This is a genomic window from Sphingobium sufflavum, assembly GCF_021403115.1.
GTDB lineage: Bacteria > Pseudomonadota > Alphaproteobacteria > Sphingomonadales > Sphingomonadaceae > Sphingobium > Sphingobium sufflavum.
This window is the reverse complement of record NZ_JAJSSH010000007.1, coordinates 115,344-170,815: the sequence shown is the minus strand read 5'-3', so window position 1 is coordinate 170,815 and position 55,472 is coordinate 115,344. Positions and strand designations below refer to the sequence as shown.

57 protein-coding genes, 1 tRNA gene and 1 pseudogene (2 of these 59 cut by a window edge) are annotated in these 55,472 nt (G+C 65.2%); 26 read left to right on the top strand and 33 right to left on the bottom strand.

The features are described 5' to 3' along the window. The 3 genes in view from LWE61_RS12085 to LWE61_RS12075 are tightly spaced (at most 16 nt apart) and all read left to right on the top strand, a layout consistent with a single transcriptional unit that may run on beyond the window. Positions 1-961, top strand: partial view of a glycosyltransferase family 4 protein gene (locus tag LWE61_RS12085; RefSeq protein ID WP_234150320.1) — the 3' portion only. It extends 194 nt beyond the left edge of the window; only the last 961 of its 1,155 coding nucleotides appear in the window; its start codon lies off the left edge, out of view; its stop codon occupies positions 959-961. A 16-nt stretch (positions 962-977) separates the two neighbouring features. Continuing rightward, positions 978-1,772 (top strand): FkbM family methyltransferase, encoded by a 795-nt coding sequence (locus LWE61_RS12080; RefSeq protein ID WP_234150319.1) that lies wholly within the window; start codon positions 978-980, stop codon positions 1,770-1,772. Beyond that, on the top strand, positions 1,759-3,546 hold the full coding sequence (locus LWE61_RS12075) for an MFS transporter (protein ID WP_234150318.1): 1,788 nt from the start codon (positions 1,759-1,761) through the stop codon (positions 3,544-3,546). The genes LWE61_RS12080 and LWE61_RS12075 overlap by 14 nt, the downstream gene beginning before the upstream one ends. A gap of 58 nt (positions 3,547-3,604) precedes the next feature. Here the strand turns inward: LWE61_RS12075 and LWE61_RS12070 are convergent, their stop codons facing one another. From LWE61_RS12070 to LWE61_RS12060, 3 genes are all read right to left on the bottom strand, one after another. Beyond that, a complete protein-coding gene (locus LWE61_RS12070; protein ID WP_234150317.1) occupies positions 3,605-4,420 on the bottom strand; it encodes a class I mannose-6-phosphate isomerase in 816 nt (271 codons plus the stop codon). Beyond that, entirely contained in the window at positions 4,417-6,099 is a 1,683-nt protein-coding gene (locus LWE61_RS12065; protein WP_234150316.1) for an amidohydrolase, read from the bottom strand. The genes LWE61_RS12070 and LWE61_RS12065 overlap by 4 nt, the downstream gene beginning before the upstream one ends. 160 nt (positions 6,100-6,259) lie before the next feature. Beyond that, on the bottom strand, positions 6,260-7,129 hold the full coding sequence (locus LWE61_RS12060; protein WP_234150315.1) for an NAD(P)-dependent oxidoreductase: 870 nt from the start codon (positions 7,127-7,129) through the stop codon (positions 6,260-6,262). Between the two features lie 58 nt (positions 7,130-7,187). On the opposite strand from LWE61_RS12060, the gene LWE61_RS12055 reads away from it, so the two are divergent. Both LWE61_RS12055 and LWE61_RS12050 read left to right on the top strand, forming a co-directional pair. Then, entirely contained in the window at positions 7,188-8,438 is a 1,251-nt protein-coding gene (locus tag LWE61_RS12055) for a threonine ammonia-lyase (protein ID WP_234150314.1), read from the top strand. 195 nt (positions 8,439-8,633) lie between these two features. Beyond that, positions 8,634-9,452, top strand: coding sequence for an arginyltransferase (locus LWE61_RS12050; RefSeq protein ID WP_234150313.1), 819 nt, complete (start codon positions 8,634-8,636; stop codon positions 9,450-9,452). A 22-nt stretch (positions 9,453-9,474) separates the two neighbouring features. Here the strand turns inward: LWE61_RS12050 and LWE61_RS12045 are convergent, their stop codons facing one another. The 8 genes from LWE61_RS12045 to LWE61_RS12010 form a co-directional block, all read right to left on the bottom strand. Next, a complete protein-coding gene (locus tag LWE61_RS12045; RefSeq protein ID WP_234150312.1) occupies positions 9,475-10,140 on the bottom strand; it encodes an SDR family oxidoreductase in 666 nt (221 codons plus the stop codon). A 366-nt stretch (positions 10,141-10,506) separates the two neighbouring features. Beyond that, a complete protein-coding gene (locus LWE61_RS12040) occupies positions 10,507-11,715 on the bottom strand; it encodes an RcnB family protein (protein ID WP_234150311.1) in 1,209 nt (402 codons plus the stop codon). Positions 11,716-11,936: 221 nt separating this feature from the next. Continuing rightward, the gene (locus LWE61_RS12035; protein WP_234150310.1) at positions 11,937-12,428 is read right to left on the bottom strand and encodes a GAF domain-containing protein; all 492 of its coding nucleotides are present in this window, start codon (positions 12,426-12,428) and stop codon (positions 11,937-11,939) included. A gap of 6 nt (positions 12,429-12,434) precedes the next feature. Next, positions 12,435-12,680, bottom strand: a complete 246-nt coding sequence (locus tag LWE61_RS12030) for a hypothetical protein (RefSeq protein WP_234150309.1) — start codon at positions 12,678-12,680, stop codon at positions 12,435-12,437. A 305-nt stretch (positions 12,681-12,985) separates the two neighbouring features. Next, entirely contained in the window at positions 12,986-13,930 is a 945-nt protein-coding gene (locus LWE61_RS12025; RefSeq protein WP_234150308.1) for an acetyl-CoA carboxylase carboxyltransferase subunit alpha, read from the bottom strand. Between the two features lie 31 nt (positions 13,931-13,961). Further along, positions 13,962-14,870 carry a tyrosine recombinase gene (locus LWE61_RS12020; RefSeq protein WP_234150307.1) on the bottom strand — a complete coding sequence of 303 codons (909 nt, stop codon included), beginning with the start codon at positions 14,868-14,870 and terminating at the stop codon, positions 13,962-13,964. A 78-nt stretch (positions 14,871-14,948) separates the two neighbouring features. Continuing rightward, entirely contained in the window at positions 14,949-16,787 is a 1,839-nt protein-coding gene (locus LWE61_RS12015) for a hypothetical protein (RefSeq protein ID WP_407696229.1), read from the bottom strand. A gap of 29 nt (positions 16,788-16,816) precedes the next feature. After that, positions 16,817-17,002, bottom strand: coding sequence for a hypothetical protein (locus LWE61_RS12010; RefSeq protein ID WP_234150305.1), 186 nt, complete (start codon positions 17,000-17,002; stop codon positions 16,817-16,819). Positions 17,003-17,089: 87 nt separating this feature from the next. On the opposite strand from LWE61_RS12010, the gene LWE61_RS12005 reads away from it, so the two are divergent. The 3 genes from LWE61_RS12005 (at position 17,090) to LWE61_RS11995 (ending at position 20,431) form a co-directional block, all read left to right on the top strand. Then, positions 17,090-17,662 (top strand): shikimate kinase, encoded by a 573-nt coding sequence (locus LWE61_RS12005; RefSeq protein ID WP_234150304.1) that lies wholly within the window; start codon positions 17,090-17,092, stop codon positions 17,660-17,662. Further along, the gene (gene aroB, locus LWE61_RS12000) at positions 17,653-18,759 is read left to right on the top strand and encodes a 3-dehydroquinate synthase (protein WP_234150303.1); all 1,107 of its coding nucleotides are present in this window, start codon (positions 17,653-17,655) and stop codon (positions 18,757-18,759) included. Before LWE61_RS12005 ends, aroB begins: the two co-directional genes overlap by 10 nt. A 211-nt stretch (positions 18,760-18,970) precedes the next feature. Beyond that, the gene (locus LWE61_RS11995; protein WP_234150395.1) at positions 18,971-20,431 is read left to right on the top strand and encodes a M48 family metalloprotease; all 1,461 of its coding nucleotides are present in this window, start codon (positions 18,971-18,973) and stop codon (positions 20,429-20,431) included. A gap of 124 nt (positions 20,432-20,555) precedes the next feature. Here LWE61_RS11995 and LWE61_RS11990 read toward each other — a convergent pair whose 3' ends face one another. After that, positions 20,556-20,726, bottom strand: coding sequence for a Flp family type IVb pilin (locus tag LWE61_RS11990; RefSeq protein ID WP_234150302.1), 171 nt, complete (start codon positions 20,724-20,726; stop codon positions 20,556-20,558). 124 nt (positions 20,727-20,850) lie between these two features. Further along, the gene (locus LWE61_RS11985; RefSeq protein ID WP_234150301.1) at positions 20,851-21,000 is read right to left on the bottom strand and encodes a Flp family type IVb pilin; all 150 of its coding nucleotides are present in this window, start codon (positions 20,998-21,000) and stop codon (positions 20,851-20,853) included. An 88-nt stretch (positions 21,001-21,088) separates the two neighbouring features. On the opposite strand from LWE61_RS11985, the gene LWE61_RS11980 reads away from it, so the two are divergent. Next, positions 21,089-21,502 (top strand): (deoxy)nucleoside triphosphate pyrophosphohydrolase, encoded by a 414-nt coding sequence (locus LWE61_RS11980; protein ID WP_234150300.1) that lies wholly within the window; start codon positions 21,089-21,091, stop codon positions 21,500-21,502. 145 nt (positions 21,503-21,647) lie between these two features. Here the strand turns inward: LWE61_RS11980 and LWE61_RS11975 are convergent, their stop codons facing one another. Beyond that, entirely contained in the window at positions 21,648-22,502 is an 855-nt protein-coding gene (locus tag LWE61_RS11975; RefSeq protein ID WP_234150299.1) for a methyltransferase domain-containing protein, read from the bottom strand. A 72-nt stretch (positions 22,503-22,574) separates the two neighbouring features. Between LWE61_RS11975 and LWE61_RS11970 the strand changes: the two genes are divergently transcribed. The 6 genes from LWE61_RS11970 (at position 22,575) to LWE61_RS11945 (ending at position 26,039) form a co-directional block, all read left to right on the top strand. Continuing rightward, positions 22,575-23,387 (top strand): hypothetical protein, encoded by an 813-nt coding sequence (locus LWE61_RS11970; RefSeq protein WP_234150298.1) that lies wholly within the window; start codon positions 22,575-22,577, stop codon positions 23,385-23,387. Positions 23,388-23,428: 41 nt separating this feature from the next. Continuing rightward, a complete protein-coding gene (locus LWE61_RS11965) occupies positions 23,429-24,190 on the top strand; it encodes a ComF family protein (RefSeq protein WP_234150297.1) in 762 nt (253 codons plus the stop codon). Positions 24,191-24,247: 57 nt separating this feature from the next. Further along, entirely contained in the window at positions 24,248-24,502 is a 255-nt protein-coding gene (gene grxC / locus LWE61_RS11960; protein WP_234150296.1) for a glutaredoxin 3, read from the top strand. A gap of 8 nt (positions 24,503-24,510) precedes the next feature. Then, positions 24,511-25,338, top strand: coding sequence for a carbon-nitrogen hydrolase family protein (locus tag LWE61_RS11955; protein ID WP_234150295.1), 828 nt, complete (start codon positions 24,511-24,513; stop codon positions 25,336-25,338). Then, on the top strand, positions 25,335-25,892 hold the full coding sequence (locus tag LWE61_RS11950) for a DUF1178 family protein (RefSeq protein ID WP_234150294.1): 558 nt from the start codon (positions 25,335-25,337) through the stop codon (positions 25,890-25,892). The genes LWE61_RS11955 and LWE61_RS11950 overlap by 4 nt, the downstream gene beginning before the upstream one ends. A 70-nt stretch (positions 25,893-25,962) precedes the next feature. Then, a tRNA-Arg gene (locus LWE61_RS11945) sits at positions 25,963-26,039 on the top strand. A 325-nt stretch (positions 26,040-26,364) separates the two neighbouring features. Here the strand turns inward: LWE61_RS11945 and LWE61_RS20795 are convergent. Next, entirely contained in the window at positions 26,365-26,913 is a 549-nt protein-coding gene (locus LWE61_RS20795) for a cytochrome c oxidase subunit II (RefSeq protein ID WP_326490637.1), read from the bottom strand. 493 nt (positions 26,914-27,406) lie between these two features. Beyond that, complete coding sequence (locus LWE61_RS11935; RefSeq protein ID WP_234150293.1) at positions 27,407-28,114, bottom strand: SHOCT domain-containing protein; 708 nt, start codon at positions 28,112-28,114, stop codon at positions 27,407-27,409. Positions 28,115-28,340: 226 nt separating this feature from the next. Between LWE61_RS11935 and fdhD the strand changes: the two genes are divergently transcribed. Beyond that, positions 28,341-29,180: a formate dehydrogenase accessory sulfurtransferase FdhD gene (gene fdhD, locus LWE61_RS11930; protein WP_234150292.1), complete on the top strand. Its 840-nt coding sequence runs from the start codon at positions 28,341-28,343 to the stop codon at positions 29,178-29,180. Here the strand turns inward: fdhD and LWE61_RS11925 are convergent. Further along, on the bottom strand, positions 29,159-30,262 hold the full coding sequence (locus LWE61_RS11925) for a catalase family protein (protein ID WP_234150291.1): 1,104 nt from the start codon (positions 30,260-30,262) through the stop codon (positions 29,159-29,161). The genes fdhD and LWE61_RS11925 overlap by 22 nt on opposite strands. Before the next feature lie 162 nt (positions 30,263-30,424). On the opposite strand from LWE61_RS11925, the gene LWE61_RS11920 reads away from it, so the two are divergent. Then, entirely contained in the window at positions 30,425-32,713 is a 2,289-nt protein-coding gene (locus LWE61_RS11920; protein ID WP_234150290.1) for an FdhF/YdeP family oxidoreductase, read from the top strand. A gap of 115 nt (positions 32,714-32,828) precedes the next feature. Continuing rightward, a complete protein-coding gene (locus LWE61_RS11915) occupies positions 32,829-33,269 on the top strand; it encodes a PA2169 family four-helix-bundle protein (RefSeq protein WP_234150289.1) in 441 nt (146 codons plus the stop codon). A gap of 119 nt (positions 33,270-33,388) precedes the next feature. Here the strand turns inward: LWE61_RS11915 and ku are convergent. Beyond that, positions 33,389-33,874, bottom strand: a pseudogene (gene ku / locus LWE61_RS11910) (non-homologous end joining protein Ku); the annotation flags it as partial. A gap of 109 nt (positions 33,875-33,983) precedes the next feature. Here ku and LWE61_RS11905 point away from each other — a divergent pair. Further along, positions 33,984-34,877 carry an exonuclease domain-containing protein gene (locus tag LWE61_RS11905; protein ID WP_234150288.1) on the top strand — a complete coding sequence of 298 codons (894 nt, stop codon included), beginning with the start codon at positions 33,984-33,986 and terminating at the stop codon, positions 34,875-34,877. Between the two features lie 17 nt (positions 34,878-34,894). Here the strand turns inward: LWE61_RS11905 and LWE61_RS11900 are convergent, their stop codons facing one another. Then, positions 34,895-35,746: an SDR family oxidoreductase gene (locus tag LWE61_RS11900; RefSeq protein WP_234150287.1), complete on the bottom strand. Its 852-nt coding sequence runs from the start codon at positions 35,744-35,746 to the stop codon at positions 34,895-34,897. Positions 35,747-35,854: 108 nt separating this feature from the next. Between LWE61_RS11900 and LWE61_RS11895 the strand changes: the two genes are divergently transcribed. Both LWE61_RS11895 and LWE61_RS11890 read left to right on the top strand, forming a co-directional pair. After that, positions 35,855-36,463, top strand: a complete 609-nt coding sequence (locus tag LWE61_RS11895) for a flavodoxin family protein (RefSeq protein ID WP_234150286.1) — start codon at positions 35,855-35,857, stop codon at positions 36,461-36,463. A gap of 5 nt (positions 36,464-36,468) precedes the next feature. Further along, on the top strand, positions 36,469-37,416 hold the full coding sequence (locus LWE61_RS11890; RefSeq protein ID WP_407696228.1) for a cation diffusion facilitator family transporter: 948 nt from the start codon (positions 36,469-36,471) through the stop codon (positions 37,414-37,416). Here LWE61_RS11890 and LWE61_RS11885 read toward each other — a convergent pair. Continuing rightward, a complete protein-coding gene (locus tag LWE61_RS11885; RefSeq protein WP_234150284.1) occupies positions 37,413-38,366 on the bottom strand; it encodes a cation transporter in 954 nt (317 codons plus the stop codon). The genes LWE61_RS11890 and LWE61_RS11885 overlap by 4 nt on opposite strands. Beyond that, positions 38,363-38,797 carry a hypothetical protein gene (locus LWE61_RS11880; protein ID WP_234150283.1) on the bottom strand — a complete coding sequence of 145 codons (435 nt, stop codon included), beginning with the start codon at positions 38,795-38,797 and terminating at the stop codon, positions 38,363-38,365. The genes LWE61_RS11885 and LWE61_RS11880 overlap by 4 nt, the downstream gene beginning before the upstream one ends. Positions 38,798-38,911: 114 nt before the next feature. On the opposite strand from LWE61_RS11880, the gene LWE61_RS11875 reads away from it, so the two are divergent. Further along, positions 38,912-39,736: a transporter gene (locus LWE61_RS11875; protein ID WP_234150282.1), complete on the top strand. Its 825-nt coding sequence runs from the start codon at positions 38,912-38,914 to the stop codon at positions 39,734-39,736. Between the two features lie 88 nt (positions 39,737-39,824). On the opposite strand, the gene LWE61_RS11870 is transcribed toward LWE61_RS11875, so the two are convergent. Together LWE61_RS11870 and LWE61_RS11865 are read right to left on the bottom strand one after the other, a co-directional pair. Further along, complete coding sequence (locus LWE61_RS11870; RefSeq protein ID WP_234150281.1) at positions 39,825-40,688, bottom strand: formate/nitrite transporter family protein; 864 nt, start codon at positions 40,686-40,688, stop codon at positions 39,825-39,827. Between the two features lie 15 nt (positions 40,689-40,703). Then, positions 40,704-41,741, bottom strand: coding sequence for a L,D-transpeptidase family protein (locus tag LWE61_RS11865; RefSeq protein ID WP_234150280.1), 1,038 nt, complete (start codon positions 41,739-41,741; stop codon positions 40,704-40,706). A gap of 86 nt (positions 41,742-41,827) precedes the next feature. Here LWE61_RS11865 and LWE61_RS11860 point away from each other — a divergent pair, with 86 nt between their 5' ends. Continuing rightward, positions 41,828-42,370 carry a YcbK family protein gene (locus tag LWE61_RS11860; protein ID WP_234150279.1) on the top strand — a complete coding sequence of 181 codons (543 nt, stop codon included), beginning with the start codon at positions 41,828-41,830 and terminating at the stop codon, positions 42,368-42,370. Positions 42,371-42,382: 12 nt separating this feature from the next. On the opposite strand, the gene LWE61_RS11855 is transcribed toward LWE61_RS11860, so the two are convergent. Beyond that, the gene (locus LWE61_RS11855; protein ID WP_267961699.1) at positions 42,383-43,807 is read right to left on the bottom strand and encodes a L,D-transpeptidase family protein; all 1,425 of its coding nucleotides are present in this window, start codon (positions 43,805-43,807) and stop codon (positions 42,383-42,385) included. A gap of 140 nt (positions 43,808-43,947) precedes the next feature. On the opposite strand from LWE61_RS11855, the gene LWE61_RS11850 reads away from it, so the two are divergent. Beyond that, entirely contained in the window at positions 43,948-44,133 is a 186-nt protein-coding gene (locus LWE61_RS11850) for a hypothetical protein (protein WP_234150277.1), read from the top strand. Positions 44,134-44,316: 183 nt separating this feature from the next. Here LWE61_RS11850 and LWE61_RS11845 read toward each other — a convergent pair whose 3' ends face one another. The 3 genes from LWE61_RS11845 to LWE61_RS11835 form a co-directional block, all read right to left on the bottom strand. Then, a complete protein-coding gene (locus tag LWE61_RS11845) occupies positions 44,317-44,904 on the bottom strand; it encodes an opacity protein (protein WP_234150276.1) in 588 nt (195 codons plus the stop codon). Positions 44,905-45,101: 197 nt separating this feature from the next. After that, positions 45,102-46,181 (bottom strand): AI-2E family transporter, encoded by a 1,080-nt coding sequence (locus tag LWE61_RS11840; RefSeq protein ID WP_234150275.1) that lies wholly within the window; start codon positions 46,179-46,181, stop codon positions 45,102-45,104. A gap of 41 nt (positions 46,182-46,222) precedes the next feature. After that, positions 46,223-48,313 (bottom strand): catalase, encoded by a 2,091-nt coding sequence (locus LWE61_RS11835; protein WP_234150274.1) that lies wholly within the window; start codon positions 48,311-48,313, stop codon positions 46,223-46,225. A gap of 366 nt (positions 48,314-48,679) precedes the next feature. On the opposite strand from LWE61_RS11835, the gene LWE61_RS11830 reads away from it, so the two are divergent. Both LWE61_RS11830 and LWE61_RS11825 read left to right on the top strand, forming a co-directional pair. Beyond that, complete coding sequence (locus LWE61_RS11830) at positions 48,680-49,177, top strand: PDDEXK-like family protein (RefSeq protein ID WP_234150273.1); 498 nt, start codon at positions 48,680-48,682, stop codon at positions 49,175-49,177. Next, the gene (locus tag LWE61_RS11825) at positions 49,171-49,530 is read left to right on the top strand and encodes a hypothetical protein (protein WP_234150272.1); all 360 of its coding nucleotides are present in this window, start codon (positions 49,171-49,173) and stop codon (positions 49,528-49,530) included. The genes LWE61_RS11830 and LWE61_RS11825 overlap by 7 nt, the downstream gene beginning before the upstream one ends. Before the next feature lie 394 nt (positions 49,531-49,924). Here the strand turns inward: LWE61_RS11825 and LWE61_RS11820 are convergent, their stop codons facing one another. From LWE61_RS11820 to LWE61_RS11795, 6 genes are all read right to left on the bottom strand, one after another. Beyond that, positions 49,925-51,442: a condensation domain-containing protein gene (locus tag LWE61_RS11820; RefSeq protein WP_234150271.1), complete on the bottom strand. Its 1,518-nt coding sequence runs from the start codon at positions 51,440-51,442 to the stop codon at positions 49,925-49,927. A 121-nt stretch (positions 51,443-51,563) separates the two neighbouring features. Then, a complete protein-coding gene (locus LWE61_RS11815; RefSeq protein WP_234150270.1) occupies positions 51,564-52,427 on the bottom strand; it encodes a helix-turn-helix transcriptional regulator in 864 nt (287 codons plus the stop codon). Positions 52,428-52,943: 516 nt separating this feature from the next. Continuing rightward, on the bottom strand, positions 52,944-53,240 hold the full coding sequence (locus LWE61_RS11810; protein ID WP_234150269.1) for a transcriptional regulator: 297 nt from the start codon (positions 53,238-53,240) through the stop codon (positions 52,944-52,946). Continuing rightward, positions 53,227-53,796: a hypothetical protein gene (locus LWE61_RS11805; RefSeq protein WP_234150268.1), complete on the bottom strand. Its 570-nt coding sequence runs from the start codon at positions 53,794-53,796 to the stop codon at positions 53,227-53,229. Before LWE61_RS11805 ends, LWE61_RS11810 begins: the two co-directional genes overlap by 14 nt. 38 nt (positions 53,797-53,834) lie before the next feature. Next, positions 53,835-55,265 (bottom strand): hypothetical protein, encoded by a 1,431-nt coding sequence (locus LWE61_RS11800; RefSeq protein WP_234150267.1) that lies wholly within the window; start codon positions 55,263-55,265, stop codon positions 53,835-53,837. Positions 55,266-55,282: 17 nt separating this feature from the next. Then, a protein-coding gene (locus LWE61_RS11795; protein WP_234150266.1) for an outer membrane lipoprotein-sorting protein crosses the window boundary here: on the bottom strand, positions 55,283-55,472 show its 3' end. The gene runs 596 nt beyond the window's last position; 190 of the gene's 786 nt are visible here — the last part of the coding sequence; its start codon lies beyond the right edge, outside the window — the gene reads right to left on this strand; its stop codon occupies positions 55,283-55,285.

Below are 55,472 nucleotides of genomic sequence, written 5' to 3'. Positions count from 1 at the left end.
CAAGGCGAAGCAGGGGGCGAAGGCGGCCGAATATCTGGGCAGCGCGCTGGCAGGGTCGCGGGCCTTGTTCGCGGGCGCGCAGGTGGTCCACTGGCAGTGGCTGCCCTTTGCATGGGCGGACGCGCACTGGTTGCGGCGACTGTCGCCGCGCCATGCGCTGGTCCACACCGTCCACAACGCCAAGCCCTTCCATGGCGACGGCGCGAAGGAGGCGATGCAGGGCAGCGGCTATTTCGACCTGCTGCGCCGTTTCGACGCGCTGATCGTGCATGGCGAGGAGACGCGGGCGGTGCTGGAGGAGCGGGGGATTACGGTGCCGGTCGCCATCGTGCCGCATCCGCCGATGCATCTGGCGCGCGCGGACGAGCGGATGCTGGCCGCCGTGCCGCCGTCGCCGCGCCCGCGCATCCTCTTCTTCGGGACGATCAAGCCGTACAAGGGGTTCGACCTGCTGGTCGAGGCCGCGCTGACCCTGTGGGGCGAGGGTACTGATTTCGATTTGGCGGTGGCGGGGCAGCCGTTCATGGCCATCGACGCGCTGGTGGAGCGGGTGCGGGCGGCAGGGTTCGGCAACCGGCTGATCCTCGACCTCGGCTTCCTGACCGAGCCGCGGCTGGACGCGCATCTGCGCCGGGCGGATATTATTGCCTTTCCGTACCGGCATATCGATTCCAGCGGTGCCTTTCTGTCCGCTTGCCATTATGGCGCGGCGATGATTACGAGCGAGAGCGGCATGTTCGCCCGGTTGCCGGAGGGCGCGGCGACACGGGTGACGGCGGGCGACGCGGGCGCGCTGGCCGATGGCCTGCGTCCGCTGGTCCGGTCGGCGCAGGCGCGTGAGGCCGGAGCGCGGGCCGCGCTGGCGCTGGGCGCGACATTGGGCAATTGGGACGAGGCGGCGGCGCTGACCGCTGTGGTCTATGACCGCGCGATCGAAGCGGCGTGGGGGCGTGAAGGATGACCGGGGGGATGATGGCATGAGCGGTCGGGATCAGGGCGGCAGCGGACGATACGCCCGTGAGCTGGGCGACCGCTGGCTGGCGGTGCGGCTGGGTCTGGCCGGACGGCAGCATCAATATCCCGAGATAGTGGCGCTGCGCCGCTTTCTGGCGCATTTCCGCGTGGACTGCGTGATCGACGTGGGCGCGAACGCGGGGCAATATGCGACGATGCTGCGCCGGGATGTTGGCTTCAAGGGCACGATCCTGTCGTTCGAGCCGAACCCGGCGGTCTTTGTCGCGCTGGAGCGGCGGGCGGCGAAGGACGGAAACTGGCATGTCCACAACATCGCCCTGTCGGACAGCGACGGCACCGCCGCGTTCAACATCATGGCGGCGGACCAGTTCAGTTCGCTCAACGCCCCGGTGGCGCAGCAGGACGCGATTTTCCAGAGCCGCAACGCGGTGACGCAGACGGTGGATGTGGTGACGCGGCGGCTGGACGGGCTGTGGCCGGAACTGGCGGCGCAGCACGGCAGCCTGCGCCCCTTCCTGAAGATGGACACGCAGGGGCATGACCGATCCGTCTGCACGGGGGCGGGGCCGATCCTGCGCCTGATGGCGGGCGTGCAGACCGAACTGGCGGTGCGCCCGCTCTATGCCGGGGCGACCGTCTATCGCGACATGATCGACCTGCTGGCGGAGGCGGGCTTTGCGCCCAACGCCTTCTTCGCCAACAACAAGGGGCATTTCCCCCTGCTGGTGGAAATGGACGGCCTGTTCGTGCGGGACAACCTGCTGGCGGGGGGCGGTCCAGTCCATGCCGGGGCGTGACGGCGTCATCGGGCGGTCGCTGAACGCGGGCGGGGGGCGTGGCCCGGCGGCGTGGCCGATGCTGCTGGCGGGCGCGATCTTCTACCTGATCTGGGACGCGGCGACATGGGGCTGGCATATCGCGCCGGACCGGTTCGTGCCGCTGCCCGACTATCTGTTCCTGAGGCAGGACATGCCGGTGCTGATCGGGCTGGCCGTGGGCCTCCTCGCGCTCATCCCGCTCGACCGGCGCAGCGGGGTGCGGCCGCCCGCCGTGCCGTCGCGCTGGGGCATTGCGGGGACCATCGTCGTCGCCATCGTCGCGGCGCGGTTGGGGCGCGACCTGATCTTTCACGCCTATAGCCCGTCGCGCGACGAGGTGATGGTGGAGCTGGCGGGCGCCTATCTGGCGCAGGGGCGGATCGGCTGGCCGATCCCGGCGGAATGGATGCCCCATGCGCGCGCGATGATGCCGGAATTCTACAGCCCCTATGGCGCGGGGACGGTGTGGACGTCCATCTACCTGCCTGTGCACGCCGCGATCCGGGCGCTGTTCGTGGCGCTGGGCGATGGCGACCTCGCCGCCCCGGTGATGCTGGGGGTGGGTCTGGTGGCGTTGTGGGATGCGGCGCGGACGCTGTTCCCGCGCCGGGCGGATGTGCGCGCGGTGGTGATGATCCTGGCGCTGACGTCGGTGCAACTGATCGCCACCGCCATGACCCCCTATGCGATGACCAGCCATTTCGCGCTGAACATGGTGTGGCTGGCGCTGATCCTGCGCGGGGGACGGGTGCGGGGCGCTCTGGCGGCGGTGGTGCTGGTGCTGGCGGCGGGCCTGCACCAATGGCATTTCCCGATCCTGTTCGCCGCGCCCTTCATCCTGTGGCTGTTCTGGCGCGGGCGGTGGAAGACGGCGCTGGTGCAGACGGGCGCGCTGGGGGCGGCGGTGGTGATCTGGGCCAAGCTGTGGCCGATGCTGCTCGCCCATCTGCTCGGCCCGCCGCTGGGCGGGGCCGCGCGCGGCGCGCCGGAGGTGGAGGACAAGGTCGCCAGCCTGTTCGACCGGCTCGACAAATGGCAGCCGCTGCTGAACATCGGGCGGCTGATGGCGTGGAACAACGCGCTGCTGCTGCCGCTGGGCGCGCTGTCGCTGGGCAAGCTGCCATGGTCGCTGCGCGTCTGGTTGCGCGAGCCGCCGATCCTGCTGCCGCTGTGGGGCGTGGTGGGCATCGGCTTCGCGACCGCGCTGTATCAGGGCTATGGCTGGGGCTTTCGCTATATGCACGGGTCGCTGGGCGCGCTGTGCCTGCTGGCGGGCTATGGCTGGAGCCTGTTGTCGCCGGAGGGCAAGCGGCCGTTGCGGCTGGTCTGGGCGGGATGCGCGATCACGCTGGTCGCGGCGGCATGGCAACTGGGGACGACGCAGCAGCATGTGCGGCCCTATGCGCGGACCATGGCGGCGATGCGGGCGAGTGGCGCGGATGCGGTGCTGGTGGACCTGCGCGGCGGCTATTTCATGACCGATCTGGTGCGCTTCGACCAAGGGCGGCTGGGGCGACCGGCGATATTGTCGCTGAGCATGATGGATGAGGAGGAGGTGCAGGCGCTGTGCGCGACGCACCGGGTTGCGGTGATGGACCATGGGCAATTCTGGGCGCTGGGCGTGCATGCGGTCAATCCGCAGGGCGGCGATTCGGAACGGCTGGATGGGCTGCGCGCGGAACTGGACAGGCTGAAGTGCGGACGGCCGGTGATTGCGCCGACGCCGGGTGTGGACGGCATCGGGGATAGATGAAGTCTGGGCGGCGCGGTGCAGGGATCGCTTAGCTCCGTTCGCAATGACGAAGCGATCATCAGGGGATCGTCGCGATCAGCGTCCGGGTGGGGGCGGTGCAGGCCAGTGCGGCCTGGCCGTCGAGCAGCCAACATTCCCCGGCCTCCCATGGCTGGCCGTTCAGCGTGCCGGTGCCGGTCAGCGGGACGAACCAGCCGGGTTGGCCCGCCGTGCCGATAGTGGCGCCGTCGCCCGCATCATGGCTGCGCAGGATGAGGCTGAAGGGCGCTTCCCACCGGTCGAGCAGGTCCGCCGCGCCGACCGCCGCCAGATTGGGCGCGGCGCGGCGATAGGGTTCCGCGACGCTGACCGCCACGCCATCGTCCAGATGCAGTTCGCGCGGGCGGCCATAGTCGTAGAGGCGATAGGTCACGTCGACATTTTGCTGAACCTCGACCAGCGTTATGCCCGCGCCGATGGCGTGGACGGTCCCGGCGGGCACGAAGAAGAAGTCGCCGGGGCGGGCGGGCTTCCAGTCCATCAACCGCTGGATGGAACCGTCGAGCGCGGCGGCGCGCAGGGCGTCGCCGGACAGGGGCGCGAGCGTGCCGAGGCCGAGCCGGGCGTCCGGCTCTGCATCCAATATGTACCAACATTCCGTCTTGCCGCTGGGCAGGCCGAGGTCGTGGCGCTGGGCGTCGGTCGGATGCACCTGAATGGACAGGCGTTCGCTGGTGAAGATATATTTGACGAGCAGCGCGGGGTGCTCGCCGGGCGGGCCGTCGAACCAGACCTCGCCGATCCGCTGACCATGGGCGTCGGGGAACAGCGGCGGCAGATGGTCGCTGCCCCATGGTTTCTCGACATATTTGGTGGCAAGCCGGCGGGCTGTCACCGTTTGGTGTCCAACAGGATCTTCTGCCCGCCGATCCATGTCTCCAGCAGTTTGATGCGGGGGATGTCCGCAGGCTGGGCCAGTTCGATGTCGCGGTCGAGGAGGAGGAAATCGGCGGATTCGCCGGGGGCGAGGCGGCCGAAACGCCCCTCCGCGCCCAGTGCGTCCGCACCGCCTGCCGTGACGGCGCGAAATGCCTCGGCAAAGCTCAGCCGCTGGTCGCCGCGCCAACCGCCAAAGGGCTGCCCGGCCACCGTCTCGCGCGTGATAGCGAGGCGGATCGCCTCCAGCGGGGAGAGGGGGGTGAAGGGGCCTTGCCCGGCGAAGGCGAGGCCGACCTGTCGGCCCACGATGTCCTTCCAGCCATAGGCGCGGCCATCGGCCCGCGCGCCCAGCCGCTCACGGGCCAGCGCACCGCCATCCGCGATGGATGCGGGGCTGACGGTCAGGCTGAGCCGGTCGGCGGGCAGGCCGGTGAGGTCGGCGGCGGCGGCAAGGTCCGCACCGTCGATGCGCCAGCGCCCGCGGGAGAGATAGGAGCCGCCCATCTCCGCAATGGCGTCGGCGGCTTCCTTTGTCGCGCGGTCGCCATGGGCCGCGAGGACGATCTGGAAGCCGTCCATGGCCGCGCGGCTCATCTGGTTGCGCAGGCGGGTGTCGCCCAGCAGCATGTCGCCGCTGACCCCCGGCGCATCGGCATAGGGGGCGGACAGCCACGCGCGGCGGACGCCGAGCGACCCGTCGATCGGAAGGCTGATACCGGCGAGGCGCAGGCGACCCGCATAAAGCCATGGCGTCGGCTGCGGTCCCGCGATCAGGGGCAGGTCGTCGATCGCGCTGGCATAGCCGATGATCCGCAGGCGCAGCGAATCCCGGTCGCCCGCGCGCCGCCATGTCTGCCAGTCGGTCATGCTGGTGCCCATGTCGCCGACGGCGGTGATGCCGCGTGCCAGATAGGCGGCCTGCGCCTTCAGAAAGGCGGCGTCGAGATCCTTGGGCGCGGGACGGGGCACGATCTTTTCGATCAGCTCCATGGCGCTGCCGGTCAGCAGGCCGCTGGGCTTGCCGCCCGCCATCACGATGTGGCCCCCGGCGGGTTGCGGTGTGGCGGCGGTGATCCCGGCGAGTTTCAGCGCGGCGCTGTTGGCCCAGCCCTGTTCCCCGCTGGCGTCGACCAGCCAGACGGGCGTGTCCGCCACGGTCCGGTCGAGCCGTGCGGCGGTGGGGGTGGAGCCGGCGGGCCAGCGGACGGCGTCCCAGCCAAAGCCCAAGATCCAGCGCCGCCCCTCCGCCGCATAGGTGGCGACGCGCGCGGCGGCGTCATCCGGGGAGGTGGCGTCGCTGAGGTCGAGCGAGAGGAGGCTGATCGCAAGCCGCATCACGTCCGCGCGGGCATCGACGAAGCCGGGGATCAGCGTCATCCCCTTGCCATCCAGGCGGAAGTCGAGCGGCTGCTTCTTGGGCAGTTTCTCGCCCTGGAGCAGGCGACGCTCCACCTTGCCGTCCTTGTCCACCAGCAGGCCGCCGAAGCGGATGATGCGGCCGTCGAGGCCGGTGGTGATGCCATTGACATTGTCGATCAGGCCGCTGGCCCCCGCCGTCGTCGGCAGGGCGCAGGCGAGCGCCAATGTCAGGAGAGGCGCGGACAGCGCCGCGAAGGTTCGGGGGAAGCGCATCATGGACTGGAACGGGTGCCTATCGACCGATGGAGGCCATGCGCCCGCAGGGGCAGGAGAGCAGGGCGAGCGGGCAGGTCATGACGTCAGGCCCCGGCCTTTGCAGGGACCGGGCGGCGTGGCGCGCAGGGGGCGGGACGGCGGAGGAGGGCGGTGCCCATGCTCATCGCTTGGCAATGCGGCGGACGAGGGCGCTGGTGTCCTGCTTTGCGCCGCCCATCGCCTGAACATCGGCGTAATATTGATCGACCAGCGCGGCGAGCGGCAAGGTCGCGCCATTCACCCGCGCCTCGTCCAGCGCCAGGCCGAGATCCTTGCGCATCCAGTCCACGGCGAAGCCGAAGTCGAAGCGATCCTCCGCCATGCTCTTCCAGCGATTTTCCATCTGCCAGCTTTGCGCCGCGCCGCCGGAAATCGCCTCGAACACCGCGTCGAGGTCGAGGTGGGAGGCCTGAGCGAACCGCAGCGCCTCCGACACGCCCTGAAGCACGCCCGCGATGCAGATCTGGTTGACCATCTTGGTCGTCTGGCCCGCGCCCGCCGCGCCGACATGCACGATGCGGGCAGCGTAATTTTGCATCACGATGCGCGCGGCCTCCACCGCGGGCGCCTCGCCCCCGCACATGATGGAGAGGCGGCCATTCTCCGCGCCCGACTGCCCGCCGGAAACGGGGGCGTCGACGCAATGGATGCCGCGGCTCTCGCCCTCCACGAACAATTGCCGGGCGATCCTGGCGGAAACGGTGGTGTGGTCGATGAACAGGCCGCCCGCGCGCAGGGTGCGGAACGCGCCGTCGCGGCCCAGCGTCACCGCCGACAGGTCGTCGTCCGTGCCGACGCAGGTGATGACGATGTCCGCCTCCTCCGCCGCCTGTGCCGGGCTGATGCTGGCGGTGCCGCCGTGGCGCTCCACCCATGCTTTTGCCTTGCCCATGGAGCGGTTGTAGACCGAAAGCTCATGCCCTGCCGCTGCCAGATGGCCCGCAACCGGACCCCCCATCACCCCAAGACCGATAAACGCGATTTTTGCCATTGGGCGGGCATAGAGCCTGTTTCATAGGATTGCCAGATGGGATAGGGGCGAGAACATCATGTTGAACAGCCAAAATATCGCCGCCTTGCGACAGCAACTTCCCGTAACGCTCGACGATGTCGTGGATGCCCATGCGCGCATCGCCCCGTCGATCGTTCGCACGCCCACGCTGCACAGCAAGACATTGTCGCAACTGACCGGTGCGGAGGTGTGGCTGAAGTTCGAGAATCTGCAATTCACCGCCGCCTATAAGGAACGGGGCGCGCTCAACCGGCTGCTGATCCTGACCGAGGAGCAGAAGGCGCGCGGCGTCATCGCGGCGTCGGCGGGCAATCATGCGCAGGGGCTGGCCTATCATGGCGCGCGGCTGGGCGTGCCCGTCACCATCGTGATGCCGGTGCCGACCCCGACGGTGAAGGTGATGCAGACCGAAGGCCATGGCGCGACCGTGGTGCTGCATGGCGAAAAGTTCGAGGACGCCTATGGCCATGCCCGCGCGCTGGAGCAGCAGCAGGGCCTGACCTTCGTCCATCCGTTCGACGAGCCGGACATCATCGCCGGGCAGGGCACGGTGGCGCTGGAAATGCTGGAGGATGCGCCCGACATCGACACGCTGGTCGTGCCGGTCGGCGGTGGCGGGCTGATCTCCGGCATCTCCACGGCGGCGCGCGCGCTGCGGCCGGAGATGCTGATCGTCGGCGTGCAGGCCGCGCTCTATCCGTCCATGTACGACCATATCAAGGGGGTGAACCTGCCCTGCGACGGCGACACGCTGGCCGAGGGCATCGCGGTCAAGGAGCCGGGAGCGCTGACCCGCCGTTTTGTCGAGGCGAATGTCGACGACATCGTGCTGGTCGACGAACGGGCGCTGGAACAGGCGGTCAGCCTGCTGCTCCAGATCGAAAAGACGGTGGTCGAGGGCGCGGGCGCGGCCGGGCTGGCCGCGATGCTGTCGCACCGGCAAATGTTCGTCGGGCGCAAGGTCGGCCTGATCCTGTGCGGCGGCAATATCGACACGCGGCTGCTGGCGAACGTCCTGCTGCGCGACCTGGCGCGGTCGGGGCGTCTGGCGCGGCTGCGCATCCGGTTGCAGGACCGGCCCGGCACGCTGTTCCATGTCAGCCGCATCTTTCACGAGCAGAGCGTCAACATCCTGGAACTGTCGCACCAGCGCATCTTCACCAGCCTGCCCGCCAAGGGGCTGACGCTGGACGTGGAGTGCGAGACGCGCGACGCGGGGCATCTGGAGCGGCTGGTGCTGGCGCTGCGCGAGGCGGGGTTCGATGTCGCACCGGTGGAGGCGGCTTGAGCGCCTTCACAGGACCAAGGCCCGGGATAGGACCAAGGGCCAGCATACGACCAATGGATAGCCATTGGCCTGATTTGCATCAGCTTTGGGCTTGAGGTTGGGTTAGGCCGTGGTAAACTCTCTTTCCACCGGGTTGCCGCGCCCGCATATAGTGCCAGGTGATTCAGGGGCCAGAGCCGGCCAGATGGAGAAACTGTGAGCGCCGCCTTCCGCTTCCCGCGCTTTTTCATGACCAACGCCAGCCCCTGCCCCTATCTGCCGGGGCGGACGGAGCGCAAGGTCTTCACGGAACTGACCGGGCAGCATGCGGGTGAGCTGAACGATGCGCTGGGCCGCATCGGTTTTCGCCGCAGCCAGAATGTGGCTTACCGGCCCAGTTGTTCCGACTGTTCGGCCTGTGTGTCGGTGCGAATCGTGGCGGGCGCGTTCAAGCCCAATGCGACGCAGCGCCGCCTGATGCGCCGCAACGAAGACCTCATCACCAGCGCGTGCAAGCCCTGGTCCACGCCCGAACAGTTCGAACTGCTCCAGAAATATCTCTCCGTCCGCCACCCCGGCGGCGGCATGACGGAGATGGACGATGTCGATTATGCCGACATGGTGGAGCAGACGCCCGTCGATACCGTCGTGATCGAATATCGGTTGCGGTCGGAGGTTCCGGGCGAGCAGGGCCGCCTGATCGGCGCCTGCCTGACCGACCGGCAGGGCGATGGCCTGTCGATGATCTACAGCTTCTACGATCCCGCGCTGGAGGATCGGCAGGGGCTGGGCAGCTTTATCATCCTCGACCATGTCCGCCGCGCGGCGGAGGAAAAGCTGCCTTATGTCTATCTCGGCTATTGGGTCGAGGGGTCGCAGCGCATGGCGTACAAGATACGCTACAAGCCGCTGGAACGGCTGAGCCGGGACGGCTGGGTGGCGTTCGACCCGGCGGACGTCGCGGTCGAAGGGGCAGGTGCGCCGATGCTGAACGTGCCCACGGGCCGGGTGGGCGACAGCGTTCTCCTGAAATAGGGGAGCGTCGGCGGCTGGTGCCTCACCAGTCGAGAATGGCGCCGTCATAATTGTGGAATTGGCCGGAGGTGGCGAGGGAGAGGCGGTCGATGACGGCCTTTATGCCCGCCGCGCTCTCCTGCGGCGCTATGTCCGCCGCGGGGCCGCCCATTTCGGTGCGGACCCAGCCGGGATGGACGGAGGCGACGGCGATCCCCTCGCGCGACAGGTCGGTGGCGAGGCCCTGCGCCACCTTGTTCACCGCCGCCTTTGACGCGCGATAGGCGATGCGGTCGGAACTGGCGTAGCTCAGCGATCCCATGAAGCTGCTGATGATGGCGACCTTTGCGCCGCCCGCCCGGCGCAGGGCGGGGAGCAGCGCCTGCGTCACGCGCAGCGGGCCGAGCGTGTTGACGTTGAGCGTGTGCAGGAAGCCCGCGAAATCCGTGTCGAGGGTGGACTGGCGGTCGGGACCGATCACGCCCGCATTGTTGATGAGGATATCGACGGTGCGGTCGCGCAGCGCATCGGCAAAGGCGGTGACCGAGCCATCGTCCGCCACGTCCAGCGGCAGGATCTCACCGGGCAGGGTGGGCGCGCCGTCCGGCTGCCGCACGCCCAGCAGCAGGTCATGGCCCGCCGCGGCATAGAGCTGCGCCAGTTCCCGCCCGATGCCCCGATTGGCCCCCGTGATTACGACCGTCGCCATGCCATCCGCCTTTCGTGGAAAATTCCAGAGAAGTAATAGGGATTGGGGTGGTGCGGGGCAAGGGCAAGGGCAAGGGCGAGGGATGGCGAGAGGCGAAGTGGGGGGCGGGTTAGACATCGACCCACCTCGTCATTGTGAGCGCAGCGAAGCAATCCCCTGCGGCGCCCCATGGATTGGTTGGGCTTCGCCCGCCTTTGGCTCGCTGCGCTCACAATCACGATTCAGGGAAAAATCATCATACTCTGGAGAGGCATGGAGGCGGCGCAGCGAAGCAGCAGGCCGTGGGCGGCACGCCGGGAGCCGCCACGGCAAAGGCCCGGACGCTTGCGCATCCGGGCCTTCACATCGTCCGCCTGTCCGCCGGGTTCAGCAGCCGCAGGGGCAGCAGACCAGGCGGGGCTTTGGCCGGGCCTTGCGGACGACGGGTTTGCGCACGGCCTTGCGGACGGTGGCGTAGGTGGTTTCCTCCGTCGTGACGGTGGTCGTCACGATCGGGGCGGCATAGTCGACCGTTTCATAGCTGTAGCCGCTGGCGCCATAGGCCGCGCTGTAGGCCGACGAATCATAGCTGTAGCCATAGCCCTGCGGCGGCAGGGGCGCGGGGCGATAGGCGGGGAGGGGCGCTGCCTGCGCATAGCCACCGCGCGCCTGCCCGTCGAAACGACCGTCATAGGTGCCGCTGTAGCTGCGGCCATCCTCGCCATACCAGGTGCCGACCCACTGGCCGTCGTAGCTGGCGGGGCGACCGTCCGGGCCGGGTGCGCCGGCGCCATAGGCGTAAGGCTCGCCGCCGCGCGGCACGCCCCGGCCACGACCGTCATAGCGGGGTGCGACCGGGCGGGCGGGGGCGTAGCGCGCCTCGTCCCGGTTGCGGCCGGAGGCGTTGCCGATGGCCGCACCGGCGATGGCACCGACGCCCGCGCCGAGGATGGTGCCGGGCAGGCGGTTGCCCTTGCCCGCGATCACATTGCCCGCGATGCCGCCGACCACGCCGCCGACGACCGCGCCCGCCACGCCATTGTTGCCGCGACGGCGGTTCTCGTCGTAACGGTCGTCATAGCCCCGGTCGTCGTAACCACGATCGTCATAGCCATCGGCATAGGCGCCGTCGTCATAACCGCCGAAGCGGTCCCAGTCATAGCCGTAGCGGACATCGGACACGCGGCCATAGCGATCGGTCAGCACCGCATCGTCATAATAGCGCGACCAGCCATAGCCATAGGCCGGTGCGGGCAGGCCATAACCGCGATAGTCCGCGATATAATAGGAAGGGTTGATCCAGTAGCTGGGCAGGGTGAAGCCGGTCGCAGGGCGGCGATAGCTGTTCCAGCCGCCGGGCGCGTTCCAGCCCGCCGACCAGCGCCCGTTGACGCGCGGACCCCATGCGCCGTGCCATGCCCCGGCGTTGCCCGCCCCGTTGATCGGTGCACCGGGACGACCGGTCACGACCTGCGTCGCGCCCCGGTTCATGACACTGGTCGCGACCGCGAGGTTGCCCATATTCTCCGCCTGAACGGCGGGCGCGGCGATACCGCCCAGACCCGCCATCAGACCTGCCAGAACCAGCTTCCGCATGTGTACGCTCCCGAAATTCCGCATCGACAAGAATGGATGGCACAGGGCCATCCGTTAAGTCCCCGTTTAGCATCGGCGGCCGGGGCGAACTATGGCGTTAGCCATTGCGCGTGGTTGAGCGCTGTGCCGGTTTGGGGCAGTTTTACACTGTTTTACCGGCGGGATTTGCGGGCTTTTGCGGGGGCGTTCCGGGGCGTGATCTGGCGCGTGCGGAGGATTGGCTATCCCGCCAGCGCATCCCCGATTGCGGCGATCAGCGCGACCAGCCCCGCCTCGTCCTGCGCGTCGAAGCGGGCGGGCAGCGGGCTGTCGAGATCGAGCACGCCGACCAGCGCGCCATGGGCCATGACCGGCACGACGATTTCGGACGCGGAGGCGGCGTCGCAGGCGATATGGCCGGGAAAGGCGTGGACATCCTCGACCCGGATCGTCGCGCGCCGCTGCGCCGCCGTGCCGCACACCCCCCGGCCCAGCGGGATGCGGAGACAGGCGGGCTTGCCCTGGAACGGGCCGAGGACCAGCGTGTCGCCCGCCAGCCGATAGAAGCCCGCCCAGTTGAGGCCGGGCAGGCTGTGCCACAGCAGCGCGGCGACATTGGCCATGTTGGCGATGCCGTCGCTCTCCCCCGCCACCAGCGCGCGGGCGGCGGTGAGGAGGTCGGCGTAGAGGCGCGGCTTGTCGGTCGGGTCAGCGGGCGCGGTGAGGGTGAACATGGCGGATCAGGAGGCCCAGCGGTGGCTGTCCGTGCCGACCTGCGCCTCCACATCGGGCCTGTCGAGGGTCAGCGCGTCGATGGCGGCGCGGATGCGCGCCTGCGCATCGCGGCCATGCATGCGCCATTTCCACAGGGGCTGGCCGTCCCACATGCGGAAATCCGGGTCGGACCCGGCGATGTCGCACAACATGCGGGCCATCCCCTCCCACAGGCGGGTGGTGCGATCGGTGTCGGCGTCTGTGTGGTCCATGGCCCTGTCCCTCGTTTCCCGGTTGGACATGCTAGGCGAGGGAAGGGCGGTCGTAAATGGCGGGCAGCGGGCCGGGGGGGGGGTAGGGTGGTGCGGCCCTTGTGCCGCCGGTTTGCCCTCCTCGCGCGGGGCCCTTCGCGTGCCTGTCGAGAGGCGGCTCTTCACGGGCACGGTGGCGGGCGACGACGTGCAGCCGTTGGGCTTCGCCGGCTCTTCGGGGCGACAGGCTCAGGACGAACGGACCTCTTGGTAGCGCCTGCGGGGAGATTAGCGGCGCCTTTGCGCGCCGCCCCGTCGTCCGCCGCTCAATTCCCCATGGTCAGGAATTTATCCGCGCGCTGGCGGCGCAGTTCGTCCGGGTTGAGTTTGCCCAGATCGGCCAGTTCGGCGATCAGCGCATCCTTCAGCGCGCCGATGGCGGAGGCCGGGTGGCGGTGCGCGCCGCCCATCGGTTCCGCCACGATCCGGTCGATCACGCCCAGATCGCGCAGGCTCTGCGCCGTCACCTGCATCGCGGTCGCGGCATCGGCGGCCTTTTCGGCGGTGCGCCACAGGATGGACGCGCAGCCTTCCGGTGAGATCACCGAATAAATGGCGTGTTCGAACATGATGACCCGGTTGCCCGCGGCCAGCGCGATGGCGCCGCCGGAACCGCCTTCACCCACCACCGCCGCGATCATCGGCACGCCGAGGGCGAGGCATTGCTCGGTCGAGCGGGCGATGGCTTCCGCCTGACCACGCTCCTCCGCCTGCACGCCGGGAAAGGCGCCGGAGGTGTCGACCAGCGTGATGACCGGCAGGCCGAAACGGTCGGCCAGCTGCATCAGGCGGATCGCCTTGCGATAGCCCTCCGGCTTGCCCATGCCGAAGTTGTGCTTGAGGCGGCTGGCGGTGTCGTTGCCCTTCTCATGCCCGATGACGAGGACGCGCTGGCCATTGAGGCGCGCGAAGCCGCCCAGGATCGCCTGATCGTCGCCGAACGCGCGGTCGCCCGCGAGGGGAATGAATTCGTCGAACAGGCCGGCCACATAATGTTTGAAATGCGGGCGGTCGGGATGCCGGGCGACCTGCGTCTTTTGCCAAGGCGTGAGTTTGGCATAAAGGTCGGCGAGCATCTTGTCGGAGCGTTGCTCCAGCTTGACGATTTCGCTGTCGATGTCGATCGCGCCGTCCTGCGCGGTTTCGCGCAATTCGGCGATCTTTGCCTGCACGGCGGCGATGGGCTTTTCAAAGTCGAGGAAACTGATCATCGGCCCGCGTTAATTGCCGCGAGGCTTCAGGTCAACGCGTGGGTGGAGTCCGGGCGGCGATGGCTTCGCCGAGCGGGTGCCGGGCATTGACCAGCGCGACCAGCCGGGCGGCATCGACATGGGTGTAGATCTGCGTCGTCGCAATGTCCGCATGGCCCAGCATGGATTGCAGCGCGCGCAGGTCCGCACCGCCTTCCAGCAGATGGGTGGCAAAGGCGTGGCGCAGGACGTGCGGGCTGATCGTCGTCGGGTCCATGCCCGCCGCCGCCGCAAGGTCGCGCACGATCTGGTAGAGGCGGATGCGGCTGAGATGGCTCTTGCCCGACGGGAAGAGCCACGGGTTGTCGTCCGGCACATAGGCGCGCCACAACGCCACCGCCGCACGGGCGCGGTCGGAAATGGGGACGAGCCGTTCGCGGCCGCCCTTGCCCTTGAGAATCAGGAAAGGCTGGTCGCCGCGCAGCGCGGCGCGGGGCAGCGACACCAGTTCGGTGGCGCGCAGGCCGGAGCCATAGAGCAGCTCGATCAGCGCAGACAGGCGCAGATCCTGCCGCGTCGCGGTAGGGCTGGCGAGCCGATCCGCGATGACCGCGAACAGGCTGTCGATGCCGCCATGGGAGATCGTCCTGGGCAGCGGGCGGCGCAGTGTCGGCCGGGGCAGGCCGGACGAGGGATTGTCGGCGCGCAGCCCCTCCGTCACCAGAAAGGCGTAGAAACCGCGCAGCGCCGACGCCTTGCGCGCCACGCTGGAGGCCGCCAGATCGGCCCAGTGGACGGCGAGGGTGCGCAGGTCGTCCGGCTCCGCGGCGGCGAGGTCCGGGATGTGGCCGAGCGCATCCTCCAGATCGCGGCGATAGGCGAGGAGCGTGTTGCGCGCCACGCCCCGCTCCGCCGCCAGCATGGCGAGGAAACGGTCGATGGCGATGGTGGCGGCCGTCATGCTCCGCCGGGGGTCACAGGCTGAGTGGCACAGGCAGGAGGAGCATGGGGCCGGGGTAGGGAGGCATGGAGCAGGGCGTCACAGGCGGGTGATCGCTTCGGCCGCGATCATGCGCGCTTCCGCCTCCAGCCCCACCTGCCGCATGGCGGACAGGATGGCGAAGAGATGCTCCGGTGGCAATTGCGCCCATCCGCGCGCCTGCATCCCCACGGCGGCGAGCAGGGCGACGGTCGCCTTTTGCCGGTGCTGCGCGGCGAGCGCGATGGCCTGTGCCCAGCGCGAGCGGCTGGCGACCTGCATGTCGAGGTCGGTGAGCAGCGCGGAGGCGGCATCCCCCTGCAACCGGCCCAATCCCATCAGCGCGGCGACGAGCATATGGCTGGCGACCTTGTCCTCGCTCGCATCCGCTTCGACAAAGGCGTCGATCCGGTCGCGCCCGACCCCGGCAGAGGTGTCCGGCAGGCCCACGGCGAGCAGCGCCCAGGCCCGTTCCCGGCCTTCGCCCTCCATCGCGTCGACGGCGCGGACCCAGCGGGCGGCGTTGCGGTCATAGCCGCCGGTGAACATGGCGGCGAGCAGCCAGGGGGTGTCCGTCCCCGCCTCCGCACTGGGCGGCAGCGCGGCGGCGGCGCGGGACAGCACCGGCAGCGCGGCGAAGCTGACGCCGCCCGGACCTAAAGCCGCGCCATCGGCGGGGACCATGGTCCAGAAGGTCCGCATACCCTTGATCCGCTCGCCCACCGTCTCGCCCGCATAGGACAGGCGGAAACTCTCATAGAGGCTGGCGGGCGGTTGCTGGTCGTCGGTCGGATCGCCCAGACGCGCATAATAGCCGACCAGCGTATCGCCGGAAAAGACGCCCAGACGCGCCGCCGTGGTCACGCCGGCAAGGCGGCGGGTGAGCGACAGGGCGGGCGCGCGCGCCTCCCACGCCCGCAGCGCGTCGCCAAAGCCGCTGGTCGCGCCCGGATAGAGGGGGGCGGGAATCTCCACATTGGTCGCGGTGGCAAGGCCGAAGCGCCAGTTGTCCAGCCGGTCGACGCCATCCCATTCGATCTTGACCGAACGGCGGCTGTTGGGACCGCTGCCCACCGCCTTTTCCGCAAGGCGATAGTCGATGCCGCGCAGCCGCCCGCGCCGCTGCGCCTGATTGAGCAGCGAGGACGCCGTGCCCTGATCGCCGGAGAAGGAGGCGCAGATCGCCTGCGCCATCGGCCAGCGGGGGTCGTCGGTGCGGACCGCCGCTTCGGGGGCGAGGGGGCAGAAACCGGCCGGGTCGGCGGTCGCCAGATAGGTGTCCATCGCCACGGCATAGAGGCGGGGCGTGAAGTTGGCGGCGTCTACGCTCTGCACCAGCAGGCGGGCGGCGTCCGCCTCCCCCATGCGCAGGAGGAGCGAGGCGCGTTCCGCCGCCAGATCGGCGCCGTTGACATCCGATGGCGTGGCGGTGCCCGACAGCAGCACGCGGCGCAGGGTGATCGACGCCCAGCGCGAGACGAAGGGCGCGCGGGAGGCGCGCATCACATGGGTGAGAAATTCCCCCCGCACCGCGCCATAGGCGCCCGGCGAGACGCCGCCGGATTCGACGGTGAGCGGTCCGACCTGATCGAGCGAGCGGCGCGCGGTGGGCGGCAGGTCATAGACCGCCGGGTCTTTCTCCTCCGCCTCCGCCATATTGGCGAGGTCGCCGGTGGAGGGCAGGGCGAGCGCGGTGGGCGGCACCAGGTTGGTCGCGGACGAGGATGGGCCGGAACCGCCGGAGCCGGAAGCGCCCGACGACGATGATGACGAGGGGCCGGGTTGCGACGCCGCGGGCGTGCTCGGCTCCGGGTCGCCGAAACCGGGGGGCAGCAGGGATTCAGGCCCGCCCTGCGCGACGACGGGAATCGCGACCGCCAGCAGCAGCGCGCCCGACACACCGAGCAAGGCGGCATCCCCCCGGCGCATCAACGGCCCAGACGTTCCGCCGGAATGGCTTTTTCGACGCGCACCTGCGCCTGTTCGCCGCCCCGCGACCAGAGCCAGCCGATCAGGGCCACGAACAGGACGATGAGGATGATGACAGGCAGGAGGAGCGGATTGCGGCGGCGGCGGGCAGGGCCACCGAAACTGTTATTGTTGCGAATCTTCATGATGGGTGGCCCGTGAAGGCGCGGCTCCTGTGCTGTTCAAATCCGTAATTTGCCTCTGGCGCGGCTGGCTGTATAGCCGCGCGCACCATGCAACGAAACCGCAAAAACGGAAGCGCCGAAACACCCGCCCCGGAACCCGCCGGCACGCGATCCGGTTCGCTGGTGCTCGTCGGCATGATGGGCGTCGGCAAATCGACCGTGGGACGCCGGTTGGCGCACCGGCTGGGCCTGCCCTTCGTCGATGCGGACGATGCGGTGGTGGCCGCCGCCGACATGACCATCCAGGAAATGTTCGACCGTTATGGCGAGGCGGCCTTTCGGGATGGCGAGCGGCGCGTGATCGCCCGCCTGATCGAGGGCGCGCCCAAGGTGATCGCGACCGGCGGCGGCGCCTTTGCGCAGGACGAGACGCGGGCGCTGATCCTGGAACGGGCCACCGCCATCTGGCTGGACGCCGACATCGACATATTGGTGGACCGGGTGGGCCGCAAGGATGGCCGCCCCCTGCTGAAAGGCAAAGACCCGCGCACCGTGCTGACCGAACTGGCGGCGGTCCGCAATCCCTTCTATGCCATGGCGCCGGTCCATGTGGTCAGCAATGCGACCCCGCATGAGGCGACCGTGGACCGCATATTGGAGGCTCTGGACGCATGCGCGTGATTACCGTTGGACTGGGCGACCGCAGCTATGACGTGGTGATCGAGGATGGCATCCTCGACCGGGCGGCGGCGCATCTGGGCCGGTTCGCCACGGGCCGCCCCTTCACCGTCATCACCGACGAAACGGTGGCACAGGCGCAATGGCCCCGGCTGAAGGCCGCGCTGGACAAGGCGGGCATCGGCGCGGAGGCCATCGTGCTGCCCGCGGGTGAGAGCACGAAGAGCTGGAGCCATCTGGAGCATCTGCTCGACCAGTTGTTGCTGCGCGAGGTGGAGCGGGGCGACCATATCATCGCGCTGGGTGGCGGCGTGATCGGCGATCTGGTCGGCTTTGCCGCGTCCATCCTGAAGCGCGGGTGCCATTTCATCCAGATTCCCACCACCCTCCTGTCGCAGGTCGACTCCAGCGTCGGCGGCAAGACCGCGATCAACGCGCGCGCGGGCAAGAATATGGTCGGTTCCTTCCACCAGCCCGCGCTGGTGCTGATCGACCCCACCGTCCTCGACACGCTGGACCCGCGCGAGGTGCGGGCGGGCTATGCGGAGGTGGTGAAATATGGCCTGATCGGCGATCCCGAATTTTTCCTATGGTGCGAGACTCTGGGCCACCGCCTGCTGGAGGGGGACAGCGACGCGCGCGCCTATGCCATCGGCGCGAGCGTGGCGGCCAAGGCGGCCATCGTGGGTGAGGATGAGCGCGAGACGAGCGGCCGCCGCGCGCTGCTCAACCTCGGCCACACCTTTGGCCATGCGCTGGAGGCGGAGACGGGATTCTCCTCCCTGCTGCTGCATGGCGAGGGCGTGGCGGCAGGCATGGCGCTGGCCTTCCGCTATTCGGCGGTGCGCGGGCTATGCTCCGTGGAGGATGCGGCGCGGGTCACGGCGCATCTGCGCAACGTCGGCCTGCCTTATGACCTGGCCAGCGCGGGCATCACCGCCAGCGGCGCTACGCTGGTCGCCCATATGCTGCACGACAAGAAGCGCACGGGCGGAACCCTGCCCTTCCTGCTGGCGCGGGGGATCGGGCAGACCTATCTCGACAAGACGGTGGAACTGGCGGAGGTCGAGCATTTCCTCGACGCGGATCAGGCGGGATAAAGGACAGGTCGGGCCGGTCCGGTTTTGGCGGGGCGGCTTTTGGCGCGCCGCAACCATGACGGGTTCCGCCCGTTTGGCCGTCCGAGAGGCCAGCGGATGGCGCGTTCGGTCGGGAGAGAAGGTCTGGCCGTTCGGGACGCAATAAATTCGGGACGCAATAAATTCGGGACGCAATAAAAGGGAGGGTGCCGTGAAACTGTCGCCATTCATCATGTCGGGCATCGCCATCGCGGCCGTCGCGGCGGGCACCAGCCGGCAGGCGTCCAGCCAGCAGCGCGAAATCCGCACCGTGTCGAGCATCTCCCCGCAGGAACGGCAGGAAGGGGCGAAGGCGCACCCGCAATTGCTCGCGGAGTTCGGCGGTCTCTATGCGGGACCGCAGGCCGCCTATGTCACCAGCGTCGGCCGCCGCATCGCGGTGCAGTCCAGCCTGTCGGGCAGCCAGAGCGACTTCACCGTCAGCCTGCTCAACAGCAGCGTCAACAACGCCTTCGCCATCCCCGGCGGCTATATCTATGTCACGCGCCAGTTGACCGCGCTGATGAACAACGAGGCGGAACTGGCGGGCGTGCTGGGGCATGAGGTCGGCCATGTCGCCGCCCAGCATGGCAAGCGGCGACAGGACGCGGCGCAGCGCAACAGCATCCTCGGCGTGCTGGGGCAGGTTCTGGTCGGCGCGGTGGCGGGCGACGGGGCGCTGGGCGGCCTGCTGCAAAAAGGGATCGGCACGGGCAGCCAGTTGCTGACCCTGCGCTTTTCCCGCGCGCAGGAATATGAGGCGGACGACCTGGGCATCCGCTACCTCGCCAAGGCGGGGTATGATCCGCGCGCGCTGTCCGACACGCTGGCCAGCCTGGCGGCGCAAAATGCGCTGGATGCGCGGGTGAAGGGCACGCAGTCGAGCGTTCCGGCCTGGGCGAGCACCCATCCCGATCCGGCCTCCCGCGTGACGCGCGCGCTGGACAACGCCCGCGCGACGGGATCGACCGCTACGCTGCGCAACGCCGACGCTTTCCTGACCGCCATCGACGGTATGCTCTATGGTGACGACCCGCGCGAAGGCGTGGTGGACGGCAATCGCTTCCTGCACCCCGCCTTCCGCCTGAAATTCACCGTGCCGCAGGGCTTTGCCATGGAGAATAGCACGGAGGCGGTGACCGTCAGCGGGTCGCAGGGGCAGGCGCAGTTCACCGGTGGCGGCTATGGCGGCGACCTCTCCACCTATGTCGGTGCGGCGTTCCGCAAGCTGGCGGGGGAGGGCGGCTTCACCCCGCCGCAGGTGCAGCGCACGACGGTCAACGGCCTGCCCGCCGCCTTTGCAACGGTGCGCGCGACCGGATCGAACGGCACGGCGCTGGATGTGACGGTCTTTGCCTATGAATTCAGCCGGTCGAGCGCCTATCATTTCCTCGTGATGACCCCGGCGGGCAGCGGCATCGGGCCGTTTTCGACCATGGTGCAGTCAATGGCGCGGATGACGCAGGCGGAAGCGGACAAGGTGAAGGCGCGCCGGGTGCGGCTGGTCACGGTCAGGCCGGGCGATACGGTCGGGTCGCTGGCCGGACGCATGGCCTATGCCGATTATCCGGTGGAGCGGTTTCGCGTCCTCAACGCCCTGCCCGGCAATGCGGCGGTGCGGCCCGGACAGCGGGTGAAGATCGTCACCTATTGAGCGGCTGGTCGGGTATTAAGCGACTGGTCGGGGGATCGCCGCCCGGCCGCATACGGAAAAGGGCGGCAGGATCGCTCCCGCCGCCCCGATTTCCTGCTGCCGGATGACCGGCAGTCCAACGCTCTTACTGAGCGTTGTTCAGACCGTTGCCGACCTTGTTGAAGGTCTTCTCAAGCTTCGTGCCGAGGTTCGACATCGCGGTGATGGCGGCGACGGCGATGAGGGCGGCGATCAGACCATATTCGATCGCGGTGGCGCCCTTGTTGTTCTTGAAGAACTTGCGAATGGTGTTCATGTATAATCTCCTAATCAGCGGCGAAAACCTTAACCCGGCCATGGGTATCGAGCCAGACGATGTGTAAAGCTGTTGCGGTTTCCAAAATCCTAATGCGCGGATCTTTTCTGTAAAAAAATCAGGGTTAACTGTTGATAACCTTGTTCGATATGTTGTTCCACATACCGTTCGTCTTCGTCGCGACCTGATTGATCGCCACGATGATGGCCAGAACGATCAGGGCGACGATCAGGCCATATTCGACCGCCGTCGCGCCCCTGGCGTCTCTTTTCAATGATCTGAGCAGTCGGTACACGGGCGGTCCCCAAGCGATCCACGGGCGGCGCCATGATAGGCATGCGTCCTTAATAAAAGGCTTCGACATGCCGGAATTTGTCCCGTCCCTGCTGGTAGTCGCGGCCGCTCTGGTCGATGCGGACGGCCGTGTCCTGCTGCAACAGCGGCCGGAGGGAAAGACGCTGGCGGGCCTGTGGGAGTTTCCGGGCGGCAAGATCGAGCCGGGTGAATTGCCGGAAGCCGCGCTGGTGCGCGAGTTGAAGGAGGAACTGGGCGTGGACACGGAGACGGCCTGTCTCGCGCCCGCCACCTTTGCCAGCGCGACGCTGGACAATGGCCGGCACCTGCTGCTGCTGCTCTATGTCTGCCGCAAATGGCGCGGCCTGCCGCAACCGCTGGAGGGCGGGGCGCTGTGCTGGAAATATCCGGCGGAGATGTTCGCCCTGCCGATGCCGCCCGCCGACCTGCCGCTGATCGGCCTGCTGGACAGCCTGCTGTAGGGGCGGGGTGCCGTCGGGGCGTCTGCGAAGCGGAGGGGGGCGTCCGCCCACCCGGAAAACGCCGTACATCAAGAAGGCCAGACACCGCCGCGCGGATGCGGTCGGACCGGAGCCTGCTCCTGGGAGACTGTCGCGTCGGAGCGGTTCAGTCCGGTTTGGGCTTCAGCGCCTCCGCCAGCGAGACGGTCGCCGATCCGCGCCGTGCGGGGGCGGGCTGGGAGGGGTCGGGGCACCAGCCGCTCATATGCACGATCTCGAATCGCTCGCGCACCCGGCCGTCGGGGTCGGCCTGGCCCGCGAAATGCGCGATGGCGCGCATCAGGCCGCCGCGGGTCAGGGCGGGCGGGCGGGAAAGCAGGCATTGCGCCCCGCCCATGCCGCGCAGGTCCGCCATCAGGCCGAGCAACCCGTCATAGCCCACGCGCAGCGACTGCACGTCCGCGACCGGCATGGCAAAGCCCGCGCGCGACAACAGGTCGCCCGCGCTGCGCACGTCGATCTGCGGATGGATGCGCTGGGCCGGGCGATCCCCGTCCGCCGCGAGCAGCGCGCCGCGCAACAGCCCCAGCGACCCCGCGCCGACGAAGGCGAGGAGCAGCAATCCGTCCGGCTTCAGGATCGCGCGCAACTGCACCAGAAAGCCCGGCACGTCGTTCACGCTGTCCAGCATGCCGCAGCACAGGATCAGGTCGGCGCTGGCCGGGGCGAACGGCAGGGGCGCATCCTCGTCCACCACCGCGCCGCCGCGCGTCGCCGCGAACAGCGCGCCGGGATCGCCGACCTGCACGGTCAGGCCGCGCGCGCGCAGGGCGTCCGGCAACAGGGCGGTGGGCGCGCCGATGACCAGCGCGTCGGTGAAGGGGCGGCTGACATCGGCCAGCCGGTCCAGCATCTCCTCCGCCGCAGCCGCATAGAGAAAGGCGTGGGCGTCAAAGCCGGATGCGGCCCTGTCCCGCCGCCGGGCGCGCAGGGCCTTGTCGAAGATGGCGGGGATGGTCATGCCGCGCCTTGTGCCCCCGGTCGCGCGCAGGGACAAGAGCGGCGATGCGGGAAATGCGTGGGGAGGGGCGGGGTGGTGCCATTCTCCACGTCGCGATCCGTGGCAATTCACCAATTTGCCGAAATGTGGGGGTTGCAAAGGGAGTTAGTGACGATTCTGAGAGGAAAAGCGACCATATCATTGTCGTTTGTCACCCCCAGCCATTGCCTGTTAGCCGCCATGCCTGCATTCCTATTGAAAGAACTGGATGGAGGTGTGATGTCCCGACGAGCTAAATGGCGCGCCGTTGGATTAGGCGCTCTATTGGCGGCGACTGTTCTGTGGCCGATCGTTGGGCTTTTCCAGGGCTACTATCAGTCTGGCGATCATGGCCATCAACGACCCGACTGGCGCCTGTTGAGGGTTGTCGAGCAATTTAGACCAAGCTGGATACCGCATACAGGGCACATGCTTATCCCCGTTTGGCCCGCCCCTGACGCACATCACGACAAGGATTGCTTTGACGAACTGTCTCGCAGAGAATCTGCGGCACAGATGGTGCAGAAAAACCATGGCGAGCCGCAGGTTAGTAGCGCCATCGGACGTTCGATGTGGATGACAAGAGATGAAATCCTTCTGTCGTTCGAGCTAAATGCAATCCACAGGCTGTTTCCGATCTCCTTTGGTGCGCTCAACGGCTGCATCGAGGGCAGTCTCGCCTCGCCTTTTTGCACACGAATATTACGGAACAGAATGAGTGCTGAGTATGGCCGTGAACGGCCTCGATTAGAGAAAGCATTGCAAGAGACTGTCAATGGAGCGGTGACGATGGCCTGCCAGATCATAGATGCGAACGGCCCGCTGACGCGGCGGCTGCCATGGCCAGCAAGTCCGAAAACCGACTGACCGCAATCCACCCGGCCCAACAAAAAGTGAGACAGGACGGCATGCAAGCCCTTCGCCAGATCGGCACCGCCATCCTCGACTTTGCCCTGCCGCCGCGCTGCCCGAACTGCCTCGATATCGTGGCCGCGCAGGACAGTTTTTGCACGCCCTGCTGGCGGTCGATCCATTTCCTCGGCGATCCGTGCTGCGCGGCGTGCGGGCTGCCCTTTGCCTATGACATGGGTGAGGGGGCGTTGTGCGGGGCGTGCCATGCCACGCCGTCGCCCTTTGACCGGGCGCGGGCGGTGATGGCCTATGGGGAGGTGGCGCGGACGGTCGTGCTGCGCTTCAAATATGGTCGGCGCACGGGCCATGCACGGCTGATCGCGCGGCATATGGCGCGGCATCTGGCGGGGATGGACATGGCGCAGGTGTTGCTGGTCCCGGTGCCGCTCCATCGCTGGCGGCTCTGGTCGCGCGGGTTCAACCAGGCGGCGCTGATCGCGCGGGCGCTGGCGCGGGAGGCGGGCGGGGAGGCGCTGGTCGACGGGCTGGTCCGAACCCGCCGCACGCCGCCGCTGCGCCGGATGAGCGCGGCGCGGCGTCGGCGTCTGGTGCAGGGCGCCTTTGCCCTGTCGCCCATGGGGGTGGAGAGGGTGCGCGGGCGGCATGTCGTCCTGATCGACGACATTCAGACGACGGGCGCGACCGCCGCATCCTGCGCCCGGATGCTGCGGCAGGGCGGAGCGGCGCGGGTCGATTTCCTGTGCTGGGCGCGGGTGCTGGACGCGGAAGAAGAACAGCCCGCATCGCTGGCGGATTGACAAGCGGCATCCGCATCACGAGATCGGACATCCGGTTCCTGGCAGGAGATGCGCCGCGTGGCGAAGGTCGAACTTTATACAAAGGCATATTGCGGCTTCTGCTCGCGCGCCAAGGCGTTGCTGGAGAGCAAGGGCGTGGCGTATCAGGAATATGACATCAGCGCCGGCGGGCCAAAGCGGCAGGAGATGCTGAGCCGGTCGAATGGGCGCACGACGGTGCCCCAGATTTTCATCGACGACCAGCATGTCGGTGGCTGCGACGATTTGCAGGCGCTGGACCGGCGCGGCGCTCTCGACCCCCTGCTGGCCTGACGCCCGCCATGCGCGCCGCCCTTCTCCAGATGACGACGGGCATCGACCCGGCCGCGAACCTGGCCACCATCGTGCAGGCCATGCGGGATGCGAAGGGGCAGGGGGCGGACATGCTCTTTACGCCCGAAATGTCCGGCTATCTCGACCGGGACCGCGCGCGGGCGGCGGAACGGGTGGTGGCGGAGGAACTGGACCCGGTGCTGGCCGGGGTGCGGGCGGCGGCGGCGGAACTGGGCCTGTGGGTCGCCATCGGGTCGCTGGCGGTGCGCGATCCCGCCGTCCCGGCCAAGGCGCGCAACCGGGCCTATCTGATCGACGACTGCGGCGAAATCCGCGCGCGCTATGACAAGATGCACCTGTTCGACGTCGACCTGCCGACGGGCGAAAGCTGGCGCGAATCGAACAGTTATGTGCCGGGGGAGGGCGCGGTGCTGGCGGGGTCGCCATGGGCCGCCATCGGCCTGTCCATCTGTTACGACCTGCGGTTCCCCGACCTGTATCGCACGCTGAGCGATGCGGGCGCGGTGATCCTGGCGATCCCGGCGGCCTTCACCGTGCCGACGGGGGAGGCGCACTGGCATGTCCTGCTGCGGGCGCGGGCGATCGAGGCGGGTTGCTTCGTGATCGCCGCCGCCCAGACCGGCCATCATGCGGACGGTCGCCAGACCTATGGCCACAGCCTCGTCGTCGATCCATGGGGCGAGGTGGTGCTGGACATGGGGCAGGAGGCGGGACTGGGCATCGTTGACCTCGACCTTGGCCGTGTCACGGCGGTACGGGCGCGCATCCCCGCGCTTGACCATCGCCGGCCCAACCCCGATGTGACACTGTTATGATAGTCTTCGACCTTAAATGCTCCCATGGCCATGTGTTCGAGGCGTGGTTCGGTTCGTCGCGCGACTATGAGGCGCAGCAGGGCCGGGGGCTGGTGTCCTGCCCGATCTGCCATGATCCCCGCGTGGAAAAGGCCGTGATGGCGCCCGCCGTGGCGGCCAAGAGTAATCAGCGGGACGGGGATAGTCAGCGGGCCGGGGGTCATCAACGGGACGAGCGGGTCGATCCGTCGCCCAACGCCATGGTCCCGGTTGCGGCGCAGTCTTCTGCCCAGCCACAGGCGGGCCGGGCGGTGGCGGCGATGGGCGCGGAGGAGGCCGCCAAATTGCAGGCGGTGATCGAGACTCTGGCGCAGGTGCAGGCGCAATTGCTCGAAAAATCCGCCTGGGTCGGCGATGCCTTTGCCGACAAGGCGCGGGCGATGCATTATGGCGAGACGCCCAAGGGCAATATCCATGGCACCACCAATGTCGAGGAAGCGAGGGCCTTGCTGGAGGAGGGGATCGCCGTCGCGCCCCTGCCGATACCCGTGGTCCCGCCGACGGACCGCAACTGACGCTTTGTCCGTGCGAGGGGGCTGCTGCCACGTTGACCGGGCGGCCGCCCGTGCCTAGGAAGAATTTGGCGCACCCATAGCTCAGCAGGATAGAGCATCAGATTCCTAATCTGGGGGCCACTGGTTCGAATCCAGTTGGGTGCACCACTCATCTCACTATTCTGACCTATGATACGGCCGACTTCGGGCTTAGGCCAAAAACGGCGCGCTTCCGCGCGCTTTTGCCTGCCTCACGTCACGTCATGCAGAGCAGAGACGGGGGGAGTTCAACTCTAGTGGGCATTTGTGCGGCCCGGCCTCAGGACGCAAATTCCCTGACTGCACTCCATTTCGCCGCTCACACATGCTGGAACAGGAAAGCCCTCCAGAAGGAGGGCTTCATAAGAGTTGTCAGGAAGGCGGAGCTTACAGTCCCAACAGCATCTTCTCTTGCTGTGACCAGTCTGCAGGCCATGCCATGTCAAGAAGCATCTCAGGGGTAGGCGGGCATGCGGACGCCCGGCTTGGCCTTGTGAGGGGCGCGGATGAAGGCGGCGATATGGGCGGTCGTCGGCGGCAATATCCCTGCGCCCAGCGTGCCGCGCCCGGCAAAGTCACCCAGAGCGGGACCGATGGACGTCCCGCCATTCAGGCTGTCGCAGCCCCCGCAGCCATGGTCGGCAAAGAGGTGCGCTCCCTCGCTCAGCCCGCCCTTTGGCGACTGAGACCGTGCTTCGGCCAGCCATGCGTCGAACGCCTCCGGCTCCATCGCGATCACGTCGAACGCCATCAGCGCATGGCTGAGGCCGCAAAATTCCGCGCACACACCGCGATAGCGCCCGGCTTTCTCCGCGCGGACGGGCAGGGTGGTGATGCCACCGGGGATCATGTCCATCTTGCCCGCCAGCCCCGGTATCCAGAAGCTGTGGATCACGTCGGTCGCGGTGAGCTGGAACGCCACTGTGCGCCCCACCGGGATGCGGACCTCATTGGCGGAGACGAACGGTGCAGCGCCGTCCTGCCCCAATAGGCGACCCGCCACCAGAATTGCTCGCCCTCCACACGGATGACCATGTCCCCTGCCGCGACCGGCCGCGGGCGCATCGCGGGCAGCGCGAACAGCAGGAGGATGGCCAGCACTATAGTTGGCACGATCGCGCCAAGCCACAACACCATCCGCATGCCGCCCTTATGGTCGAGGCTATGCTCCGGCGCATGGACCGCGCGCCAGTACAGGCCGCCGACTGAGATAAGGATGACGACCGCCCCCACCAGCAGGACAATCGCAATGGACCGTATCTCGCGCGCCTACACGCCGAAGGTGGAGAGGGTGGACTGATGCCGGTTGCAACCGCCCAGCAACAGCGTTGCCCATGCCAGAAGAGGCCAGCCGTTTCTCAATCATGCCCCCTTCGCGTCGCCTGCCCATCCAACATTTGGGCCAACACATGGGGCGGGGGCCGGTTCAATTATTTCTGCCCTGAAACAAGATAGGGTTCGGTATTCGCTGGGGGGCGGCGCAGGACCTGCGCTGGTCAAAGCTGGTCGAGCAACCTGCGCTTTGCGGCGTCGAACTCGTCTTGCGTCAGCGCACCTTTTGACAGCAGCTCGTGTAGTCGCCCGATCTCGGCCACGACATCCCGCTTCTCTGGTGCTGGGGCAGGTGGTGCGTCCGAAGGCCGTTCCCGCTCCACCGCGCCGCCCGCTTCGCCGTCGACAATGGGAAGGTCGGTGATCGCGACGGAACCGTCCGGACCCGTAAAGTGCAGCACGCGGCCGCCGCCCTGTTGCTGGCTGACGCCGTTGATGCGGTGACGGCCGGTGTCATAGAGCGTGACCTTGCCGCCCTCCTTTATGGCTAGCCGCCGCGTCTCCGGGAAAACCGCATAATGCACGCCATTCTGGGACCCGGTCGATGAGGCGTGGCCGAGGCTGGCGGGCCATCTTGACGATGATCCTGCCTCGCCACCGCTGGCGGGCGGCGCGTCGCCGTAGGGGAGCAGATCGTCGAACAGGCCAGCCACCGTCGCCTTGAGCCTGTCGTTGAACATGTCGCCGATCATCAGCATGCCGCCGCGCGACCATTGCCCCATGCCGCCGAGGTCGGGATGGCTGAACTGCGCCTGGCGACCATGGCCGTTCCGCAGAGCGCCCAGCGCCGCCTCGACGGCTGCCACGCTCACCCCATTTTTCTGCGCCAGTGCGGCGAGGTCCGGCTTCGATGCATTTGATGAATCTGTCATGTCATCCTCTTCAGGCGATGTCGCACGTAGTCCAATACAATAAGGACTATGACGAGCCGCTCGGCCGGATCCGTTATCGTCCTGAAATCCTTCGCCATGAGGGTGCAACGCACGATGAGGGGATTGGGCTTCACGCGCATCATGGATCAACTTTCGCTATCGTCTGTTTACGCCATTGCCCGGCATTTGCTGTCTGGGTTTGGCTGGTGGGGCTGGGAATGCAGCAATGATCGAGGTCGATGATGAACCGTTGCCGGCAGGTCCCAGCACGTCCAAGCGCTTTGACAGGATCGCGCCGGATGCCGCGGCCGTGCCCCTCTTCCGCGACGTGGCGGAGGAGGTGCCCGTCGCGATGGAGATCAACGGCATCGGCTATGCCGTACTCATGGCGTCGCCCGTCGATCTGGAGGATCTCGCACACGGTTTCCTCCTGACCGAGCGCCTCGTCACTGCGCCGCAGGATATTCTGTCCGTCGATATACACCGGCAGGCGAATGGCATCGTGATGCGCATCTCGGCGCCGCCCCATGTCGCCGCCGCCCTGATCGACCGGGTGCGCCACCGCACGTCAGACAGCAGCTGCGGCCTGTGCGGCATCGAAAATCTGGAGCAGGCCATGCGCCCACTACCCCGCGTCGCGAACCGGAGCGCGGCGAGCCATACCGCTGTCTTTGCTGCGCTCGGCCATTTGCGGGCGAAGCAATCGCTCAACCGGGCTACGGGCGCTGTGCATGCAGCGGCCGCCTGCGACGCACGCGGCGTCATCCGGCTGGTGCGGGAGGACGTCGGCCGCCACAATGCGTTCGACAAATTGATCGGCGCGATGCGGCGAGGGGGCATGAGCTGGGACGGCGGTTTCGCCCTCCTGTCTTCTCGCTGCTCGTATGAACTGGTCGAAAAGGCTGTGCTTGGCGGATGTCCCATGCTCGTCACCATATCGGCGGGCACCGCGCTCGCCCTTCGGCGGGCAGAGACCGCGGGGCTGGATTTGCGTGTGCTGGCCCGGCCGGACGCCATGTTGGTGCCCGGCCCGGTCGATCCGCCCTATTCAGCCGCCGTTGCCTGAGGCAGTTCGCTCAGCTGCCTGATGTCGTGGAATGGGCATCCATTGAACTTCGCCCGATATTCGCCGGACATATGGTAGGTGTCCTTGCGCGCCCGGTTTACGCCGCCCAGTGGCCGATGCGCCGCCAGGCCACGCCAGGGTGAGAAGAACAGCGCGTCCTCCACCGATTCGCTGACGCCATTTTCCCACGCCGTCTGCGGCGGTACGTTTAGAGTCGCGACGGTGCGGAACTGGCTGGCCTCTTCGTCCCAGACGACCGTTGGGTCCTCGACCGGCATGGTCTCCAGGTCGGTGCAGAGCTGCACGCGCAATTCCCATGTGCCGCCCTGAACCGCCAACACCTCGTTCACATTCTCCCTGATGGCGTCGGGCCGCCCGGTGGCGTTGATCGTCTCATCGGCATAATCCTTGATCGTCGATATGGGCACGAGCTGGAATTTCGCGACATAGTCGCCGTAACGGAACGGCGTCTGGCTGAAGTAGGTGGCGCCCAGCGGATGCACAGGCCTTGCTCCGCCCAGCGAAACCAGCGTTGTGCTCTGGCTGCCGACGGCTTCCAGCGCGGCCTCGAACGTGCGCAGTACGGCGGACAGCGCCTTCTTCGCACCCTCTGCCTTGTCGGTCGTCCGGGCTAGCAGCTTCAGGTTGGCGAGGAACTTTTCCGGCGTCGGCGCAGGGAAGGCAGGACCGTTGACCATCAGGAAATCCTGCGTTCCGTCGCCTTCCGATTCCGGCAGCCGCTCGCCCTCCACGCCGAGGATTTTCAGCGCCACGCCCCTCGACAGGCGGACGCTGTCGTCCAAGATGTCGCCCGCATTGGTGGAAATGCGCAGGATCGCCTCGTAGCGACCCGGCGTCGCGAACAGCCCCTGCGCCAGTTCCGGCGGCAACCCGTCCGCGACAGTAAGCGTGCCGCGCGCGATGCCATGACCCTTGGCATGGACGGATCGCACCGCATGGCCATAATCCTGCGATGTCGTCTCCAGGATGATGCGAAACTGTTCCTCCAGACCGCGCACGGTTTCGGCCTCGTCCGGTTCGACGGTCTCCATATCGGGCGTGTAGGGTACAGGATTGGCCATCATGGTCTCCTCAACGACGACGAGGAATAGGCGGGTCGTCTTCAGCTCTGAACCAATCCGCTTCGCGATCCGTTCCTGCCGTTACGGCCACGACGTTACGGCCACGACGTTACGGCCACGACGTTACGGCCACGACGTTACGGCACGACAGGGAGCACGAGCATGGGCAGGCAGAAATCTGACGATCCGGTCATCAAGCCCTTTGCAGGACCTGCAGGCGGCTGGGGGTCGGTCCGGTCGCTGGCGGAGATATTGCCGCGCGAGAGGGTCCCGCCAGAGGCGTTTCGTGAACTGGCCCGCCAGAACAAGCCGGAGGGCTTTGCCTGCGTCAGTTGTGCGTGGCCAAAGCCCGCTGACCATCATCCTGCAGAATTTTGCGAGGAGGGGGCCAAGGCGACGGCATGGGAACTTACCAGCCTGCGCACCACGCCGGAATTTTTTGCACAGCACAGCCTGACCGAGCTTCGCGGGTGGAAGGATTATGACCTCGAACAGCATGGCCGCCTGACGCACCCTTTGCGATATGACCCGGCCACGGACAAATATGTCGCGGTGGCGTGGGACGAAGTCTTTGCGGACATCGGGGCTGTGCTGCGCCCGCTCGATCCCAGGTCGGTGGTCTTCTATGCGTCGGGGCGTGCCAGCCTCGAAGCGTCTTACATGTATGGCCTGATGGCGCGGCTGTACGGCTGCCAGAACCTGCCTGACAGCAGCAATATGTGCCATGAGTCGACCTCCGTGGGCCTGAAGGCGGCCATCGGTGTGCCGGTGGGGACCACGCAGCTGGAGGATTTCGATCATTGCGACGCGATTTTCTTCTTCGGCCAGAATGTCGGCTCCAACGCGCCGCGTATGCTGCACGACCTTCGCGCGTGCCGGAAAAGAGGCGTGGAGATCGTCACGTTCAACCCGCTCCGCGAGCGCGGGCTGGAACGCTTTACCGATCCGCAAAATCCGGTGGAGATGGTGACCCTGGGGGAGACGGGCATCTCGACCCAATATCATCAGCTCAGGGTAGGCAGCGATCTGGCGGCGATGACCGGCATCGCGAAGTGGCTGCTGCTATGGGACGATGCGGCGCTGGCGGCGGGGGAGGCACCTGTCCTCGATCATGCGTTCATCGCGGAGCATACCCATGACTTCGCGCCCTTCGCCGATGCTGTGCGTGCCGCCGATTGGGATGAGATCGAGCGCGAAACGGGCCTTTCGCGGGATGCTTTGAAGGACGCCGCGGCCGTCTATGCGAGGTCCAAGGCGGTGATGGCGATATATGGGATGGGACTGACCCAGCATGTGCGCGGCGTTGACAATGTGCGGATGGTTGTCAACCTACTGTTATTGCGTGGTAATATTGGACGTCCCGGTGCTGGTCCAACACCCGTGAGAGGTCACTCCAATGTTCAGGGGCAGCGGACTGTTGGAATTACCGAGAAGACGGAACTCGTTCCGGTTGGTAAACTTGGTATGCAATATGGCTTCAAACCCCCGAGCGAAAAGGGTTTGGACACGGTCGAAACCTGCCGCGGCATCATCGACGGATCGGTACGCGCCTTCGTCTCGCTGGGCGGAAACTTCCTGCGCGCCGTCCCGGAAACCGGGCCGATGGAAGCCGCCTGGCCCAACCTCGACCTCTCGGTCCAAATCGCGACCAAGCTCAATCGCAACCATCTCTTTCCCGGCAGGGTCAGCTATCTGCTCCCCTGCCTTGGCCGCATCGAGCAGGACATGCAGGCCACGGGGCCGCAGGCCGTCTCTGTCGAGGACTCGACCAGTTGCATCCACGGTTCGCGCGGCAAGGCATCCCCCGCCAGTCCGCACCTCCTGTCCGAACCCGCCATCGTCGCGGGCATCGCCAAGCAGATGCTGCCGCCCAATCCAAAAATCGACTGGGACGCATGGGTCGGCGACTATAGCCTGATCCGCGATGCGATCGAGGAAACCTATCCGGCCATTTTTCCGGACTTCAACAGGAGGCTGTTTACCCCTGGCGGCTTCTGGAAGGGCAACAAGGCGAGCGAACGCATCTGGCAGACGCCCAGCGGTAAGGCGGAATTTTTCCCGCCCGCCGCGTTGTCCGCCACTGGCTTCGGCGATGTGCAGGGGCGCTACCGTCTGATGACGCTTCGCTCCAACGATCAGTTCAACACCACGATCTACGGCTATCATGACCGCTTTCGCGGCGTGAAGGGCACCCGTGACGTGCTGTTCATGAACGAGGAGGACATGACGCAGGCGGGCATTGTGGAGGGGCAGGTGGTGGCGCTGGAAAGTGATGCCGAGGACGGCATCGCGCGGCGGCGCGAGGGGTTGATCGTGACACGCTACGCCATCCCGAAAGGCTGTCTGGGCGCCTATTATCCCGAGGCCAATATTCTCATCCCCGTCGAGCATCATGCCGAGCAGAGCCATGTTCCCGCCGCCAAATCGATACCGGTCAAAATCCGCCTATGAGGAAAAGCGCGATGTCTTTAGGGAAAAGACAGGTTCCGTAAGACTTTCGCGCTCGCGCGTCGTTGGGGTGCTGTCGCTTCTGACGGCTCCCCTTTTCAGAATGACAGGAACGACCATGTCCGAGACCGGTCACGACATCTCTATCCTCAACGGCCTCGTCTCCGCCACGCTGGATAGCGTGAAAAGTTACACCGAGGCAGCAAAGGAAAGCGAAACCGGTAGCCATGGGGCGATGTTCCCGTTGCGGGCGAGCGAGCGCCACCAGGCTTCAGCAACAGGTCGCGACGCTCGGCGGCAGCCCGAGGACGAGGGCAAGATCGCGGGCGGTGTCCATTGCCTGTTCATCAATCTCAAGGCCGTAATGACGCACCATGACGACAAGGCGATCATCAACGAGGTCGAAGCCGGCGAGGATCATATCAAGGCGAAATTCGAGGATGCGTTGGAGGACCGCGAACTGTCTCCCGCCGTTCGTTCGCTGATCGAAACCGCCTATGCATCGGTCAAGGAAGGTCATAACGAAATGCGCGACCTCAAGCATTCGCTGCGAGACTGACGATGTTGGCGGGGGTAACCTCGTCCACTCCCGACCTGTAGCCGCTGGCCTCTTAAGGCTTGATGGCAGCACCGGCACATTTGCCGAAGACTTCCCGGTAGGGCTTGGCTTCTGGTCTCGACCAGTCCCCGTCCACAGGGTTTCAGCGAGACAAGCTGCTCGCGCCCGCGTACGGAGAGCTGGCCCAGCCCGACCTTCTTCGTCTGGCGCAGCGCGTCGCGCAGTACGGCATAGGCCTCTTCCGCCAGATCGTCGGCGGGAACCACGAAATAGGGCTTTTCATAATAAAGCACATCGATCGCATCGGCCTCGACGAATTGCACGAGGTCGAGCGTCTTGCGGCTCTCGATCTTCACTGCCTCTATCTCATCCTGTTCCAGCAGCACATAATTGCCCTTGGAAAGTTCAAAACCCTTAAGGATTTCCTCCGGGTCCACGGGGCCGACGCCGGTCACGACCTTCTCATAATGGATGGGCTTGCCGGTCGGCTCATGGATCTGGCGGAAGCTGACCGCCGCGCCCGACTTTGTGGCGGGGTAAACCTCCACCGGGATGGACACCAGCGCCAGTTTGATCTGGCCCTGCCAATAAGCGCGTGCGGGCATGAGCGACCTCCGCCCTATCAGCGTGCGGAGGGGAGCTGGGTTCGGCCGCGTTCATGCTTCTCATGGTGGACCGTCTCCACAGAAGACAAAGCATGACTATATTGCGGCCATGACCTCTTCGCCTCCCGTAGCAGACGCGTCCGATGCCAAGCGGCCCGACCATGACGAACCCGACTTCGTGGTGGTCGATGTCGAGACGGCCTGCGCGCGCGTCAGCAGCATTTGCCAGATCGGCATCGTGGGGTTCAGGGACGGTCTGGAGGTTTTTGCCTATGAGACGCTCGTAGACCCACGAGACGAATTTTCCGCCTTCAACATCGGCATCCACGGCATCACCGTTGACCATGTCATCGGCCAGCCGACCTACGATGATATTGGCGATGTGGTTTCGCAGCATCTCGGCGGACGGATCACCGTCGCCCATTCTGCCTTCGACAAAGGTGCGCTGGCGGCGGCCTGCCGAACAGTCGACCGCGCGACGATCGAGGCGCGGTGGCTCGACAGCGTGCGCGTGGCGAAGCAGGCATGGCCCGACCTTCCCAGCCACAGGCTGAATGTCCTCGCCCGCTTCCTGGGGCTGAAGCATCGCCATCATGATGCGCTGAGCGATGCGCGGGCAGCAGGAATGGTTATCCTCAAGGCTATCGAGCATACCGGCATTGATCTGGCGGGCTGGATGGCGACGGCCGGCCAGTCCGCCGTCCCGCCAGCGGCCGCATCGGGACCGTTGAAGGGCGAGCGTGTCGCGATCCTGGGGGAAGCGCGGGACGGCAGGCTGGCGCATGTCATTGCCGGGGCAGGCGGTCAGGTCGTGTCCTCGGTCGGCCTCAAGACCACCATGCTGATCGTCGCGACCCGGCAACCCTATGGTCGCTGGGTGTCAACCAGCGCGCCCTATCGCAAGGCCGAGGCTATGATCGTCGCGGGCAAGCCGTTGCTGATCCTGACCGAGGAAAGCTTGCGCGCGACGTTGTTTCTCCACCCGACCTCAGTCCGGCCTTAACGGGCAGACATAGGTGTTTATCCGTTCACGATCGTCCCGCCATTGGGATGCAGTACTTGCCCAGACATGTAGCTCGCGTCATCGCAGGCGAGAAATAGAAAGGCGGGCGCCACCTCATTGGGCTGGCCGGGCCTGCCCATGGGGGTGTTTTCGCCAAAATGTTCGAGCTTCTCCGGGCTGGCGCCGCCGCACGGATTGAGCGGCGTCCAGATCGGACCGGGCGCGACGGCGTTCACACGGATGCCGTCGCCCACCAGATTCTCCGACAGCGACCGGGTAAAGGCGGTGATGGCGCCCTTGGTGGCGCTATAGTCGAGCAATTCGGAACTGCCCTGATACATGGTGACGCTGGTGCAGTTGACGATGGCGGCGCCAGCCTTGAGGTGGGGCCGTGCGGCCTGCACGAGAAAGAACATGCCGAAGATATTCGTCTGGAAGGTTCGGCGGAGCTGTTCCTCGCTGATATCGATGATGTCTTTGTCGGGGTGCTGTTCGCCGGCATTGTTGACGATGATGTCGATCTTGCCGAACGCCTTCAGCGTCTGCGTGACGATGTCGTCCGAGAATTGACGCTCGCCGACGTCGCCACGGATGATGATTGCCTTGCGACCCTCCGCCTCGACGATCCGCTTCGTCTCGGCCGCATCATCATCTTCCAGTAGATAGACAATGGCGATGTCGGCCCCTTCACGGGCATAGAGGGCTGCCACTGCCCGCCCGATACCGCTGTCGGCGCCGGTGATGATCGCGACCTTGCCCACCAGCCGATCCGACCCCTTGTAGCGCGGTTGCCACTCCGGTTTGGGTGAGAGGCTGCTCTCATGACCGGGCAGTGCGTCTTCATGGATTCTCTCGATGGTCTCGGTCATCGCATAATCTCCTTCGCTTGCTAGAACCCATTGGCGCGCAGAGAGTTTTCCATGGGACGAACGGATGATCGCATTCTTGCGGCAGCCGAAACTACCGGGAGATGCTAGATGCCGCTCAAGGCGCTTGCCCTCAATTGCACCCTCAGGGCTGACGCCAGCGAGGAAAGTTCAACCGACGCCATGATCGCGGTGCTGGAAAAAGCCTTTGGCGCCAGAGGGGTGACAGTGAGCGAAACGGTCAGGGTCGCGGCGCTCGACATCAGGCCGGGCGTCTCATCCGATGAAGGAGATGGCGACGAATGGCCAGCACTTCGCGCAAAAATCCTCGCTCATGACATTATGATCTTTGGCGGGCCGATCTGGATGGGTCAGATCAGTTCGGTTGCCAAGCGCGTGCTGGAGAGGATGGACGCCTTTCTCGACGAGACGGACGAGGAGGGGCGGATGCCGAGCTATGGCAAGGTCGCGGTGGCTGCGATCGTGGGCAATGAGGATGGCGCGCATTTCTGCTCCGCCCAGCTTTTTCAGGCGCTGAACGATGTGGGCTGGACGATCCCGGCGGTGGCGGCCTGCTATTGGGTGGGGGAGGCGATGGGATCGACCGATTTCAAGGATTTGAAGAATATGCCCCGAATGGTGACGAAGACCGCCAATATGGTTGCAGGCAATGCCGCGCATCTGGCGGGCCTGCTCCAGTCCAGCCCCTATCCCGGTTGAGCGGCGTGACGGAAAAACAGGGCGGCTTTCGCGAGAATATCGTCCTCTATGGCGCGTTGCTTGCCAACATTGGGATCGCCATCGCGAAATTCGCGGCGGCCGCCATCTCCGGCTCGTCTTCCATGCTGACGGAGGGCGTGCATTCACTGGTCGACAGCGGGAACCAGATATTGTTGCTCTATGGTCAGTCGAAGTCAAAGCGCCCGTCGGATGCAACCCATCCCTTTGGCTATGGACGTGAGCTGTATTTTTGGGCGTTTGTCGTCGCGATTCTGATTTTCGCCGTAGGGGCAGGTGTCTCCATCTATGAAGGCTGGCTGCACATTGCCGATCCGGAGCCTTTGCGCGATCCGACCATCAACTATGTCGTCCTGGGCATCGCCGTTCTTCTGGAGGGCAGTTCATGGGCAATTGCTGTCCGCGCGTTCAACGGCCAGCGTGGCGCGAGTGGCTGGTGGCAATCGATCCGCCGGTCCAAGGATCCGGCCGGTTTCATCATCCTGTTCGAGGATAGCGCGGCGCTGGTCGGCCTCGGAATCGCGGGGCTGGGTGTCTGGGCCAGCCATCATTATTCCGATCCCCGTATCGACGGCATGGCCTCCATCGCCATCGGCCTGATCCTCGCCGCCGTCGCAGTTTTGCTCGCACGCGAAGCCAAGGGGTTGCTGATCGGTGAGAGTGCGGATTCTGCCCTTATCGCGACACTCTGGTCGATACTCGACGAACGGCCACAGATCAGCGCGGTCAATCATGTGCGCACCATCCATACGGCGCCCGATGCAGTGTTCGTGGCGATCAGTGCCGACTTCGCCGATGACCTGCTCATGGGCGACGCGGAGAGCCTAATCGAAGGTATTGAGCGCGAGATGAAGGCGCGGCTGCCCGCACTCACCTCCATCTATATCCGCCCTGAGAAGCAGGCGGATGCCGTACGGCAGGCCAAGCCGTTCTAGGGCTTGGAATCAGAAAGCAGCTCAGCGACCGCTTCCACCGGCGGCACGAAACTCACTTGCGCCAGTCGCCATGCACGCTCTTTTTCGCTGGGCCAATAACGGCGCGGATGCTGCCAGTCCTGCGGCGAATGCGCGCCATGAACCTCCGCACGGATGAGACGACCCGTCTCACGCAGCCGTACGGTGGTGCCGGGAAACTCCGCCTGCAAATGCTCGCACAGGGCCTGTGCATCCTCCGACAACGCTGGTTGCGACAAGGCTCTGGGCGCGCCGTCCACCAGTTCGGCAGTCGAGGAGCGCAGCGCCTTGACGCCATCATTGATGACAGCGACCGAGATGATGGCAGCCGCCAGCGCATCCGCCCACCACCAGCCCAGGCCCAGACCGATGATGCCTGCAAGTCCCGCAGCGCCCGTCAGCCAGTTCGCCTTGTTCATGAGCGCGTCGGTGTGCAGCAGCTTGTCGTTCAACTCTTCCGCCAGCGGTAGTTCCTTACGACCGATGAACAGGGGCGGGATGAGCGAGTAAATCTGCGCCGCGATCATCAGCCAGCCCAGCCAGATATGCTGTCCGAATAGCACAATGGACCCCACTGTTGCATGCTCGGTCGCTATGAGGGACATGATCGCATTATAGAGGAGCAGCGCCCCAACCGCCGTCAACGCAACCGCCGCCACAAAAAAGCCAAGGCCATTCACCCGCTCGAAACCGAAGGGGAAATGTGCCGATCGCGTGCCGCGCAGCTCCATATGGGCTGCGATCACGAACATGATCGGCGGTACGACGCCGAGCGTATCCTCGACCCAAGCCGTCTTCATGGTTTGGCTCTGGCCGAGGACGAGGCCCATGGTTACGATGATCGTGGCGGTCCAGAACAGGTTCCAATATTCCAGCCGGATCGCCTTGCGCATCGTGGCGGCCAGTTCGTCGGGAAGGCTGTTGTCGCTCATTCCGCCCGCGCCTCCTGCGATACTGTTCGGGCGGCACGCTCGGCCAGCATGATCCAGCGATTCTCGCCATTGCGCGCTGCCGCCTTGATCTCAATCTCCCCCGCGCCGCGTGCGAGCGGCGGGCCGAAGGCGACGTCGCCCGCCCATGGGCTGTCTTTCTCGAATGGGCCAATGAGCAGGTCGATCTGTCCGTCGCGCACCTGCGCGAGCAAGGGTTCGGCAGCCCCCGACCGGAGGATGATGGCGGCATGGGTATCGCGCGCCACTTCTTCGAGAAAGCGGCGGACCACTGGAGGAGGGGAGGCGCCGTCCACCCACCCCACCGTCAGGCGATGCTGCTGCCGGATGCGGTCGAGCGTGCCGTCGGGATCGCGGGGAAGACTGTTGCAGCCTGCCAATAGGGTGAGCGCGAGAGCGGGAAGGTATCTCATTACAAGCGCGTAACAGGCGTACAGATGCCCCGGTTTCGGCGCGGAACGCACACGCGCCTGCCACGTTCTCGCAACGAGACAAGAAATGATGTGGTTGGGAAATGAAATGGTCATATGAGGGGGATCATATTGGGCGCTATGGCGCTGGTCGCGACGCCGGTATGGGCACAGGGGCCGCAGACCGCGCCTTCGCCGCATCTCCGCGAGTTATGCAGCGAGCGTCCGGGCCTCACGACCGCAGCCTGCACCGTCGATCCCGGCCATGTTCAGGTCGAACTGGGTTTCGGCAACTGGACCCTCGACAGAAACAGCGATGAGCGCGAGGACAGGATAGAAGCCGGCGATATCCTCATCCGCTATGGCCTCGGCAAGACGACCGAATTGCAGATCGGCGGGATCGCCTATGGCCATGTCAGGACGCTGGACAGGACAGATGGCTCGGTCCGGACGGTGCAGGGCGGAGGTGACGTCACCATCGGTCTCAAACAGAATCTGCGCCATCCCGCCGAAGGCAAGACAGGACTGGCGATGGCGGTCCTCACCTATGTCACGCTGCCTACCGGCAGGCAGGATGTGGGGGAGGGAGACTGGAGTGCGGGACTGATTATGCCCTTGAGCTACAAGGTGAATGACACCCTCTCTTTCGCTTTGTCCCCGGAGGCCGATGCGGCGGTGAACGAGGGTGGCAGGGGGCGGCATCTTGCCTATGGTGCGGCGGCGGCCGTGCAGGTCCATCTGACCGAAACTCTCCGCCTGTCGCCGGAAGTGCAGTTCATCCGCGATGATGATCCGCAGGGGGCCGTGACGCTCAGCACGGCGTCCCTCTCACTCGATGTTCGTGCGGGCAAGATGACCCAGTTCGATGTGCAGGCGGTTGCGGGGCTGAACCGGGATACACCGGACCTCAAACTCTCCTTCGGCGTCGCGCACAAATTCTAGAGTATTTTCAAGTTGACCGTTTACGGTCAACGGCTTGGAAAATCCGGCATCAAAGGACAGGAGCCTTTTCGCTCATAGTGAAAAGGCTCTAGGCGCTGTCGGGATCATCACCGTTCCTGTCGCTGCGCATCTGCCCATGGGCGAGGACGGCGAACAGGCCGGTGCCGCCGATGATGTTTCCCGCCAGCGCGGGCAGTGTGAAATCGGTCAGCATCTCGGCGAATGTGATCCGCCCGCTGAGCCACAGGAAACTCGCCTGCGACGATCCGGTCACGACATGGCTGAACCCGCCCAGCCCGATGACATAGGTGAGGAGGCAGATCACCCAGAACTCGCTGCCCTTTGCATTGGGCAATATCCAGGCCAGAGCGGCCATGATGAAGCCCGCCGGTATGCCCAGCGTTAGCGTTTTCATCCCCTCCTGCACCTCCAGCTTGCCGAGGATGTCGATGGCGGCGAGCCGCTGTTCGTCGGACAGCACCACCTCACCCGCCATCAGCGCACTCACGATGGTCACGCCGACCAGATTGGCGGCGAGGACGCACGACCATAGCCGCAGCAGGCGGCCCATGTTGGCGATGCTGGGATGGGTGGCGACCGGCAGGACCGCCGTCACCGTGCTTTCGGTGAAGAGCTGAAGGCGCCCCATGATGACGATGATGTAACCGACCGGATAGCCTAGCAGATAGACCAGCGGCGCCCATTCGCTGTCGGGAAGATGGTGGCGAAGGAAGAGTTCGCTCATCAGGGAGAGGTTGATGGCGAGACCCGCCGCCAGTGCGGAGAGCAAGAGGGAGAGGGCGGGGCGTTTCAACTCCTCCTCGCCCTGAAGCCGCACGACCTCATGCACGACCCGCGTCGATCCGGCCCGCCGTTTCTCGACGTCGCGCGCCTCCTGCCGGCTCAGATCCTCTTCAGGCTCGCTGTTGTCCGGCTCCGATGTCTCACCCATGGTCGCTCTCCTGCATCATTCCCGAAAGAGCACCGGCGTCTGGGGTGAGATCATCTGAGCAAGCCGCGCCACGTCCCAGTTGCTCAGGCGGATACAGCCATGGCTTTGCGACCGCCCGATACGCGAAGGCTCGGGCGTCCCGTGGATGCCATAATGGGGCTTGTCGAGGTCGATCCACACGACGCCGACGGGGTTGTTGGGACCGGGCGGAAGGACTGCCTTCTTGTCCCCCTCCGATGCATCCCAGAACAGCTCCGGGTTGTAGTGATAGGTCGGCAGGAAAGCGGTGCCCTTGACGATCCAGTTGCCGATGGGAAGGGGATCATGCTCGCTCCCCATGGTGGCCGGAAATTGCGCGACGAGCCGGTCCTGTGCGTCATAGGCTTTCAGGACGCTGTGCGATTTCACCACCACGATCTTCGCCGCGACGGGCTGCGTCGCGCCGACATTGAGCGTCGCCAGCATCGCGCGCCACTCCGGTGACAGGCTTTCGGCATAGGCGCGGTCGGACGGGATGACGCCCGGCAGCACCAGTTCCATTCCAGCGCGCGGGCTTTTAAGAGCCGGGTTCAGGGCGAGCAGCATCTGCGGCGTCGTGTGGAAACGTTCGGCCAGCCGTTCGAGGAGATTGCGGTAGCCGAGGTAGGGCAGGGCAGCCTGCGCCATCATGTCGCCGGGGATGTCTGGCGTGAAATTCTCGGCTAGGGCATCCTCCTTCAGGATCATCCGGACCAGTGTCGGGGCATAGTCCCTGTTCAGCGCGCTCCAGCTGGCGTCATCCAGCTGGCCGGTGGCGGGAAGGCCGCGCGATTGCTGGAAGCCTGTCAGCGCCACCGCCAGAAAATGGCCCTGCCTGCCATCGAGGGCGCCGGGCGCGAAGCCCGCGCGATCCAGCAGGACCTGCGCCTTCAGCACGGGAGAAATACGCTCGATCGCCGCTGAGGGGGACTGGCCTGATGGAGACTGAACGGGAGCAGGCGCACGGGCGGAAGCGGCGGCGTTGAGGCCAAAGGCGGATAAAATCAGACAGTTAGCCAAAAGTCGTATTTTCATGCGGCCCTGCGATCCCATATATTAAGGATAAAGCAACGCACGGGTGCGACTTTTATCTCCCTGTCGCAATGGGACGAGCCACATAGATGATGATGGATAGACGCGCGGTGCTGCTGGGCGCCGCCGCCTTGGGTGCGTCGCAGCTTTTTCCGGCGACCTTGTGGGCGGCCATCCCGGAACGGCGGCTGTTTCTGCGCAACAGCCATAATGGGGAGAGGGCGGACGTCTGCTACTATTCGGGGGGCGGGCTGCGCGCGGATGGTGTCGCGGAGCTCAACCATTTCCTGCGGGACTGGCGCACGGGTGATGTCACGCGGATGGACACGCAGTTGTTCGACACGCTCGTCCAGCTACACGCCGCCACCGATGCGGACAGGCGCGCGCCGTTCACCCTGATCTGTGGTTATCGCTCGCCCAAGACCAATGCCCGTATGCATGCGCGTAGTTCCGGCGTCGCGTCGCAGAGCCAGCATATGCGGGGCAAGGCGGTGGACATTAATTTGAAGGGCGTCCGCCTCGCCAATCTGAACAAGGCGGCCCTGTCGCTCCGCGCAGGCGGTGTCGGCTATTATCCGGGCGATAATTTCGTCCATGTAGACACGGCTGCCGTGCGCCACTGGCAGGGCTGACGGCACCGTCCTTCAGGGACCGATGTCGCCGCCTGCCGCCTTGATCCGCGATCCCCGGCCTGCCGGGAAGCCGAGCGCGACCGAGACCCTGTCGTTCCAGCCATAGGGATCTGCCCGAACGATAGGCTGTCCGTCGCCATCGAAGATCACTGTGCGGTAGAGGAGGCGGACGGGGATTTCTCTGGGCAGGTGAACGAACGTTTCCTTCCCCGTGGCCCGCGCCTTGTGCCACTGGTCGAGGATGCCCGCATCGCTCGCCAGCATCTCCGCAAAGCCCAGCGCATCGTCAACCCGCACGCAGCCATGGCTGCGCTGGCGTTGAACCTCTGCAAATACCGTTTTGGCGGGCGTGTCGTGTAGGTAGATCTGATGCTCGTTCGTCATGTCGAACTTGACGAGGCCGAGCGAGTTTTTGGGACCTGGCAGTTGCACGATGCGGCCATTCTTGCGGGTCATGTTGTTAAGCGTCAAATAGCCATCGTCCTTGCCTGCAATCTCCTTCTTCTCGATGGAGACAGGCACCGTCCATGTCGGGTTGGCGACCAGCCTGAAGATGGGGGAGCCGAGCTGCGGGGGCTCCGTCTCCGGCTCACCGACGATCACCTTGCGGCTGTCCACGATCTTGCCGTCGCGCCAATAGTCGAGCCGGGCCGCCGCGACATTGACGTCGATCCGCGTGCCCGGCGGCGTGCGGTCGAGCCAGCGCAGCCGCTCCATGGCCACGGCGATGGCGCGCGCCCGGTCGCTGTCGGAGAGGTTGAGGATTGCGAAGGCCTCCGGGCCGATCTCGCCATCGGGGTCGATGCCATAGTCCACCTGCATGTGCTTGACGGCCTCGACCATCGCATCGCTGTAGCGGTCGCCCTGGGCCTGTCGGGCATCGAGATAGTCGGAGGCGACGAGTTGCCGCGCGATGGCAGGTATGCGGGGGTCGGATGCGCCGGGCTTCAGCGGGTCGGTCAGCGCGGGGATGGCGGTGCTGGGCGCACCATCGCCATTGATGAGCTTGCGATAGGCTTCGGAGAGCGTCCTGTAGCTGTCGGTCTGCGGCGCGAGGCTGTCGAGCCATTCGGAGAGCTTGCCGCTGGCGAGGGCGTCGGCCAGTCCGCGTCGGAGGTCGGGGGCGGGGCGCGCCACCGTATAGATTTCGTAGAGTTTCGCAGGGTCGGTCGCGCCGCGTGACAGAGCGTTGGCATAACGCAGGGCCATCCGGGTAAGGGCTGCAGGATCGGTGGCCTTTTCCTCGAAATTCAGATGGTTGAGACTATGCTCCGCACAGCGAGCGATGATGGCGTTCAGGTCGCGGGTGTTGGCGTCATTCCATTCGGGCTGTCCGGGGGCGGTTGTCGCCCGGTCGGTCATGCCCATGTCGCAGGCTGTGAGCGCAAGGGATGAAGTCAAAAGCGAAACGACGATCAGAATCTTGCGCACTCGCATCTCCCCGCACCTGTCGTCATTCAACGCGGGAGGCCGTTATAGGCGCCCTGACTAGTGTGAGGATGGGGCGAAAGTGATCGCCAACATAGAATGGAACCACCGACGGGAATGGCGGTTTGGATGCCGCGAGTGGAGGCATCATGAGTGATTTCGAATATCTGCGTCATCGGCTGGAGGAGGAGGATGAGAAGGCGAAACGGATGGTGGGCACAGAGGCCGAATTGATCCACAGGTCACTGGCCGCGATTTACGCTAAGAGGGCCTTGGTCGCATTGGAGCGGTCCGCAGGGAATGACGAGGGAGATGCTTTTAAGCATTCCCTTTGACCCCGGCGAGGCGGTGCGTTGCGCGGCATCGCAGAGTTCCGGTAGAATTGAACGAGGCCCCGCCGGATGCAGTCCATAGCGGGGCCTCGTTGCCTGCTCACCCTCGTTGAGGCCATGAGGCGAGTGAGCAAGTCTCGAAAAACTCCACAGGCGGCGGGACCGTCCGGCCCCGCCCGCCGATCATCAGAAGTGGAAGACAGCGCCGCCCATCGGACGGATGCTGTTGAAATCGAAGGTCTGCACTTCGAGGCGCAGGCGCACGCCGCTGTTGCCGGTAATGCCGCCAAGACCGATGTCCTTGGGACCGACCTCGACACCCAGACCATAGATCCAGTCGTCACGGTCGCCAAAGCCGCGGCGGCCATTGACCCACTGATAACCCATGCTGGCGAAAACCATGCCGCTTTCACCGGCGCGTGCGCCGACGCGGCCCTTTACGCCATATTCCCAGTCGATGTCGCCAAAGCCCTTCGTCGCGTTGCCCTCTACACCGGCGACGACGGGGCCGAGCGGGATGTTGACGCCCGCAATGCCGCTGACCAGCGCACCGTCGAAGCGGCCGCGTGTGGGCGAGGAACCGAACTCGCTGTTGCGGTCGAAACTGTGATAGCCGCCGAGGATGCCCACATAGGGTTCTATGCCGAAGGCGCGGGTGCCGTCGGGTGCGCGCGCGGCGTCGTCCGGCAGGTTGCTGGTGGTCGTGTCCTGCGCCCAACCGGTTGCGGGCGCGAGGATGGCAAGCGTGGCTGCCAAAGCCAAAAGCTTCTTCACTCTATTCTCCTGATATGTGCGATGCGAATGCGCGTGATTTTTCTGGCGCTTTTCGCATGTCGACCACCTGTAAGGGTGGTCGGCATGGGCAGGCTTAACGGCCGCACGCGATGTTCGATCCCGACGCCGCTGTGAAAATCGGGGGGAGTTGTAACGAAGTCCCGTACTGTGTCTTATTAGTCACAATATGGGGTGGGTCAGGACAGAGGCTGGATTCTCATCCCGGCTTCCCGTTCCTCGGTCAGAATCTGCCACCCCGCCAGAAACAAGGCCGCGATGACCGGACCGAGCACGATGCCGCTGAGGCCAAAGACCTCGATCCCGCCCAGCGTCGTAACGAGCACCAGCCAGTCGGGAATCCCGGTGTCGCGTCCCACGAGGATCGGCCGCAGCACATTGTCGGCAAGCCCGATCAGCAGTACGCCGGACAGGACGACGACGATGGCCTGCCAGATCGCGCCGGTCGCCAGCAGATAGGCGGTCACGGGAATCCACACGATGGCCGGGCCGATGGCGGGCAGAAGCGCCGCGATGGCCATCAGCGATCCCCACAATATCGCGGCCGGCAGTCCCACCGCCCAGAAGGTCAGGCCGCCCAGGGCCCCCTGCGCCAGCGCCACGATGCCCGACCCCTTGATCGTCGCGCGCACCACGGCGACGAAGCGTTCCGCCAGATTCTCCGCCACCCGCCGTTCCAGCGGCAGGGCGCGGACCAGTGCCGGACCGATATGCTCGCCATCGCGCAGCAGGAAGAAGGTGACATAGAGGCCTACACCGAAGGCAAGCAGGAAAGACGCCGTGTTCCTGCCGATGGCCAGTGCCTGCCCCGCGATCATGTTGACGCTGTTGCTCACCACCTCCGTCACCCGGCGCTGCGCTCGCTCGAACGTGTCGAGTCCCGAATTGTCGAGAAAGCCCTGTATCCGCCATGGCAGTGCGTCATGCACCCGGCGGAAATAGGTCGCGAAGTTGATCTGGCCGCTGCGCAGCTGCTCATAGACGCCCGCCGCCTGATCCACGATCAGCGTGGCGAGAATGAAGGCGGGCACCACCACCGCAAAAGTGATGATCAACAGGGTGATGGCCACCGCGCTGTTACGATGCCCCGGCCAGCGGCGCAGGAGGCGCTGGAAAAGCGGTTGGAACAGCAGTGCCGCCAGAGCGGCCCACAGGAGCGCACCAGCGAAACTGGACACCACAAGGGCGAGGGCAATGGTGGCGGCGGCCAGAAACAGGATCAGGCCGCCATTTTCGACATGTGCTTTATTCAGTGCCAATTCGCCCTCGTCTTGTGCGCGTTATCATCCCTTGCCGGCTGTCATGCCAATGAGCGCAGCGACGGCTCCCGGTCATAGAAGCGCCGTGCCGCTGCCGTGACAAACGCCTTTTCCGATCCAGTGGCGCCCAGTCCGGTTACGCCCTCGTCCGGCGTGACGCCCGCCTTTTCCAGCAGGGGTCGGGCCTCCGCACTGGCGCCGATCGCCTTGAGATGACCGAATGCATCCATCACCCACTGGACGGCCGCTGCTTCCTTCAGCAACGCGGCGGTTCCGGCGTCCGACAGGACCACGGCTACCGCATCGAAAATCTGCGAAGGTGATCCTGCAAGTTGCCCATCCGCCTTCTGCACGCTGCCATCGGATAATTTTGCACCGCCGACTTTGGGCGCCACGATCACGGCCTTGCCCTTGGCCTTTTCGATAGCGGTAACCAGTGATTGCAACGTGGCGGCGTCCGTCCCGTCGGCGATCAACAGGCCCACCGCACGGCCTTCCAGCAGAGGTTTCATGTTCTTGTGAATCGACAGAGCGTCGGAGGGTGCATGATCCACCGGCTCGCGCGCGGCCTTTGCCTTCTTGGGCAGGGGAATGCCGAGGCCGTCCGCTACCCGCTTCGCGAAACCCTCGTCCACATTGCGCAGGTTGGCGATCATGCGCGGCGGAACCTGATCCAGTTGCGCCACCTTGGACAGCTCGAATACGAAGGAGGAGGCGATATGCGCCTGCTCGCTTTCCGTTTGCGATTTCAGGAAAAGGCGCGCCTGGCTATAATGGTCCGCGAACAGTTCGGCCCGCACGCGCAACTTGTCGCCCGCCTCATCCGGGCCGCTAGCGGCGTTGATGGTGGTAAAACCATGCGCCGCGCTTTCCCGTGGTCCGCCGTCCTCGCCATGGGCGGCGAGGCTGTTCGGTTCATAGTTTGCGCGCCCCTTCGGCACCTGCGTCTGCATCAGTCCGTCCCGCTGGAAGTTGCCGAACGGACAGCGCGGCGCATTGACCGGAATCTGGTGGAAATTGGTCGTCCCCAGCCGCGATTTCTGCGTGTCGAGATAGCTGAACAGTCGCCCCTGCAACAAGGGATCGTTGGAGAAGTCGATGCCCGGCACGATATTGGACGGCAGGAAGGCGACCTGCTCCGTCTCCGCGAAGAAATTATCGACATTGCGGTTCAGGACCATCCGCCCGATGATCCGCACCGGCACATCCTCCTCCGGGATCAGCTTGGTCGCGTCCAGCACGTCATAGGGCTGGGCGTCGGCGAACGCCTGATCGAAGACCTGGATGCCCAGTTCCCATTCGGGAAAGTCGCCCGCGTCGATCGCCTCGAACAGGTCGCGGCGGTGATAGTCATTGTCGGCTGCCTGCAATTTCAGCGCCTCGTCCCAGATGGTCGACTGGATGCCCAGCTTCGGTTTCCAGTGGAATTTGACGAAGCTGGACTGACTCTTTGCGTTGACCAGCCGGAACGTGTGGACCCCAAAACCCTCCATCATCCGCAGCGAACGGGGCAGGGTGCGGTCCGACATCGCCCAGAAGAGCATATGGGTCGTCTCCGGCATCAGCGAGGCGAAGTCCCAGAAGGTGTCGTGTGCGCTGCCCGCCTGCGGATAGGCGCGGTCGGCCTCCATCTTCACCGCATGGACGAGGTCGGGGAATTTGATCGCATCCTGAATGAAGAAGACCGGGATATTGTTGCCGACCAGATCCCAATTGCCCTCGCGCGTGTAGAATTTGACGGCGAAGCCGCGCACGTCGCGCGGGGTGTCCACAGACCCCGCGCCGCCCGCAACCGTGGAGAAGCGTACGAACACTTCGGTCTTCTCGCCCTTGGTGAACACCGCCGCGCGCGACAGGTCGGAGATGTCGTCGGTCGCCTCGAAATATCCGTGCGCACCGGAGCCGCGGGCATGCACGATCCGTTCCGGGATGCGCTCATGGTCGAAGTGGAAGATCTTCTCGCGGAGGACGAAATCCTCCAGCAGGGTCGGTCCGCGCGTGCCTGACCGGAGGCTGTTCTGATTGTCGGATATGGGTACGCCGTGATTGGTGGTCAGCACGGGGGCGTTCCCCTCCGCCTGCTGGTGCGTCTCTCCGCCGTTGCCGCTGCTCTGCTTGATGCTGTCCGCCATGATGAGTCCCCGAAGTCCAGAAGTCGACTGTGGGTCTCAACGCCGCGGTCGGAGCTTATGTCCAAACTTTGTCTTCAAAAATTGAGGTCTTGAGACATTGGACGTGCTTCGCGCGGCGAAGCGAGCAATTTGCTCCTGCCTTCGGTGAAAGCCCGGAGGTGGGGCGTGGAAACCTCAACCTAACAAACTCGGTCGATTTTTCGGCCGGGTGGCATGCGCGCATGTCCAGCCGGCTTGCCGGTAAAGGCGCATGCGCCTGACTGTTAGGCAGGTTTCCAACATCCGGCTTCGGCCGTCGCCCCGAGAGGACATAGGAGCGACGAATGAGGCCAGCGCTGACGTCGCTCTGAACGAGGGAGTGTCAGTGTGATGGATTATCGGCCGATCAAGCCTGCAAGTGGGCCGCATCCCAATGCGCATCTCGCGCGGGATTCCAACCTCATCGAGAAAGCACTCGAATTTCAGCTGGTTGGCCAGATTATGGCGCGGCTTCTGCTACGCGGCCATCGCAGTGAGGTGCTGCATTCGGTCTGCGACCGGGATGGCTATGATATTGTCATCGAAGCTAAGGGCATCGTCCGCCATATCCAGCTCAAAGCCATTGTCCAGGGCGGGAAGCGCGCCAATGTGAGCCTGCCAGTCGGGCTCGGGCGCAAGCGCTCAGGCTGCGCCGTCGTCATGGGCTGGGACCAGAATGTAATCCAGCCAGTGGGCTTCCACTTCTTCGGCGGTTTGCCCGGCCAACCCCTTCCTGATCTGGGAGCAAAGATAACTAATCACACACGGGGCAAGAAGAAGCCTCGCTCCGAGCATGGCAACATCGGCCTCGGCAAATTCATACGTCAGGCTGACTCGATATGCTGATCGATCGCCTCTTCGGCGCGGAGCCGGTATGGGAACGCCAGATGCTTGTCGCGCATATGGCGACGATCCGGATCGTCGCTAACGAGCGATGGGCGCGGGATGTTCGGGACGGCGTTTTTGCGGCGATCCCGGAAGATCTGAACTGGGAAGGGGCACGCGAAATGGCGGTTTTGTGGCAAATTACGTATGCGCCGCGCATTGAAGGGAACAGGCAGAATAACGCCTGTTCCCTTCGTCATTTATGCCCGTTGTCTCGTGAATCGGGGTCCTGTTATTACCTGTTTTGTGACAATGGCCAATCGCCTTACTTGATCTATAAAATCATGAAAAAACATAGCCATATACGCTTATAAGGCTGTTCCACGCCGAATATCGACCGGGCTTTTTTTTGAATTGAGAAGTATTGGCGATCAGCCGGCCTGGGCGGTCATATCCCTGCAAAGACCGGTTTGCTCAGGACTGCGCCCCGCACCATTATTTTTATCATTATAGAACTATATCTTGTTGGACATTGCCTTCGAGATTGATCCGTGCCGTCCTGCGGGATGTGCGTTGCTGCATGTGTGACGTCAGGGTTTTCGGGTGGCGGCCGGTCTGAACGATGCGACCGGCGGGAGCGCAAAGGGCGTGCTCAGGCCCCCGCAGCACGCCGCCGGGGTCGTGCGGAAGGGGCATTCTGGACTCCTGTCGATCGTCACACGGGCCTATTGGCTCGTGGCCGATCCGCCCGCATGGGGGCGACCGGCTTCAGCCTGCCGACAATTCCCATTGCTCCGCTCGTTCCGGGGTGCGGGGCAGGCTTTCGGCGAGGATGTCGGCGAAGATCGCGCGGAGGTCATTGATCCCGGCTTCGCTCACCAGCGCGCTGTTGTACGCGATGGTGCCGACAATGTTCGTGGAATCGCCCTTGACCAGCAGGTACATGGGGCCGCCCGACGGGTCCGCGATGCGGGGCGGAGGGAGGCGCAGCCGCCGGATCGGCGCTATGGCGGTCCGGTCGGTTTCCACCGTGTTGATCGACTGCACCCCCGGCACCATGTTGACCAGAATATTGGCGATGAGGGTGCGGCGGCTGTCCATCGCCAGTTCCGAATCCATCACGTCGAGCAGCGCGAGCCAGGACGGGATGCCGCCGAACCGGGTCAGCATAGTCCATCGTGCGGAGGTGCTCCGCATCACCGCCATCAGGTCGTCGCCCGGCGGGCAGGCGATGGGCAGCAGGGTGCCGACCAGATAGAGGCCCATCGTCATGAAGGCGCTGCGGGTGTCCCGCCCATGGTACATGGTGGGTATGAGCAGGCTGGACTGGCCGGACCAGCGGCCCAGCGCCAGGCCAAGCAGCGCGAAGAGGCTGGATTCCGGGGTCAGTCGCTCCTGCCGGGCGATGGCGCGAATGGCGTCGATCTGCCCCGCGTCCAGGGTGAAGATCTGCGCGTTGTCATGCCCCGACCGCCCGTCGACCGGTCGGTAGCGGTCCGGCACCCGCAGGGAGGGGGTGTTGCGATAGACATGCTGCCAGTCGTCTATATCATCGAGCAGGTCGCCCTCGATCAGGGCCACGCCCTGCCGCCGGACGAACTCGTCATAGTTGGACCGCGTCTGGTCGGTCCCGTCGCGGCTGTCCGGCTGGTGGAACAGGCGAGTCCATTCCCGATATAATATCTCCGACGCATTTCCGTCCGCCACGAAATGCGGCATCCGCAAGATCAGGACGGAGCGGTCTTCTCCCCGGTAGAGCCGGCCGCGCAGATGGACGGGATCAGTCAGTTGCAGTTCGTCGAACGCCCAGGGCGATGCATCGGTGAGCAGGGCCTCGATCCGGTCGTCGTCCATGGAGCCAGCCACCGGGATCACCTCGACCAGATCGGCCGCCGCTGGCCCGACCAGTCCGACGCACTCATGACCGGGCACGAAATAGCGGGTCCGCAGGGCGCCATGGCAGGCGACGATGGTCTGGGTGACATGCTCCACCGCGTCGGGATCGACGGCGCCCTCGATCGCCATTGCGACGATCATGTTGTTGCTGCCCATCAGGAAACGGCGCAGGCCGATGTCCGTCATGCGTTGTTGCATGGAGAGGCCGGTGGCGGGCCATTCCGCCAGATAGGATGCCTGCAATTCCTGAACGGCCGCCGCGAGCGTATCGGTATAGTCCTTCGGGAATGTCGGTCCGTCGGGATAGCCGATCTCGACCGTGCGGCCGGACAGCCTGAAACTTATTCCGTCTTTGCGCGCGCGGATGATGGTCTTTTCGGCTTCATGCACGGTCCAATACCCCCTTTTACAAAGCATGTGATATTGGTCGGGGCAATATCACATCAGAAGTTTGGATCATTTCCGCCGATTGTCGGTGCAGATATACTGTCAATTCTCGCAGTGGGATTGTCTATCCCGTCCCCTTATATTCCAGAATTCCGGCTTTCCTTCCGCCGTTTTCGTTGAGGAAGCCGAGGTCCGCCTGTAGATAGGAATAGGCGCGCGCCGCCGCCTGCGTACGGTTGTTGACGTTCAGGACGTCGAAACAATTCTGGATATGATAGACCACCGTGCGTTCGCTGATGCCCAATATGCGCGACACCTCCCACGCGGTCTTGCCCTCGATCGTCCAGAGCAGACATTCCTTCTGGCGCTCCGTCAGGTTGTTGTAGCCCAGCTTGCTGGCCTGGTTTCGGATGATCTGCCGCGTCGCATCCTGAAGATAGGCGGAGAATATCTTGCCCATAGTGCAGATGCGCCCGGCCTCCGGGTGAGTGCGGCTCAGCGGCACGGGGCCGTTGAGGTTCAGCAATCCCCATTCGCCGATCGGCCCATGGAGGGGGAAGCTGACGCCGTTGACCAGATCGGCCAGTATCGCCTCGCGCAGGAACTGGGTATAATCGGCCTGGCTCACATTGTCGGGCCGCCGCACTTCGTCCCAGAAGATCGGGGATGTCGCCTCGCGGCAATGCCGCACGATGGGGTCGATGCGATAATGGAGCTTGGAGCGATAGAATTGGGTCCATCGTTCCGGATAATTGTGGATGAGGACGACGTTCGGGCTGTCGCCGGCGGGATTGAGTGAAAGGCGGAACATGAAATGGCTGAGGCCCAGATCACGAACCCACGCGTCGAGCATGTTGTAGATGCTCTCGAAAGTCTCCTGACCCTCGCCGGGCGGCGTTCGCTCCTGAGCCTCCGCCGGTCGTCCTGCCTCCCCCATGGCCGCCAGAAAAGCGCCTGATTCGCCGGGATTTGTTATTTTCTTATCCATAGCACCTCTCGCTCAGATCTTCAGTTCTTCAATGGAAGTGAAGTCATATCTAGTACTATTATGCTGGATCGTACTGAGCCTGTAGGCTTGCTGTCAAGCTCTATAAGATAGAGTAAAATAACTTTTACTCTGTAAAGCAAAGTTCAAATCGAGGAAATTTGGTGGACTGAATTGGGAGTAAAATATTGAATTTATTGAATATATTTTACATCCGAAGGGTGCGGGCGCGATTTGATGGACGCGGGATCGGAAATTTTATGCGCGATTTTTCTCGAAAAATCCCATCGGCTTCGGACATTTTCGCGATGGGTCGCCATTGACGAAGCGATTCTGATTCGAAGTAAAATGACGGCACTGTATTGATCGTGATTAAGACAAGGCCAGGATCGGAGGGGCATTCCTCCAATGCCTTCCCAATCCTCCCAGAACGTCGTCCCCATTGGGTCAAAACGCTCCCGTCCTTCCGATACCGCATTGTCCGAACCGCCGACCGTTAGCGGGCGGCTTGCAAATCCTCTATGCCGTGGCGCCGTCGAGAATTTCGCGCAGATAGGCGACATGCCCCTCGAACGCGCGCCGCCCGGCCGCGGTGAGGCGCACGCGGGTGGTGGGCCGGGGCTTCAATCGCTTGGACACGGTCAGATATTTCGCATTGGCGAGCACTTCGATATGCGCGCCGAGATTGCCGTCGGTGGTCTGGGTGATCTGCTTGAGCTTCACGAACTCGATAGCCTCTCCCTGCGCCAGCACGTTCAGGACCGACATGATCTTCAGCCGTGTGGCCTGATGGATGATGTCGTCACTCTTCGACATAGCGAACCAGTCCTTTCGACCGCAGCCACAGGCTTGCCACAATCAGGCCGCCACCGTTGCACAGCGCCATCCACAAATGGAAATGCGCGCCGGCATGGAGCAAGCCGACGATCGTCAGCGCGCTCACGATCAGGCCGATGGCGATGATCGTGCGGCCGATCCACATCCCCGCGACGACGAGCGTCAGCATGAAGATCAGCGTCCAGTGCGCGTCGAGCGCGCGGGAGTTGGCGACCGGGATCAGGAAGGACCATAGCCAGCCCAGAACGCCGGTGGCCAGAAAGGCGTATAGCAGGCCCTTGTCCGCCACCGGGCGCTTTGTCCGGTTGAGATAGGTGGCATAGAGAAATCCGCCCACGATGCCGACTGTCCTGATAAAGAACCAGGATAGTCCCGCGTCATCGGGACGAAAATATTCGAAAATAAAACCAAATGACGTGAGTATTCCCCACAAGAGAATGAAGGAGCTTGCCGACCCGTAAAGCAGCATTTGCTTGGTCGCGGCCTGCGTGTCCTCAATTGACTTGAGGGCTTCATTCACATTGCTGCGGTCCATTTTCGCGACTTCCTTCGAAGTAGATCGTGGCGACACCATCAGAAAAAATATTTCAGACGGATGGCACCAGATAGCTTCTGTGGCAAGCCTGCATACACGGAATTGCGGGCGCCCATCGTGGCGTTGGCGGTGAGGCCCAGCGACCAGTTGCGCGACAGTTCATAGTCCGCGCTGGCCTGACCGAAGAGGGAGCCGTCGCTCGCGTTGATGAGCGCCAGCGCGGCGAGATTGAGATTGCGGTTGAATGCCTTGCTCTGCGCAACACGGATGGAGATGCCGTGCCGGAAAACCGGATTCTGGAGCGCGCCCGCATAAGCCTGAAGATACCAGTAGCGGGCCTGTGTCAGCCGACTGGACGGGGCGGCGGTAAGCTCCGCCCATCTTTGCGGCGACAGGCCGCCGCCATTATAGTCATATTCCGCGCTGACCTCCAGATTGGCGAGCGGAACCCAGTTGAGGCTGACGGCCAGCTCCTGCCGGAGGCGCCGGGGGCGGGCGCAGGACTGTTCGAAGGGTTGCGCTGGCAGATCGCCGACACGGCTGCCGAAGCACAGGGCGTCGTCCAGAAGATCGCGGCGCCGGCCCATCGCCCATTCGGCGGATAGCACCACGCTCTTGCCGATCGGCTTGGTCGCACTGGCGCCCACGCGCAGCAGGCCGTCATCGCTGAACAGGAAGAATTTGGGAGACAGGCCCCAAAATTCCTGCGTGATGGACAGCAGCGCGCGGGTGGTCCCGTTGGTCTCGTCGATCCGGGTGGCGAAGCCCGGCCCCGTGTCCTGCGTCAGGGAGCGTTGGCTGGCCAGTTTCGGCGCAATCGCCAGGACGGCCGATCCGCCCCGCCACAGCGTCTGGACGCGCAGCATGACAGCGCCGAGCCGGTTCTCACGCAAGGCGGCGGGATCCTGGCTGGCCTGCACGATGCGGGAGTTGGCGCGAAAGAAATCGGTGGGGTTGAAGGTGGAGGCCGCGCCATTCTTCAGGTTGATGCGCCCCATTTCGATGAACAGGCCCGGTCCCGGTTCCAGCGTCAGATAGAGTTCCTTGATATTATTCCCCACGGTCGCGCCATCCTGTCCATCGGCGTCGCGCGGCGCATAGAGGTCTATGCGGTTGCTGACGGTGAAGGACAGGCCGGATGCGATGGCGCCCGTCACCTGCGTATCGAGGCTGAAACGGTTGAGCCAGTTCGTGCCGGGCGGGGTGGGCAGGGGAATGGCAAGGTCGTGGCGATAGTCGCTGGCGCTGAACACATCCTCGACATAGACGCGGGTTTCCAGCGTGCGCCCGGCGTCGAACAGATCGTCGTCCGCCTTGCCGCGGTCCGCCGTCACCGCTTTCGGGATCAGGGCGATGTCGGGATCGACGGTCGACGGTCCGGGCAGGCCGGGTTCGACCCCGACAGCCTGCCGGGCGCCCGCCGGTTCGGACAGCAGGGCTACCAGCCCCAGAAGCAGCATAGGCGACACGATCGGTCCCTCCGGCGTCAATTGAAGGGGATGCGCGCCAGATAGTCGCGCTGGAACCAGTAGCTGGGGATCGACTTTTCCTGGATGCCGGAGGTGTTGATCGTCGTGACCAGCTTGGGATCGACGCCGTCGATGATGATCGTTTCCGATGGCCGCATCGCCCCCTGCGCCTGCACATATTTGCCGAAGAAGGCGATCTTGAGCAGC

What these genes read in the sequence shown, in the direction of transcription:
- LWE61_RS11850 (WP_234150277.1), top strand. Translation starts at nt 43,948, where the DNA reads ATGAGTGATTTCGAATATCTGCGTCATCGGCTGGAGGAGGAGGATGAG.
- LWE61_RS11920 (WP_234150290.1), top strand. Translation starts at nt 30,425, where the DNA reads ATGGGCAGGCAGAAATCTGACGATCCGGTCATCAAGCCCTTTGCAGGA.
- LWE61_RS11875 (WP_234150282.1), top strand. Translation starts at nt 38,912, where the DNA reads ATGAGGGGGATCATATTGGGCGCTATGGCGCTGGTCGCGACGCCGGTA.
- LWE61_RS11915 (WP_234150289.1), top strand. Translation starts at nt 32,829, where the DNA reads ATGTCCGAGACCGGTCACGACATCTCTATCCTCAACGGCCTCGTCTCC.
- LWE61_RS11955 (WP_234150295.1), top strand. Translation starts at nt 24,511, where the DNA reads ATGCGCGCCGCCCTTCTCCAGATGACGACGGGCATCGACCCGGCCGCG.
- LWE61_RS12020 (WP_234150307.1), bottom strand. Translation starts at nt 14,870, where the DNA reads ATGACGGCCGCCACCATCGCCATCGACCGTTTCCTCGCCATGCTGGCG.
- LWE61_RS12010 (WP_234150305.1), bottom strand. Translation starts at nt 17,002, where the DNA reads ATGAAGATTCGCAACAATAACAGTTTCGGTGGCCCTGCCCGCCGCCGC.
- LWE61_RS11995 (WP_234150395.1), top strand. Translation starts at nt 18,971, where the DNA reads ATGTCGGGCATCGCCATCGCGGCCGTCGCGGCGGGCACCAGCCGGCAG.
- LWE61_RS11825 (WP_234150272.1), top strand. Translation starts at nt 49,171, where the DNA reads ATGCTGATCGATCGCCTCTTCGGCGCGGAGCCGGTATGGGAACGCCAG.
- LWE61_RS12060 (WP_234150315.1), bottom strand. Translation starts at nt 7,129, where the DNA reads ATGGCAAAAATCGCGTTTATCGGTCTTGGGGTGATGGGGGGTCCGGTT.
- LWE61_RS11895 (WP_234150286.1), top strand. Translation starts at nt 35,855, where the DNA reads ATGCCGCTCAAGGCGCTTGCCCTCAATTGCACCCTCAGGGCTGACGCC.
- LWE61_RS11900 (WP_234150287.1), bottom strand. Translation starts at nt 35,746, where the DNA reads ATGACCGAGACCATCGAGAGAATCCATGAAGACGCACTGCCCGGTCAT.
- LWE61_RS11950 (WP_234150294.1), top strand. Translation starts at nt 25,335, where the DNA reads ATGATAGTCTTCGACCTTAAATGCTCCCATGGCCATGTGTTCGAGGCG.
- LWE61_RS11880 (WP_234150283.1), bottom strand. Translation starts at nt 38,797, where the DNA reads ATGAGATACCTTCCCGCTCTCGCGCTCACCCTATTGGCAGGCTGCAAC.
- LWE61_RS12045 (WP_234150312.1), bottom strand. Translation starts at nt 10,140, where the DNA reads ATGGCGACGGTCGTAATCACGGGGGCCAATCGGGGCATCGGGCGGGAA.
- fdhD (WP_234150292.1), top strand. Translation starts at nt 28,341, where the DNA reads ATGATCGAGGTCGATGATGAACCGTTGCCGGCAGGTCCCAGCACGTCC.
- LWE61_RS11860 (WP_234150279.1), top strand. Translation starts at nt 41,828, where the DNA reads ATGATGATGGATAGACGCGCGGTGCTGCTGGGCGCCGCCGCCTTGGGT.
- LWE61_RS12030 (WP_234150309.1), bottom strand. Translation starts at nt 12,680, where the DNA reads ATGGACCACACAGACGCCGACACCGATCGCACCACCCGCCTGTGGGAG.
- LWE61_RS12065 (WP_234150316.1), bottom strand. Translation starts at nt 6,099, where the DNA reads ATGATGCGCTTCCCCCGAACCTTCGCGGCGCTGTCCGCGCCTCTCCTG.
- aroB (WP_234150303.1), top strand. Translation starts at nt 17,653, where the DNA reads ATGCGCGTGATTACCGTTGGACTGGGCGACCGCAGCTATGACGTGGTG.
- LWE61_RS11905 (WP_234150288.1), top strand. Translation starts at nt 33,984, where the DNA reads ATGACCTCTTCGCCTCCCGTAGCAGACGCGTCCGATGCCAAGCGGCCC.
- LWE61_RS12080 (WP_234150319.1), top strand. Translation starts at nt 978, where the DNA reads ATGAGCGGTCGGGATCAGGGCGGCAGCGGACGATACGCCCGTGAGCTG.
- LWE61_RS12055 (WP_234150314.1), top strand. Translation starts at nt 7,188, where the DNA reads ATGTTGAACAGCCAAAATATCGCCGCCTTGCGACAGCAACTTCCCGTA.
- LWE61_RS11885 (WP_234150284.1), bottom strand. Translation starts at nt 38,366, where the DNA reads ATGAGCGACAACAGCCTTCCCGACGAACTGGCCGCCACGATGCGCAAG.
- LWE61_RS11975 (WP_234150299.1), bottom strand. Translation starts at nt 22,502, where the DNA reads ATGACCATCCCCGCCATCTTCGACAAGGCCCTGCGCGCCCGGCGGCGG.
- LWE61_RS11810 (WP_234150269.1), bottom strand. Translation starts at nt 53,240, where the DNA reads ATGTCGAAGAGTGACGACATCATCCATCAGGCCACACGGCTGAAGATC.
- LWE61_RS11925 (WP_234150291.1), bottom strand. Translation starts at nt 30,262, where the DNA reads ATGGCCAATCCTGTACCCTACACGCCCGATATGGAGACCGTCGAACCG.
- LWE61_RS11980 (WP_234150300.1), top strand. Translation starts at nt 21,089, where the DNA reads ATGCCGGAATTTGTCCCGTCCCTGCTGGTAGTCGCGGCCGCTCTGGTC.
- LWE61_RS12035 (WP_234150310.1), bottom strand. Translation starts at nt 12,428, where the DNA reads ATGTTCACCCTCACCGCGCCCGCTGACCCGACCGACAAGCCGCGCCTC.
- LWE61_RS11870 (WP_234150281.1), bottom strand. Translation starts at nt 40,688, where the DNA reads ATGGGTGAGACATCGGAGCCGGACAACAGCGAGCCTGAAGAGGATCTG.
- LWE61_RS11815 (WP_234150270.1), bottom strand. Translation starts at nt 52,427, where the DNA reads ATGGATAAGAAAATAACAAATCCCGGCGAATCAGGCGCTTTTCTGGCG.
- LWE61_RS11965 (WP_234150297.1), top strand. Translation starts at nt 23,429, where the DNA reads ATGCAAGCCCTTCGCCAGATCGGCACCGCCATCCTCGACTTTGCCCTG.
- LWE61_RS12040 (WP_234150311.1), bottom strand. Translation starts at nt 11,715, where the DNA reads ATGCGGAAGCTGGTTCTGGCAGGTCTGATGGCGGGTCTGGGCGGTATC.
- LWE61_RS11835 (WP_234150274.1), bottom strand. Translation starts at nt 48,313, where the DNA reads ATGGCGGACAGCATCAAGCAGAGCAGCGGCAACGGCGGAGAGACGCAC.
- LWE61_RS11805 (WP_234150268.1), bottom strand. Translation starts at nt 53,796, where the DNA reads ATGGACCGCAGCAATGTGAATGAAGCCCTCAAGTCAATTGAGGACACG.
- LWE61_RS12005 (WP_234150304.1), top strand. Translation starts at nt 17,090, where the DNA reads ATGCAACGAAACCGCAAAAACGGAAGCGCCGAAACACCCGCCCCGGAA.
- LWE61_RS11865 (WP_234150280.1), bottom strand. Translation starts at nt 41,741, where the DNA reads ATGAAAATACGACTTTTGGCTAACTGTCTGATTTTATCCGCCTTTGGC.
- LWE61_RS12025 (WP_234150308.1), bottom strand. Translation starts at nt 13,930, where the DNA reads ATGATCAGTTTCCTCGACTTTGAAAAGCCCATCGCCGCCGTGCAGGCA.
- LWE61_RS11935 (WP_234150293.1), bottom strand. Translation starts at nt 28,114, where the DNA reads ATGACAGATTCATCAAATGCATCGAAGCCGGACCTCGCCGCACTGGCG.
- LWE61_RS11990 (WP_234150302.1), bottom strand. Translation starts at nt 20,726, where the DNA reads ATGAACACCATTCGCAAGTTCTTCAAGAACAACAAGGGCGCCACCGCG.
- LWE61_RS11855 (WP_267961699.1), bottom strand. Translation starts at nt 43,807, where the DNA reads ATGCGAGTGCGCAAGATTCTGATCGTCGTTTCGCTTTTGACTTCATCC.
- LWE61_RS12075 (WP_234150318.1), top strand. Translation starts at nt 1,759, where the DNA reads ATGCCGGGGCGTGACGGCGTCATCGGGCGGTCGCTGAACGCGGGCGGG.